Genomic DNA, 55,839 nt, shown 5'->3' on the forward strand with positions numbered 1-55,839 from the left:
GATTTACCCATGTGATTCACCTCCAACCGCAGTGAATCACACCGATACCCTCGTGAAAACCCCACTCGATTCTCAATTCAAGTGCGATGCTCTAGATTGCAGGTTCGCACGAAGTCTGGGCGTGATGTTATTAAGGCCGCATTCGTTTTGGAGTGCCTACAGTCGGGCGCGGTGGCGAATGAGGTCGCGCAGCGATGGCAGGGGTTCAATGCTCGTCCCGATTAAGCCATGAGAGCAAATGACAGACGGTCCCCATGCGTTGGCTATCTTCTGGTCGATGACCAGCCGATGTCGACGGTGGCGCATGGTATCCGGGATTAGGCGTTGGAAACCTGGATGGCTACTACCAACCGGTCGTTCTAAAGGGCGCCAGCCCAGATGCCGAGCGCTTCCATTGCGTCCACTGTGGACTTGATTTGCTGGAACTTCAGCCGCGGCGCGAACGAGGCGTGGCTGATCTCCGTCAGCGATGTGGTGACATTGCTCGGGAGCGGACCTTCCTCGAAACTGCGATGGATCGAGAGCCTGATTTCGTCTCCGGAGGGCGAAGTTATACCGTTCGGGCATGCCAGACGCATCCCCTCTTCGTAGGCATGCCTATTTCCCTGTCGGTCGGTAGTGTATCGGATATGCACCGTGACGTAAACTTTGGTGATAGGTGGTTTACCCCTCTCGATGCCCGGCTCTTCTTGTCGATCCCCTCGACACGCTCCATCAGCACGGTGACATTGGCCTGTCCGGAGAGAATGCGGCGGATCGGCATGCGATCTGAGCCGGCGAAAGCCCGGCCGTCGCAACCTGATAAAGTAGCGGCTGGAAAAGATGATAGTTGCGCCGATCGATATCCGTCACATCCACGTCCGCATGGCGAAGCCACCTGGCGGCGGGGCTGCTCTTCACGCAAGGAATACGAGAATACGATGACAAGCAGCAACGAAGTCGATATCGTCATCGAAGATAGGGCCCTTGCAACGGGCTTTGGGTCCTTGCGCAAGCCGCCGCCGGCTGCGCGGAAAGACAGGCTAAGCATCGGAAAGTCGCGCGATAGCTGATCTGACCGCCGGGGCTCTAATCGCCACTGGATGAAAGTTCAGTGGCAGGTCACTGGCAATCTTCCTCAAAGAAGGAGCGTCAACTTGGAAAATCTAAGAGAATTTGCCTCAAGCACGAATGGTGATCGGTGGTTCCTGGGCCACGATGAGGTGACCAACACAGAGGTCGTCCTTCACCGCGGGAACCCGTCGTCGGGCGGTCATGAGACAGCAACTACCCTGAGTTCGTTTTTGAAGCAGCGCCCATTTGGGCCGGAGCGGGATGCATTGATCATGATACTTGCCGACCGCCCCGGCGAAAGCGGCGAGGTACCCTTCGCTCCAGCTTAACACCGTCTTTTCCCGACGTTGGCCCAAGCCACTTCGAGACTAGGGCTGGATCTTGAAGCTTATCACTACGCAGAGCACGCGACGGTCGATCGCCTTTTCACCTCACTTCTTCCTTGGGGCGTTTTGGCTCGCCTTTGCCTGAGAAACTAGAGTCGGAGGGGCGGCGTAACTATTTGTAGACTTTTCTTTTTTGGCTACTTGTTGTCTCGTATCTGACTCTTGGAAAAGCTCGACTAAGTGACCAGAGGCTATGAGCGCCGTCCGTTGCAAAGTGCATCGATGGCCGCGTGATAGCTTCGCACAGGGTGGTCGTGCCGGGGGGGCAGCCGGACGTCATGTCCAACTTCAGCGTGTGCGGTGAGCTTTTTTCGCAGGCCTCCATGCCAATCAGGCAAGGGCCAAGCTTCTCGAAGACGGTGTGCATCTGCCCCAGTCGCAAGCACCGTGCAGAACAACCTGCCCATCCGCATCAACGCTTGGTCTCTCCCACAGGGGCGGCTCCTCTACATCACAGGCGCTGGCGGGCCGGCCGAAAAGGAACCCCTGGCCATAGTGACAACCAAGCTCTCGTAGTGCGGAAAGCTCTTCCACGGTTTCCACACCCTCGGCGACAACGTGCTTTCCCAGTGCCGTTGCCATATCGATGATGGCCTTAACAATGGCAAGGTCGGCGTTGGAACTTGTCATTGCACGCACGAAGGCGCCGTCGATCTTGATCTGGTCATAGGCAAGTTCCTTAAGGTGTACGAGGGACGCGAAGCCGGTGCCGAAATCGTCAAAGGCAACGATGAAGCCCGCCGCCCGCAGCGCCTCGAGCTGCATGCCTATATCGACGCCCTGCTCCGACAGCATGACCCCTTCCGTGACCTCGATCTGGAGATGTCGAGGCGACAGTCCTGCCGACCGGGTCGCGTCCAGGATTTCATCGACAAGGCAGCGGCTGTCGGGAAACGCGACTAACTGCGACGACGAAACGTTGATCGCGATATGCCCGAAATCGACGCCGGCCGTCACCCACGCCCTGGCTTGTGCGACGGCGCACTGCAGCACAAAACTGCCGATGCGCCTGGAGAGTGCTGGGTCATCCAGAGCCGCGGCAAAGGCCGCCGGACCGATTGCCGAGCCATCTGCTCTCTTCAGCCTCAGAAGTGCCTCAAAGCCGACGCGCCGTCCGGTATCGAGCGCAATCTTCGGCTGGTAATGGAGCGCGAAGAGACCCTCCGCGAGCGCCTCTTCCGCCAGGGCCAGCGCCGCCTTGTCTAATTTCGCGCGATTGAGCCGACCAGAATCGATCCGGGTCAACAGATACCGGTCTTCGGATTGCAGGAGACGTTCCACGGCGCAACGCGCCAGCCGAGCCAGCAAGCCGCGTACGTCGGCCCCGAGACGTCGCGGCACCCGATCGAGAACGCAGAGCGAGCCGAGCCGAAGCCCAGGCTCGATCTCCAGCGGCACGCCGGCATAGAATCGGATTCTATCGTTTCCCGTGACGAAAGGGTTTTCTGCAAAACGGACATCGCGAGCGGCGTCCGGCACAACGAAGGGGCTCGACGACTGGATCGTGTAGTCGCAGAAGGCATCCACCCTGGAAGACCCGACACCATCAATGCCCCGCTTCGACTTGAACCACTGACGTTCGCCGTCCAGCAAGGTGATGAGGCCAATCGGCGCATCGGCCGCAAGGCAAGCAGCTTCGACCAGTGCATCGAGCACCGGATCCGCACCCGACGACACAATGGACAGTTCTCTCAGACGTTTGAGGCGAGCCGCTTCGTTCGGCGAGGGGCCTTCGCGTCCAAACGTTTCCGCGGAAGTCAGGTGACGGTCAACACACTGAAGCATATGGCTCTTCTATTCCTACCGTTGTTGGATTTCGCTCAGGCGATAGCCCACACCGCGGACCGTCTTGATGACCTCACCGCTCGCGGCATCCAGTTCTGCAAGCTTGCCGCGCAGCCTGTTGATGTACACGTCGATCGTCTTGTCGCGAGGATCGTGTTCACGAAAGAGCGCCTGACGTGCAATGCACGACTTTGAGCAGTCTTCTCCCACACTATTGAAAAGGACCTGCAGTATCCTTCCTTCAAGTGCGGTCAGCGGCTGATTGACGCCGTCGAAATTCATGGAAAGGCGTGCGATGTCGCAATCTATATTGCCGATCTTGAAAGCAACGCTCTGCCGCAGAGCGCTGCGGCTTGATCGCGCTTCGTGCAGGCGATGGACACGGGCGCGCAGTTCCTTCACGCTGAACGGCTTCATCACATAGTCATCCGCACCGACACTGATGGCGTCCGCCCGGCTATCGGCGTCTCCAACGCCCGAGATCATGATGATAGGCACGTCGGAGCGTGAGCGCGCTGCACGAAGCAGCTCCAGCCCGCTCCCGTCGGTCAGGTTGATGTCGATGAGGATGCAATCATAGGCAGCGAGTTCGTTTGAATGAATGAAGCGGTTCGCTTGCCTCACGGATGCAAGACAGTCCAGCCGGTCCCGGGAATCCGACCAGTTCAATCGCAACATATCAACGACGTCTCGCTGATCTTCGATGATCATTATGTTCATGGTCTCTTCGAATGTTTGGTGGGGTAACCAAAGCCTCTTTCCTCTCCATCATAGGGCGGGGCTGGCATTGGGCGCAGCATGGGCAGCACGTTTTCGCTAACTGATATGGTTCTTGGGCTGAGGCTTTCCAAGGTGGAAAACGGCGAGTTCATACGTGCCAGCCGATTGACGAAGTCTGGCCTCAATTCTTTGACGAAGCAAAGATGCAGGACCCCCGGATCGCGCTCAACAACGATACTGCCGACCAAGACGTCAAACCTGCCGAAAACAAGGTAAAGGTGATCGGGAATCTGCGACTTTCCAATCCGCACCGTCGCCCCACCCTCGCTGATCTCCATGACGAGGCAGCGTACGATTTGCGTCTTACGCATCCATTTTCCGGTGAAGAGGAGATTGCAGAAGAGCGTAACGCTTCGGCGGTACCACTTACGGCTGAAGTAGTCGGATTCTACGCGGTTGAGATAGGTCGTTCTCTTTGTCGCTTTCACGGTGTGACCTCCATGCTTGCCGGAACCTCATCCGCGGGCGGAAGGTGGCAGTTGGTGGCATCGATTAGAACGTCTCACCGTTAAGCGACAGTGGCGCCAAGTTTAAATAAGGTAAAATCTAGTGATCCCTCATGGATTGCGGCATCGCTTGGGACTATCGAGAGGTTGAAATCAGCGAGGTCTGAGGAGGATGCAAGTCGTGCAATGGAAAAACGCAACTGCTGGCAAGGGCTATGGCATCCTGATGACCGGTCTCAGGCAATGTGCAAGGGATCGATTTTGCTGGGGAGTGCTGGTTGGCGCCATCTCCGCTTTCGTCGTGACATGGCTGCCGACGACTGCATGGCTCTATGTGATGGGCGCAACGCTGATCATGGCTTGGCGAATCCGTCAGGATGGGGTCCTGCATCGCGACGCTCCCCGACGGTCGCAAGATATCATTGGAGACCAGGCTCTTCTCAAGATTGCCGGCAAGGCCGCCAAGCTCGGCGGATGGGTGGTGCATCTGCCGGACCGGAGAATCGAATGGTCGGATGAAACCTGGGCGATCCACGAGAGACCAAGGGGCAGGCCGGTTACTTTCGAGGAAGGGATCGGCTATTTTGCGCCGGAATGGCGAGATGCGATCACGCGGCACTTCGAGTCCTGCGTTGCGACCGGTCTACCCTACGACACCGAGGTGAAGATCATTGATTGCACGGGCCGGCGGAAATGGGTTCGCGCAATCGGCGTGGGGATCCGCGATGAGATGGGCCACATCTCCCGAATACAGGGTGCCCTCCAGGATATCGATGAGCGCAAGCGGCTGGAAAATACGGCAAGGGATCTTGAGCGGCGCTTAGCGGAGTCGATGGAGAACATCAGCGATGCGTTTTTCCAGCTCGATACCGATTGGCGCTTCACCTATCTTAATCATCAGGCCGAATGTCTGCTGGAACGCCCGCGATCGGGGCTTCTAGGCCGCCTGATCTGGCAGGAGTTCCCGGAGGCCTCCTCGGGGATCATCCGTCAGCACTACGAGCGCGCCGTCCGCGAAAACCAGACGGCCGATTTCGAAGTATTTTACGAGTCCCTGGACGCATGGTTCTCGGTCACCGCCTATCCGGGTCCGGCAGGGCTGACTGTGTATTTCCGAGATGTAACGAAGCGGCATGCGGCCGATCAGCACTTGCACCTGCTGGAAATGGCAATCTCGAGAATCGAGGATTTCGTCATGATAACCAAGGCCGCATCCCAGCCAGGGGGCGACCAGACGATCGTTTACCTCAACGAGGCCTTCGTCAGGATCACCGGCTATTCCCCACACGACGCGATCGGCCGCTCCCCCGGCTTTCTCCAGGGGCAGCGGACTGACGCCAACACCATCGACGAGATCAACAGCGCCATCGCGCGGTCGGAAGCGATCCGAGCCGAACTTGTCAACTACGCAAAGGACGGCCGCGAGTATTGGGTAGACATGAGCATCGCACCCATTGTCGACTCCGCTGGTCGCGCCACCCATTTTGTCGCGACCGGTCGCGATATCACCGACAGAAAGCGAACGGAAGAAAAGCTGGCTGAAAGCGAGGAACGCTTCTCGATCGTCGCCATGATGACCACAGACGCGATCTGGGACTGGGACATTGCAAGAGGTCATGTACAATGGAATAGCAATATGGCCTCCGTCTTCGGGCATGAGGACATATCGGTGGAGGACGGTTTTCGGGAATGGGAATCCAAGATCCATCCGGACGACCGCGCACGCGTAGTGTCCAGCGTGCATGCAGCAATTGATGGGCGAGCAGAAACGTGGCAGCAGGAATTTCGCTTCCGCCGCGGAACGGGGATCTATGCCGAGGTCCTCGATCAGGCCCATATCATCCGCAATGGCGCAGGCGATGCGACCCGGATGGTAGGTGGCATTCGGGACATCACCGAGACACGGCTGAACGAGGCAAAACGGCTGCAGGCGCAGCGGCTTGAAGCGATAGGACAACTGACGGGCGGCGTCGCCCATGATTTCAACAACCTGCTGACGGTCATTATCGGGACTGCGGAGACATTAGCCGACGAGATTGCCGATCCGCGACTTTCTGCAATCGCGCAATTGAACCACAAGGCCTCGCGGCAAAGCGCCGCCCTCACACGCCAGCTCCTCACCTTCGCGGGCCGGCAACCCCTCGAGCCGGCGTCGCTGAACATCAACAGAACCATACGGGCCATGGAGGGATTGCTGTCGACTGCTCTTGGCGAAACGATCATCCTGCACCTTGCGCTTGATCCGGCCGCAGGTCACGTCAGAGCGGACGCCGCGCAACTGGAAGCGTCCATCATGAACCTGTGCATCAACGCACGCGACGCAATGCCGGATGGTGGCAGGCTGGTGATCGCGACGGCGCAAAGCGGGGACGACGCGGTGATCCAAATCTCCGACAACGGCGACGGAATGGATGCGGAGACGCGCGCAAAGGCCTTTGAGCCTTTCTTCACCACGAAACCGTTCGGCAAGGGCAGCGGGTTAGGTCTTAGCATGGTGTACGGCTTCGTGCGACAATCAGGGGGCGGGATCGAAATTGAATCGGAGCCGGGCAAGGGAACAACCATTCTCCTGTCTTTTCCCCGACTTGCCTCTATGGAAACATACGCGGAGCCTATCTCAAATGGGCTGCTCAAGGGTGGCAGTGAGCGCATTCTCGTCGTGGAGGATGATCCTATGGTCCGGGATTTCGCCGCCGATATACTCGTTTCGCTCGGCTACTCCGTCACATGCTCCGGTGATGCAACGGAAGCGTTGAGGATAGTGGAAACCGACGGCCCATTCCATCTGGTTTTCTCGGATGTCGTCATGCCCGGCCCGATTGACGGCCACGCCATGGCGAGGGAGATCATGGCGCGTCATCCGAACCTGCCGGTTGTCCTGGCCACAGGTTACGCCGACATCGAACGCATCGGCGCCACGTCGCGATTCCGGCCAATTGCAAAGCCCTATACGCGACGGCAGCTCGCGGAAACTTTGCGGGAGGCGATCGACGCGTCGGAAAATAATAGATGAGCACCCCTGCCTTTGATAGGTCGAACAGGGACGATCAAAGCCGCGCGCACCAGCGCCGAGTTGCACAGGCGCGGCCTCGCCGTTTCGCGCCTAGACTTAGACTACAGACTAGCGATGGTCTGCCCGTGTCCCGGGTTAGACGCAGTCCGACCGACTTATTCCAGTAGCCTCCGCCAAAAGTAGCCGCCATATGTCGATCGGTTTTGCGAGCAAGCGGTCGATCTCGCTTAGCAGCGGCTTGAGGTGTTGCATTTCCATGTGCGCGTCGAGATCCGCCTGGCTCTTCCAGTTCTCGTAGAACACAAACACGCAAGGATCGCCCGCATCGACATGAAGGTTATAGTCGATGCAGCCTTGTTCGGACCGGGTAGGCTCGACCTGATTGACGAGAAGGTGCAACAGCTCATCTCGCGTTTCCGGACGGGCCGTCAGCGTTGCAATGAGCGAAACGGTCATGGTATCAGCTCCGCTTCTGGCTGAGCGCTACGGCGAGAATGATGATGCCGCCGCGGGCGATCAATTGCTGGCTGAATTCTAGCCCCATCAGGATGAGACCGTTATTGATGAGGCCGATCATCAGGGCGCCGACGATAGTGCCGATTACGGTTCCCTTGCCGCCGAAAAGGCTCGTGCCGCCAAGCACCGCCGCGGCGATGACCGAGAGTTCATCACCCTCGCCGAGCTGGAAACGACCGGACTGCAGGCGTCCCGCGTAGAGCATGCCGGCGAGCGCTGCCGCGGAGGAAGAGATGACCAGCACCCTGAACTTGATTGCCTTGGTGTCGATGCCGGAATAGCGCGCCGCCGTCTCGCCGCCGCCGGTCGCCAACACACGCCGGCCGAAGCCGGAGCGCCGCAGCGCGATGTGGCCGATGCCGCCGAGCACGGCCATCCAGAAGAGCAGTACCGGCACCGGGCCGAGATTGCCGCCGCCGAAGAGCCACGAATAGCCGGGCGACAGGATCGGCACGGCAGCCGTCGCGGAAACCCACATGGCGACGCCCTTGGCGATGCCCATCATGGCAAGCGTGGTGAGGAACGAGGGAATGCCGATGCGGGTGGTCAACCATCCGTTGAACATACCGACCGCAAGACCCGTAGCGATGCCGACACCGACCCCGGCGACCGGTCCTCCGACGGCGATCGCCATGGCAACGGTGACGGTCGAAAGGCCAGCGACCGCGCCGACCGAAAGATCGATCTCACCGGCCGAGAGCACGAAGGTCATGGCGATCGCCATGACGGCGATCATGGCCGTCTGCCGCACGATGTTGAGCAAATTGTTCGGATTGAGGAACCCCTTGTCGGCCAACGCCACCGCGAAGACGACGAAGATGACCACGAAACCAATGTAGATGATGTTCTGGCGCCAGTTGGCGAAGAAGGCGTTAGCCATTGGATACCTCTTGAACCGCAAGGGCTTTCTGGATTTCGATCTGCAGCCGCTGTTCGGCCGCCTGGAGACGGTGCGCAAGATCATCGGGGGGCACCGCCGGGTCTTCCAGTGCCTCGCGCGCCAGATCCTGGTGCACGCGCCCCTCGGACATCACGAGAATGCGATCGCAGGCGGTCAAAAGCTCGGAAAGTTCGGATGAGATCATGATGATGCCCTTGCCGGCGGCGGCAAGCTCGCGAACCAGACGGATAATCTCGGATTTCGAACCGATATCGATGCCTGCCGTCGGCTCGTCGAGGATGAGGATGTCCGGATTGGTGGTCAGCCACTTACCTATAACCACCTTCTGTTGGTTGCCGCCCGAAAGCGTCGAGACGGCGTGGTCGCGGCTCGCCGTTTTCACGCGCAGGCGCTCGATCTGCGCGTCGGTCAGGTTGTTTGCCGCCTTGGTATCAACGAGGCCACCCTTGGAAAGCCGGTCGATGACGGCGAGGATCATGTTGGAGGCAACCGAATGGGCGGGAATGATGCCCTGCGTGGCACGCGCTTCCGGCACCAGCGCGACACCCGCGGCAATCGCGTCGCCCGGCTTACGGATCGTGACGGCGCGGCCCTTGATATATATCTCGCCCTTGACGGCCGGGTCGATGCCGGCGATCACCCGCGCAAGCGACGAACGGCCCGAGCCGAGCAGTCCTGCGAGCCCAAGGATTTCGCCGCAGTGCAGCGTCAGGGAAATGTTCTTAGGCTTTTGAAGGCCGCTGACATTTGCGAGTTGCAGCAGCACTTCGCCCTTGACGGCCTCGCCGCGCTCGACGTCGGAAAGCCCTTTCGAGCGTCGGCCGACGATATGCTCTATCATCGTATCGATCGGCAATTCACTCAGCGGCGAAGTGATGACGTGGCGACCGTCGCGCAGGATCGTCGCGCGGTCGGCGATGCGAGCGATCTCGTCCATACGGTGGCTGACATAGATGATTGCCACCCCCTTCGCCTTCAGCTTGCGCAGGAAGATGAAGAGCCGCTCGACATCGGGAACGGCAAGCGCCGTCGATGGTTCGTCCAAAACCAGCACCTTGGCATCCTGCGAGATCGCCTTGGCGATCTCCGTCAACTGTTTCTGGCCGGCGCCGAGATCGCCGACCACGGCCCTCGGATCGACGAAGACGTCGAGCAGCGCGAAAATGTCCGCTGCGCGCCGCTCGGCTTCCCGGTCATCGATAAACCCCGTGCCGTCACGGCATTCGCGTGTCAGGAAGATGTTCTGGGCAACCGTCAAAGTCGGGACCAGACTCATTTCCTGGTAGTTCATCGCGATGCCGGCCGCGCGCGATGCCTCCGGCGAATGCGTCGTCAGAGGCAAGCCGCCGACCTCGATTGCGCCCTGGTCGGGGCGATGCACCCCGTTAAGCACCTTGAGGATCGTCGACTTGCCGGCGCCATTGCCGCCGAGCAGGGCATGGACCTCCCCGGGCAAGACCTCGAAGGACACGTCGTCGAGCGCGCGTACCCCTCCGAAGGCCTTGGATATGCCGGTCATGCGGACGGCAGCGGCGCTCGCAGTCATCCCACCTTCTCCCACTTTCCAGTTTCGCCGGATCGGATAAGGGCGTCGGCGACGAGTTCCGTCAGCAGCCCGTCCTCGAAGTTCGGGCTCGGTTGCCGGTTCTTCGCAATAGCCGAGAAGAAATCGTAGCACTCGACGATCTTCGTCTCCGAATAGCCGATACCGAGACCGGGGATTGGCCAAAGACCGTTGCCATAGGGGTGCGCCGGACCGGTATAGACAGTGCGGAAGCCTCGGGCATCCGCCGGATCGTCGGCAAACATCACCTGAAGCTCGTCGCGGCGCTCGTAGTTGAAGTGGATCGAACCCTTGGTGCCATGGATTTCCAGCGTAATGAAGTTGTTGCGGCCATAGGCGTTGCGGGTGGCTTCCAGGCTTCCGATCGCGTCGCCCTCGAATTTTAGCATCGAGACAACCTCATCGTCGACATCCACCTCGCCGCGTTCGGCGTCCGCGGCCTTCTCTGCCGCGCCGAGCTTGTCGACACCGCCCTGCTGTAGTGGCCGCGTCTTGTTGTAGGTGGTGGTGATCGCGTTGACCTCGGCGATCGGGCCGACGAGATAGTGGGCGAGATCGACGACATGGGTGGCGATGTCGCCGACCGTACCGGAGCCGGCAATCTTCTTCTGGAAGCGCCAGGAAAGGGGTGAATCGGGGTCGGCAGACCAGTCCTGCAGATAGGTGCCGCGGAAATTGAGAATACGGCCGATGCGGCCCTCCTCGATATATTTCTTCGCAAGCGCCACGGCCGGGGTCCGGCGGTAGTTGAAGGCGACCATATGGATGACGCCGGCGGCCTTTACCGCGTCATGCATCGCCCTCGCCTCCGCGACGGTGCGGGCGAGCGGCTTCTCACAGATGATGTGCTTGCCGGCTTTAGCGGCCTCAATAGCGATCTCGGCATGCACATTGTTCGGCGTGCAGATATCGACGACGTCGATATCCGGCCGGTTGACGACGGCCCGCCAGTCCGAGGACGCCTCTTCGAAGCCGTAGCGCCGACGCGCCTCGTCCGCCGTGCTGTCTGTCACGTCGACGACGACCTTGCGGTGGGGAATGGCCGGTGCGGGCCAGAAGAACATCGGCATGGAGGCGTAGGCCATGGCATGCGCCTTGCCCATGAAGCCGCCGCCAATCATGGCGACGTTCATCACTTTGGTCATCAGTTTTCTCCTGAAAGAGGTCGGCTGCAGCGAGCCACGTTCCGTCTACCGGCCGAAGCCGGATCATGTCTTTCGGCACGGGGCACCCTGGGTGCCCCGTGCCTGGTCGGTCACTGTCCGAGGCTTGACTTGATGTTGTCAGTCGCCTCGGCCGAATAAACCGCCTTCCAGCCATCGAGCAGCGTCTCACGCGTCACTGGCAGAGCCGGCAGCGCGACGAAGGCGGGCGCTTGCTTACCGAGCAGCGCATAGCCGGCAAGCTTGGCTTCGACCACGCCGGCGTCATAAGGCCGCTGCGCGCCAAGCCCCTTGACGAAACCGCCTTGGGCCATTGAGATCGCCACGTTCTCGCCGAGATCGATCGTGGTAATGACGAGATCGTCGCGGCCGGCAACGCGCGCTGCCGAGATCACGCCTTCGGCCGGCACGTCCCAGACCGCCCAGATGCCCTTGATGTTCGGGTTGGAGGTGAGGATCGCGGACGCCGCCTTCTCCGCATCACCCGAGAAGTCGGGTCCGCCGATGCCCTGCTCGGCCACGATCTTGATATTGGGGTAGTCGGACGCGATCGTCGCCTTGAAGCCATCGTAGCGCTGCTTGGTGACGAAGAAGTCGGCAGCATGGAAGACAAGTCCGATATCACCCTCCCCCTTCAACGCCTTCGCCATGAGATGCGCAGCGGCGACGCCGTTGCCGTAGTTGTCAGCCGACACCACTGACACGTAATCCTTCCCGGCCACAAAGCCGGTCGGCACGTTATCCATGAAAACGAGCTTGGTGCCAGCCTCCGCCGCCGCCCTGTAGGCCCCGGCTGTCGCCGTCGGGTCGGTCGGGATCGATACGATTATGCTCGGCTTCTGCGCCATGATTGTCTCGATGTCGGAGACCTGCTTTTCCGGCTTGAAGCCGGCGTCGGTCACCGCAAGGACCTTGATACCCATGGCGGCGAACTGTGTCTGCAAGCCGTTGATCTGGGCGCGCGACCAGTCGTTGCCGCCGTAATGCATGACGATGGCGGCCGTCGCGTTCATCGCCTTGATCTTGGCCAGTTCCTCATCGCTCAACGTGACATCGGAGGCAGGCGACGGAGATTCTCCTGAAGGTCCCTTGGAAAGAACCGTCTTCTGAAGCTCCGCCAGCGCGGTATCCGGATCGGCAAATGCCGGTGCACCATATGCAAGAGTGAGCGCCAGCACGGCGGCCGTGCCTAACAGAGCTCGTCTTTTTATCATCACTTTCTCCTCCCAAAATGGGGCTCCCGCCCCGGTCACGACCGTCAGGCCGATTTAAGATAGGCCATGCTCGCTTTCGCTCCCTCAAGCGGATCAGGCCAGGAATCGAGTTCGGTACAAACCCAGCCGGCAAAGCCGGTCTCTCGAAGGGCCGCGATGATCCCGTCCGTCGGGATGTCGCCACGGTCGATCGGCGTGAACGCGAAGGGCTCCTTCTGGAAACCCTTAAGATGCACATAGGAGATGCGCGCTGCATGTTCGCGCACAAGCGCCGCCGGATCGCCACCGGCAGCGGCGAGATGGGCCGTGTCCGGGCAGAAGTCGATACCGGTAAGTGCAAAGATCTTGCGCACTTCCGCCGGTCCCTCGACAATTGTCGAAAGATGCGGGTGGTAGTGGGCGGCAAGACCCCGCGCTTCGGCGATCTCCTTTACCCGGTCGAGCGCTGCTGCGAGCTTGTGATAATCCGCCTCGCGGATGCCGTCGAAGCGCTTTGCACCACCGCCGACGACGAGATGGGGTGCGCCGAGTTCGGCGGCGCGATCCGCAGCACGCACAACCCGGGCAAGCTCCTCCGGCAGGATATCGTCGAAGATGAAGTTGCCGCCGGCATAGGTCGCGACGAGCGTCAACCCATTGTCGTCAAGCAGCGTCCGCATGTCGGCTGCGCTGAAATCGAGCAGATTGCCGTCGAAGAGCTCTACGCCTTCGTAACCGGCCTTTGCGATATCGGCAAAGGCACGACGCATGTCCCCAAAGGTTCGATAGGCAAGATTGGTAACCGATGTAACGCCAACGGCGTCTCCGCCGAGGTTGCCCCAGCAATTCGCATGATAGGCGAGCTTGAATTCCGACATCGGCGCCTCCTCCCAGTGACTCTTCAACTCGTGCGACGAGTGTTACGTCGGCAAAAAATCTATGTCAACATTTTAAACACATATTAACCCGGTCTTTTGCAGATTTAATACAAAAGTTTGGAGTTGCCAGCCGAAAGCTTGCTGGCTATCACTTCAGACGAGATCGGAATCGCGGGCGAAAGGATGCGGTCATGCCAAGGATGGCATCTGTGGAGGCGGACATCCGCCCACGACGCAAGGGCCGCCCTAGCGTCTCGGAAACCGCTGCCCCGAGCCTCGTGGACATTCTTAATCTCGTGAGGACCGGTCGCGCGACGACCCGCCAGGAGATCGAACGGCAAAGCGAACTCGGCCGTGCCGTGGTAGCGGACCGGCTCGCCACGCTCGGCGAGCTCGGACTGGTCGACGAAAGCGAGCTCGCCACCGCCACCGGAGGCCGGGCGCCGCGCCTCGTGCGGTTTTCCGGGGATCGCGGACGCATTCTCGTCGCCACGCTCGATCAGACCGCACTCGGCGTCGGCGTTGCCGATCTTTCCGGCTCGCTGCTGATGGAGCATCACGAGACAACCGAATTCGCTCAGCCGGCGTCGGCCCTTGCAGAACGGCTGGTGACGCTGTTCCGCTGGATTCTTGAGCGGCAGTCTAATCCTCGGCTCTACGGCATTTCCATTTCCGTACCCGGCGCCGTCTCCGACGGCGGCGAGACACTTTTCCAGCGTGCCACACCGGGTGTCCTTCCGGGTTGGGAGAGCTTTCCGCTGGTGGAAACGCTGGTCGCCGCCTTCAACGCTCCAGTCTGGCTTCGCTCCAGCGTCGAAACAATGACGATGGGCGAACTCCACGCTGGTGCCGGACGCAATCAACGCACGATGCTTTTGGTCAAGGTCGGCAAACGCATCGGCGCCGGGTTGGCAAGCGACGGAACGCTGTTTCGCGGCGCGCAGGGTACCGTCGGCCTCATCGGTTCGGTACCGGTGACGCTAGGCGACAGGGCCGGCACGCTTGAGGCGATGGCGGGATCGGACCACATCGCCCAGGACGGCAGGCTTGCGGCGGAGAGCGGAGCGAGCCCAGTCCTCGCCGAGCTTGTTCGGCGGGGCGGCGATATCACGGCGCTCGAAGTCGCCCAAGCCGCCCAAATGGGCGATGCGGCTGCAATCGAGATCCTGTCGCAGAGTGGCCGGCTGATCGGCCAGGTGGTGGCGACGCTCGCCAACATGCTGAACCCGGCGCTCATCGTGCTGTCCGGTTCGATCGCCCAGACCAATGACATTCTTCTCGCCTCCGCGCGGGAGGCGATCTACGGTGCCTGCCATCCGCTCGTCAGCCGCGATCTGCAGATCATCCGCTCACAGATGGGCAGCTCGTCGGGGCTTGTCGGGGCCGCCATCGTCGCGACCGAAGGCCTCTTCGCGGCACCGATGCTGCGAGACTGGATCATGTCGGGCCAGCCCCAAACGCATCCGCTTTTCCAGCAGATGAAAACCGAGATCGCCCAGCGGAAGATCATCAAGGGAGACAGTGTCCGTCCGCCGGACATGTGAGGAGGATTTGAATGGCGATTACCGGTCTTGGACCTCACGGCGAACGCGCCTCGGCACCCGAGCGCGTGCTGCTCCTGCCCGAAGACATGGAGCGGGCGCGGGCAAGCGGCTTGCGCGTCGCAATCGTGCTGCACACGCTTGAGAGCGACTGGGCCAAGCAGCAGCTTTCGGGCATCGTCGGCACGCTCGGCAATTGCGGGGTCGCGGTGATCGACGTGGTCGATTGCGCTTTCGACCCGGAGGCGCAGATAGAGGCCCTGGAGCGCCTGATCCTTGAGGCACCGGATGCAATCATATCGCTGCCCGTCGCCAACTCGAAAGTCGCGGCACCGCATGCGCGCGTTTCAGCGGCCGGCATCAAGCTCGTCCTGCTCGATAACGTGCCGACCGGCCTGCTTCCAGGCAAGGACTATGTCTCGCTGATCTCGGCGGACAATTTCGGCCTCGGAAAGATCGCGGCGGAAGGATTGTCACCGCATCTGCCCGAGGGCGCCGAGGTGGGCGTGCTCGGCTATGACGCCGATTTCTTCGCAACCAACGAACGCGAGATCGCCTTCGTGAAATGGATGCAGGTCAACCGCCCGGATGTTTCGCTGCACGTACGGCGTTTTCCGGCGCTATCAGCGGTCGCAGCAACCACGCGGGCGCTTGCCGAAACCCATCCCGAACTTGCCGGCCTATTTGTCGTATGGGACACGCCGGCAATGACTGCCGCCCGGATTCTCGAAGTGATGGGCCGCAAGATTTCGATGGCGACGGTGGATCTTGGCCAGGAGGCCACAATCGGCCTTGCGGCCAACGAGCCGCTTGTGGCGATTGCCGCCCAGCAGCCGTTCCGGCAAGGCGAAACCGCTGCTTCCATCACCGTCACCGCCCTGCTCGACCGCCTCGCCCCGGCCTGGGTTGCCCTTCCAGGCCTCGCCGTGACGGCGCGCAATGTCGTGGAGAGCTTTCAAACCGTATGGCGCATGCCTGCGCCACATGAAGTTCTCCGCAAGCTCAGTCTGGTCGGCCTGAAGAGATCGGACCGGCCCCTGCCTTGAGAACAGAAACCCTTTGAAGGCGCAGTTCTTGTGAAGGAGCAATATTTAAGCGATGTCGAAAGCTCTGCGCGTGGTGGCGCCGGGAAAGCCAGGCTGCTGGCTATGGATCGGCCCGTTAGAGAGGCACGTGCGCGATCGGCTCGTCCCGCGTACCGACGAAAGCCCCGGTTTCAAAACGCCTTGGATGGTCTCGCCTCACCGAAAGGCGGCCTTGAGCCAACCTTTCCTGAGACGCCCATTTGTCCTGAACCCTCAGGTTGGAGCCGATTATTGCATCGCCTTCATTTCCGAGGCGGGGATCGAAACGTGAGCCGATCGGCTTGGCAATATGCCGCTATGCCGGAAAAGGCGTGGTGCAGCCGTCGGCCTATGCCCGATAGGATCGAGTCGGTCCGGTTCGCGACTGGACCTCGCGAATGAAATCCTGCGGGCGCGTGAAGAAACTGTTCTCGACGAGGACGCCGCCGATGATCACCATCGGATGCGTACGAAGAATATCGATGGCATGCGGCGCCGTCAGCAGATTGGCATCGAAGGTACAGATTACCGGGTCGTCGTAATTCGACAGCACGCTATTGAGGCGCATCTCGTACTCCACCCATTCATTGCTACTCTTCCAGTCGTCTACTGCCGCTTCGGCATGCGCGACCATCCGCGTCAAGGGGAACCCGAGACCGGCTCCGGCCTTCAGGGCCTCCTGGATGAGGACGAGCATGGCATCCTTGTTGAAGCGCCCGGTCCTGAGATAGGTATCCTCTGGCACCGCTACTTCGAGTTGCCGGCTCTTCCTCACCTTCTCGACGTCGATACCGGCGTTGCGCAACCGCTGAAAGTGATCCTCCTTGTGGTGATCGGGGAGGACGTGATAGGCGCGCTGGCCGCAGTTGATGCCGTCGCAAACAAATGGAAGCAACGTATGGTATTCTTCCGCCGCCGAGTTGAAGAACGCACAGACATGCCGGTCGCCGCGCAGCATGGTTCCGCCAAAGGGAATGGGCTGGGGCGTCGACTTCATATCAGTCTCCCGGATCTGATCTTGTATTATTATGCTGGTTTGGCACCACGCTCTTTTGTTGCTCCAGGCTGTCCGCGATCTGGAGGGCAAGCCGATCAAGCGGAGCATGATCGAACTCGCTCTCTACCTGCGCTTTGCGAAAGTGCGTCGAGAGCATGCCCCAGAGACGGCCATTGCTGCTGATCAGCGGGGTCGATTGCACGGCAGCAATGCCGTCGGCGCTCATCATGTCGAGCTCAACAGTGCCCACAAACAGGTAACTCGTCGAGACGTCTTCGACAAACACACGCATGCGCCTCGTGAGCGCCGCAGCGCAAGTGGTGTTGGTGTCGCGACGCACGATGCTGAAAAAGCTCTCGGCTTTGCTGGAGAAACCGCGGCTGGCAACAAGTTTAAGGCAGTCGGTACTTTCGTCAAAGCGTTGCAGAGTGCCCATGTCGGCGCCCGTTATGGCGATCGCGATATCTAGAGCCGGGAATAGGTCCAGACCAAGACTCCTGGAGTTTTTTAGCCGCTGTAGGGCCACGTCAATGTTTTGCCCAACCGCGCCGTCGAGGGGCTCCTTGAGTTTTGCCACCGTCGTGCCTCCGAGAGCTCCGCTGCGTGCGGCCGAGCAAGGCCGAAAATGTAAAGGGGGATTGCCGCCTAAGCCATTAAGTAATTTTTCGTAATTGTCATGGTCGTGGTGAACCGCCATAAAAATCTGACGGTCCGTGCGTGTGCTCGACTTCTGCTCTGCCGCGCCTTCTGCGAAGAGCATTCCGCCGTTGTGCGCAATGCCCAAAGGCCACATGAATTCCGGCGTCGGCCGTGCGGAGCATCTGAACGGGTATGGTTTCAGCTCTCATAACTCGCAGCATTTAAGCTTTCCAACGGTTGACGAAGGGCTGAAAGCCTCACCACGGCCCGTAGGTCCTATGTCGAGCCACCCATGCCCTTAGAATTAAATGCGTTGGGCAATCGAGGCAGGTGATATATAGTCCGGCCAGGAAGCGGTGGCTGCGCGGCCTATACATGGTGTGAACTTTTCTTAGCAAACATTGGAAATTGCACCTTCGGCCTGTGTGAACGTTCCGCAACAGCGAAAGGCTCTTCGCTACCCGGCAACTTCGGAGGTCATTCTTGCCGCTCTGCTTCGGCGTTATGGACAAGCGCTGAAGGTTCGATACGCGTCCTGTATTTGGATCAGGCGAAATGCTCAGGGTCGACGAGCTTTTCGAACCGCAAGAGCTAAGGCATTGCATCCGCGATCTCGTCGCGCTTTCAACGCTGCCGGCAATCTGGAAAGACTACAATTCGCGGCAGATCGCCGACAGTGTAGCAGCCGCGTTGATCTCCATGCTCAACGCGGATGTCATTTACGTGGCTGCGCCGGGGCTGCGCGACGAAGCTGCGGTAGAAGTTATGCGAACGAGCCAGGCGGTGGGTGTCGAGTCGTTTGGTCGCATCGAAAGCATTCTGCGCGCTGCATGGCTCGGAACCCACGAGCAGACATTCGTGATCGACAACCCGTTTGGGAGCGGGGCATTCCATATGGCGGCGGTGCCGATGGGCTTTGTCGGCGTCGGCGGGATTGTCGCTGGTTCCGTCAACCCGCATTTTCCGAGCGAGACGCATCGACTGCTTCTCGGAATTGCCGCAAGCCACGCGACCCTCGCGATACAGCGCGGGCATGCGGAAGCGCAGCAGCGGCGTATGGCAAGTCTGATCGAGCGATCCTCCGAGTTCGTTGGTTTTGCACGTTTGGAAGGCACCGTGCAGTATCTCAACAAGGCTGGCTGCGACCTGCTGGGGCTTTCCGGCATTGAGGAAGCGCGCCAGCTTAGCATCTTCGACTTCCTGGCTCCAGAGGAGCAAGCGCGCGCGCATCGCGAACTGATGCCTCTGGTAAGGGAGACCGGGCGCTGGCTCGGTGAGCTCAATTTCCGGCATTTCAAGACTGGGGAAGACATTCCCTTCCTGGTCGATTGGTTCCGCATCGACGAACTGCGCACCGGTCGCCCTATGAACATGGCAACCGTCAGCCGCGATCTGAGGGGGCAAAGAATGCTTGAAGAAAATCTTCGACGCCTCAACGAATCGCTTGAGCAGCGGGTGTCTGAACGAACATGCGAGTTGGCGGAAGCGCTCGAACGACTGACCCTCGAAGCCAAGGAGCGCGAGCGGGCGGATGTTCGCGCGCAAGAACTGCAGTTGGAGCTCCTTCATGCGTCCCGGCTGAGTGCAGCCGGGCAGATGGCCGGTGCATTGGCGCATGAATTGAACCAACCGCTGACCGCGTTCACCAACTCGGTCAACGCCGGGCGCCGGATGATGGCAAGAGGCGCACACAGCGCCGAGACCGTCCGGGAAGTGCTCGACGAAGCCGCAGACCAGGCGCTGCGCGCTGGTGAGATCATTCGGCGTCTGCGAGAGTTTGTCACGCGTGGCGAGACGGAAATGCGGCTTGAAAAACTACCCGACTTGATTTGCGAAGCCAGCGATCTCGCTTCAGTGGGAGCCGGAGCGCACGACGTGCGGACCCGGCTGAGCTTCGATCCGCGCGCCGATGCGGTGTTGGGAAACCGAATTCAACTTCAGCAGGTCGTGCTCAACCTGATCCGCAACGCTCATGAGGCGTTGGCAGAGAGTGAGCAGCGCGAGTTGGACGTGGCCACGTCGCGGCTCGATCATGAGTCGATCGAGATCACGGTGGCAGATCGTGGCTCTGGCCTGGCGGACGACATTGTCGAACACCTCTTCGAGCCATTCCACACCACCAAAAGCAACGGCATGGGATTGGGGCTGTCGATCTGCCGCACGATCGTCGAGGCCCACGGCGGCAAGTTGCGATACGAGCCGAACGCAGGCGGCGGCGCAATCTTTCGCGTGACCCTGCCTGTCCCGCAGGAGCGATGAGACGAAGATGACCACCGCCCCGTTCGTTTACGTTGTTGATGACGACCCTGCGATCCGCCGGTCGCTGGAGCGCCTACTGGACGCGGTTGGTTTCCGGGTGGTCTCGTATGCCACGCCCGCGGGATTCCTCGGCGTTGCGGACGACTTGGCCATGGGCTGTGTTCTGCTGGATCTTCGCATGCCGGAGATGGACGGCTTCGAGGTTCAGGCTCGCCTTCTGCTGATAAACCCGGACTTGCCCGTCATCGTGATAACCGCTCAAGGCGACGTGCAGACTGCGGTCCGTGCGATGAAGGCGGGAGCAGTCGACTTCATTGAGAAGCCCTACAGTGACGATGTCCTGGTAGCGGCGATTGAGTCGGCGCTGAAGACCGGCGCGGCCACGGGTCGAGCCGACGATATATCTGCGGCGGCCTTGCTGATCGATACGCTCAGTCCACGCGAGCGAGAGGTTCTCGAGGCACTGGTGGCCGGGCAGCCAAACAAGGTCATCGCCTTCAGTCTCGGCATCAGTGTGCGCACGGTCGAGGTTCACCGCTCGCACATGATGGACCGTTTGGGCGTGCGTCAACTCGGCCAAGCGGTACGGCTTTCAGTTCTTGCGAGCCTTGCTCAGGCGGGATGAGCACATATTTGCGGTGCGGGTGTCGTCCGCACGAGCACAACATCATCCTCGCTACGCTCATGCACACGCGCCTCACTGCTTATGCTTTGTACGGGCCTGGAAAGTCTTCCCGCTCGGTCGCTAGAATATGGTGTCTGACTTTGCCCCCTCGTTTGAGGCGCCAACGATACTACCCAACAGTTCATCGTGGCCTTGCCGTTACGGATTTGTAAGTTTGATTCCGCCGGCTCCTCGCCTATTTTCATTGGCTGTAACAACTATATGCACAAGGACAACGTAGCCTATGAGCTTTCTTCCCCGCGTGACCGAACTGACCCGGGAATTCGTGTCCAGGCAGTTCGATGATTTGGGTCCCGATGCATGCATGGAGGAGATCGTGGCGTGCCTGACCCGGGAAAACCCGGAGTTTCTGGAGATGGCACGCAAGTGCGCATCCGACTTCAGGGACGCGTCGCGGATCATGGTCGGCTTCGGCATGTTTTACCAGCTGCTGACCCTGCAATCCGCCGATGGCAACGATCATTCAGTCATGCATGCCCTGCCGAGCGTGACGGCACAGACGCGTGACGCGCTGGTGCGCGACATCGATGAGGAGGGCGTCGAAGCATTCACGGTCAGAGCGATTGGTGATATGGAACGCACCAACCCAGAGCTGATGCAAATGGCCCATGCTTTCGCCTCGCGCCACGAGGACTACTTGCGCTTGATGCAGGGCTTTGCCCTGCTCTACAAATCCCTCATCGTTCAGGCTGCGGCCGACCGCAAATATCTGCACTGACGATCTCGGCGCGGAGAAAAGTGTGCCCGGTCAGATCGGTCGTGCCTGTTTCATCTCGAAGCTCTCACGGCAAGATGCACCCGTTTAAGCGCTGCAAATGAGTCCGTAATCAGACACTGCGGAGGCCCGGCCAGGCTCGGGGAGAATGCGGCGGCGCATCGCCTGGCCGGGCCGTGCAGCGGGCGTCTGCACGATTGCAAACCCAACCGGGAGGACGCTCCCGGCCTTGATGATCATCAGTTTTACCTGAGCAAGACCGCATTCAAAACAATCTGCCTGTGTCTTACCGAGCCGGCTTCAGTGCACGGGGGCCAGCGCATCCATCGCGACCTGGATCGAGGCAGCGAGCTCCGGCGCCGAGAAGCCGCCTGGGTTCGTGAGGCGGTGGTCGACATTCAAAGTCGCCATGGAAGAAGGATATGATCGCCGCACCGTGCTAACCGTGATAACCGTCAGTTTTTTGCGGTTCCGCCTATATCGTGGTGGGACCAGCAAGGGGCCCGCTGTCCCGTGGTCGGCGAGGCCCGTTTAGGCCGGCGCGGAGGTCTTGATCGTCAGCAAGGTCCTGACGACCCATGCATCGCGTCTCGGCGTGGCCACCGCTTGCGACCATAGCATGCGGCACCTGCGGACGGAGCGAATCGAATTCTCTGCTCTCTTGGCGTCTTGGACGGCACAAGCGTTCAGCAAGCAGCCGCTGGAGATGATATCGGTCGTCCGCGCCGCTTCACGGCAGCTTGGCTGCGAGCACATCAATCTTCTCGATCTGAGGCGGCGTGCGAAGCAATTCCCCCGCGCGCACCATCAATGCCTCGGCGACCTTTCCCGCGAGATGGGCGTCGCGGCCGGCATCGTCCGGGAATACGTCGAAGATGCCGAACGTCGCGGGACCCATCTTGATTGCGAACCAGGCTTTCGTTGCCGGTTCCGCCTCCACCAGCGGCAGGGCGCTTAAGAGGAATTCCTCGACCTTGGATTCGAAACCCGGCTTGGCTTCCAGTCGGACATAGAGCGCCTTCTTGACCATGATCATTTCCTTCAATGTTTACGTTTGTTCACTCATATTGGCAGTCATACCCTTGGGCCTCGGACCCTTCTTCTCATCCCTGGACGAGCCCCGCCCTGACCGTGTTCACGATGCGAGCCGCGTCGTCCTGCGTCTTCCCACACAGCAGCAGCGCGCGATCCGCGAGTTCGAGGCCAGCTGCGAGATTTTCCGGGAACACCGCGGTTGCGTCGAGCCGCGCCAAGTGCGCCATATCGAGATCGTCAGCGGTCGAAACGAGGGAAGCCGGCGCCGTTTCGAGCGCCTTAATCCGATGCAGGACGCGCTCCACCGTGTTGCGATGATCGAAAGTGATGACAACCAAAAGTGCTCGTTCCAGCCCCACCGCCTCGAGAATGCGATAATGTCTCGCGTCGCCGAAGACGACCTCATGAGATTGCCGGCGTGCGGCACGATACCGTGACAAATCCGTTTCAATGGCGATATAGGGGATATCCGCCGATTCCAGGACTGTTGCGACGAGGCGACCCACGCGACCGCAACCGCACAGGATGACGTGATCATGGAAGTCACCGCTTTGCGCTCGGATCGATGCTTCCGTTGCTGCGAAGCGGCGATCACGACGGCCGAAAGGCCATTCGGCCCAGTGGTTGCGCTGTATGACGAGGGGGGCGAGCCCCATCGTAAGGGCAAGCGCTATCAGCATCGGCTGGCCCAATTCAGGCGAGACGATGCCGGACTGGAGAGCAAGCGCCATGAGGAGCAATCCGAACTCGCCGCCATGCGCGAGAATGACAGCGGCCCTCGCCGATGCCTCCCGGTGCACCCCGGCAATGAGGCCGGTCGCGAAAGCCAAGAGCGCCTTTGCGGGAACGAACACGAGCACCCAAAGGATGATCGAGCCTGGAAAGCTCGTTATGGCCGACAAATCGATGCCCATCCCCACGGTAATGAAGAACAGGCCCACCAAAACGTCGCGGAATGGCCGGATGTCTTCCTCTACACGATGGCGAAATTCGCTCTCGCCAATGACCATGCCGGCGACAAAGGCTCCGATCGGAGGAGCCAGCCCTGCAAGATGGACGACATAGGCTGTGCCGAGGGCAGTCATTAGCACCCACAACAGGAAGAGGTCGGCGGAACGGGACTTGAGTACCCACGAGAATCCAAGGCGGATCAATGGCCGCGCAATGATGGCTGCAGCGAGAAGAGCCGCGGTCGCAACCGCCATCTGCTTCAGAATTGCCATGGGAGCAAGGGTTCCGTCCTTGGACCACGCGTCGGCCAGGATGAGCAGCGGGAGTGTTGCCAGGTCTTGGAAAAGCAAGATTCCGAGCGCGAGCCGCCCGTGCCGGCTGGTAATTTCACCCTGCTCAGCGAGTTGCTTCAGGGCGATGGCTGTCGACGACATGGCAATGGCGCCGCCCATGATGATTGCCGGTTGTACCGCCACGCCGATCAGGAAAAGCCCCATCGCCACGAGAGCCATCGTCATGCCCACCTGCAGACTGCCGGCGCCAAGCACATCCCAGCGCGCGCCGAGAACTGTTGGAATCGAGAATTCGAGGCCGACCATGAACATCAGAAAGATCAGGCCGAGTTCCGCCAGAAACTGCGTATCCTGCGCGGAGCCGATCAGGTTGAAGCCGTGCGGCCCGAGCGCTACGCCGACGAGCAGGTAGCCCGTGGCCGCGGGCATCCTGAACGCGCTAAAGAAACCGACCGCGAGTCCCGACGCGGCGAGCAGGATTAGTGTTCGGGCCAGCAAATCGTGCATTGCTATCTCGGCGCTCTGCCACGGACATGGTCCGGCGACTGGGGATCAGGTGGGGATTTAGCCTCGACACATTGACGGCCATCCGAGGCGTCTTTGTGAGGATCACCCATTTCATGGGAATCTTGTCGTGCAGATGTCTGCGGGCGGCCGAGATACATGGGAATCCACGAAGGGGGATCACTCGCGGGAAACGACCCTATGCTGGCCAATTCAATTTGGTCTGGATCCATCGTCTCCGGCAGATGCGGTTCGGGGTCCCGTTTACGGCGCACGCCACAAGCTCCTCTATCAGGGGATGCCAGCCGGGCCAGTAGAAAGCGCGGCTGGCATCAACGTTGATTGATCACGGTGAGATGGTTATGCGGTTGTCAACCTTGGTGACGCCGGGCGCCCGCCAGGCCGCACGCTCCGCCTCCTGCCGTTCCGCCCAGGTGCGCACGGAGCCTGTCAGGGTCACTTCGCCGCCGCTGGCGGTCACTGTCACGCGGTTCGCGTCGACCTCGACCATTCGCTTCAGCGCCGCCTCGATCTGGGACTTGACTTCCGTTGGCGTGACGCGTGGCTTCAGCGTCACCAGGTTCGAGATGCCCTTGACACCCTTGACCTTTCGCACGGCCGCTTCGGCGCGCTTGCGTTGGTATTCCCACTCGGCACTGCCTTCGAGGGTCAACCAGCCGTCCTTGACGACGACCTTGAAGTTTTCGTGGGAGTAGGGAAGCTCGAACTTGAGTGCCTCCACGGCAGCGCGTGCGATCTCCGGATCGGGTTTTTCGTGAAGCGACGGCAGTCGAACCTCGATGTCGTTGGCGACACCGAGAACGCCCTTGACCCGCTTGGTTGCTTTCTCCGCCTCATATTTCTGGGCGAAGCTGCGCACAAAGCCGCTGAGCGTGACGACCCCACTTTTCACCGCCACTCCGATGTCAGAGGCATCTATGTCCGGATCCCATTTGAGTTCGCTTTCCACATCACGTTTGATGTCGCTATCTGTTGTCATGTCGCGATCCTCCGTATTGAGTGATTAGGCTACGCTGAAGGTGGTTTTGCCTGCGCAGCATTACGAAGCTAGCTCACATGTGCAGCCTCCGACTTGACAGCTATCAGTTTTGGTTGGGAAGACTTCACGGGCGTTAGCCGGAGCAGAACTAAAAATGTCCGCAACCGGGGGACGGTTGCGGACAATATGGCGGGCTCGAGGGGAGGAGAGGCTTAGCCCGCCTGGACAGGAATGCGCTTTGTGTCTGCTTGCACTTCCGGTGACTATGGAATTACGAGCGTTAACACACCATTTTTGAACGTGGCCTTAGCCGCATCGGGGTCGATTCCGTCGGGAAGAGGCATAATCCGTTCCACGGCGCCATAGGTTCGCTCCCTGACGAGAACGCCGTTTTTCTCCGCTTCACGATCGGACTTCTTCTCTCCGCGGATTGTCAGCAGACCGTCCCTGATCGACACGTCGATGTCCGCGTCGCTCATGCCCGGCAGCTCTGCTGTTACCGTGATTTCCTTGCCACTGTCGCCGACATCCATACGGACGGTGTCTGGTTGCGGCAGTCGATCTAGTGCCGCGAACGGATACGGCACCATCCGCCAGAAATTGTCGAAAGCGCGGTCGACATCCAGTTGAAGCCCGCGCAAGGGGTCCATCGGCGCAGTTCGGGCCGTTACGTCGCGGCCGGAGCCGCCCTGCCATCGAACGAGATCTGTGATTTTCATTGGGATTCCTCCATCATCCCGCCTTGACGCTGATCCTAGCGGCGGGCGACGGCGCCGATTTCGGCAGATTGAGCCGAAGCACGCCGTCCTTGAACACGGCATCGATCTTTGCTGTATCGATAGGCTCCGAGATCGTGAAGCTACGTTCGTAAGTGCCGTCGCGGTACTCGGCGTGAACCAGCGCATAACCTTCGGGCGCACTGGAAACCGATCGTGCTGAAATGCGCAGAACGCGATTGTCCAGGGTGACGTCGAGGCTCTCCGGATCCGCTCCCGGCATGTCGAGCAACATCTGAACGCCGGACGTGGTCTCGATAATGTCGATCGGCGGGACGAAGACAGGCTCGACCCGGGTTGGTTCCGCCGGTACGGTTCCATTGGTTTCGTGGTCGGTCATGGCGGCATCCTCCTCAGGAGCGGCTGACGGTAATCTTGTGCGGCCTGTCTGCCAGCGGCCGTGGCAGATCGAGCCGGAGCACGCCGTGCCGGAACGTCGCCTTGGCGCGGTCTCCGTCGACGCGGAATGGCAAGATGAGGTTACGGGCGAAGGCGCCGCTGATGCGTTCCTGGCGGTGGATGACAGCGTCTTCCGCCAAGGGTTCGGCGGGGCGGCTGCCACGCAACGTAACCGTGTTCTGGTGGACAGCGATATCGAGTTCCTCTGGCACCACGCCAGGTATCTCGGCCGTGATCACGGCTCCGTCCGCCACGGTCCAGATGTTCATCAATGGGTATTCGGGCGGAGCCGCCAGCCGGAGATTGTCCAACGGCCGGCCCATGTCCCTCTGGGCTGAGCGCATCTGGCGCAGCGGATCGTACCAGCGCACCGAGTTCTCGATGTTGTGCAACATGCCAATCTCCCTTCGTGCTCCGGATCAAGCTGCTATGTCTCCTCAAGGTGCATCCATCCCGCGCAGGCGACATTGATGATCGTCAGTTTAGAGCTGCGGAAATTCGTGTAGTTGCCTTTGGTGTCCTGACGTAAGCCACCAGCAGTCTTCATCCCGCCGAGGGAACATTCGCGAAGGACAGGTCTGCAAAGATGCCGACGAGTAGCAGTGATCCCTATGACATCATTGGCGTCAGGCGCGACGCCTCGCAGAACGATATCCAGGCGGCCTATCGCCGCAGGGCAAAGAAACTCCATCCCGATCTCAACCCTGGAAACAAGCAGGCGGAACAGGACTTCAAAAACCTGTCCGCAGCCTACGAGATTCTGCGTGATGAGGAAAAGCGCCGCCGTTTCGACAACGGCGAGATCGATGCGACAGGCGCGGAGAAGCCCCAACGTCGGTACTATCGTGACTTCGCTGATGCCGGCGCGGGTGATTTTTCCTACGAGAACGGCAAAGGCTTCGCGGATCCCGGTGAAGCCGACATCTTTGCTGAGTTCTTCTCCCGCCGCGGGCGTCGGAATTTCAGAATGCCCGGCGCCGACCTGCGTTACTCGATGGAGATCGACTTTATCGAAGCGATCAATGGCGGCACACGCCAGGTGACGCTATCCGACGGACAGACGCTCGAAATCCGTATTCCGCCTGGCGCGCGCGACGGGCAGATTCTCAGGCTGCGCGGCAAGGGCGGTGCTGGCGAAGGTGGAGCGGAGACCGGTGACGCCCTGATCGAGCTCCACGTGCGTCCTCATCCATTCTTTCGGCGCGAGGGTGACGACATCCGCCTGGACCTTCCGATCACGCTTGGCGAGGCCGTTCTTGGTGGAAAGGTTACGGTGCCTACGCCCGCCGGCCCGGTGCTAGCGATCGTGCCGGAGAATTCGTCGAGCGGCAAGACGCTGCGAGTGAAAGGAAAAGGCGCGGCCCGGCGAAACGGTACCCGGGGGGACGTCTACGCAACGCTAAAGATCGTGCTTCCAGAAAGGCCGGACACCGAACTGAAGGCATTCGTGGCCGGCTGGTCGGCCAGCAAGGGATACAATCCCAGGCAAGGGATGGGGGAATAGATCATGGACCATCAAGAGTTTGCCCGAGATCTTCATATCGATATGACAAGGCTGCGCATCTTCATCAACCGGGGCTGGATATCACCGATCATTCAGGACGGTAGGCCAATATTTCGGGAGGTCGACCGTGCACGAGCCGAGCTTATTGCCGATCTCGCCAATGAAATGGGTATCAACGACGACGGCGTCGATGTGGTGCTGAGTCTGGTCGACCAACTTTACAGCCTCCGCTGCGACTTCAGCAACTTGATCGACGCGCTCGAGGCTCAGCCGCAGCGCATTCGCCACCACGTCGTGAAAGACGTAAAAAAAAGCCAAACAGGCTGAGCGTGCGTGGATCGGGTGCTCTGCGCTGAAACATCATATATATCGAGATGTTCGACAGTCTGACTTCAACAGGTCGAGGCTCGGCTGCGCCAATCAAGGGGCGCCGAGCCCGCCGTCCCCGGACCGCGACACCGACCATCGCCGGACGAAGCACCTCGACGATGGTGCCTTCCGCGGCTGTCGTGTCGGAATGCTGGCGAATGGCGTGATGAACGTGCGGGTCGAAAGCCGAGCCGAGCGGATCGATGCGTTGCAATCCATGGCGTGAGAGCGTCGTCAGCAGGTTGGCTTCGGTGGCCTCCACGCCCTTCAGCACTGGATCGATCGCGTCGCGGTCCGAATCCTCTCGCGGCGCACTTTCGATCGCGCGCCGCAGATTGTCGAGCGTATCAAGCAGGTCTCCCGTCAGTTGCGAGGCGGCAAACTTCACCGCCTCCTCGCGCTGGCGCTGCATTTGCTGACGGATGTTCTGCTGCTCGGCCAGGGCGCGCAGCAGCTTATCCTTTGTCTCGGCGAGTTCCGCCTGGAGCACCGCGGATGAACCCTGGTCAGCCACGGTTTCCGAGGCCGGGGTATCGACAACGGGTCCAGATTCTGCGGGTTTCGGCCTGGGCTTTTGTTTATGGTCCGTGTCAACCATGGCGCTGACCGTTCTTGTCTACTTCCTCAAAATCGGCGTCGATGACATCCTCACCCGATGCGGTGCCCGACGACTCGCCGGATCCGGAGGTCGAAGTGCCAGAAGCCTCATGCACCTTGCGCCAAAATTCACAGATGCGATCTGTAAGGCGCTTTTGCTCCTCAAGCTTCAAGCGTTCGCGTTCGACGCGCCGCTCTTCACGAGGAGTGGCAATGGCGGCGCGTTCGGCCTGCTTTGCCATTCCGGCGGTTCCGCCTGGGTCTTTGCCGCTCGGTAGGAATTCAGGAGAGCAGCTTTGGCGTCAGCTGATGCAGCGCGGCGGTCAAGAAACTCCGCTATTTCTAGCGTTCTTCATTCTTGTCCCCCATGGCAATCGTTGCAGAGGTCAGCGCGCTCTTTCGCGTTTGGCGATTCCGGCCCCGATGTTGTCGACAAGCTCTTGGACAGCTCCTTGGCAGTCGAGCCTCTCGCAACCGATGTGTCTTGGCATCTCGGGCCCGAGCTGTAGATTCCAGCTCTTCCTGCGCGGTCTTTGGATAAGAATTGCGTTTGGACGCTGCTGAAGGCGATATCGCCCGCTGTCGGCTGTGTGAGTCTGCAGTTGGAACCGCGATAAGCTCGGCGAGCAGCCGAAACGAAAAAGGCCAGGCAAAAACGCCTTCCATGGTGAAATGGCTTCCGGCAGTGCCAGTCCATCCGTGGTCAAAGGGAAGCGGATTCCGATTTATGCGGACTGCAGATTGCAGGCCGACATCTTGCCCGACTTCATGCTGCGCTCGAGCTCGAAGCCAACCTTTTGGCCTTCGACGAGTTCGCGCATTGCTGCACGCTCGACAGCAGAGATGTGAACGAACGCGTCAGCGCCGCCGTTGTCGGGTTGGATGAAGCCGAAGCCTTTGGTGGAATTGAACCATTTAACTGTGCCGGTGGTCATGATGAACCCTTTCAAAGCATAGAATGAAAAACCGCGAAGCCGATGCCGCGCGGGTGTGAACCGACTATATTTGAAACGGAAGTTCGCTTAAAGCGCGGTGCAAATCGCGCGGTGAACAAAGCTCGGCAAGCAAAAGATCGATGATGCATCTGTAGGGTAACGAGAGCGGCGGTTCAGCGGGTTGCAATCGAAGATGGCATGTTTCGTTTGGTGAGTTTGGCTGAGTCTCCCAGCAGGAAGGCGAGGTTTTCACCGTCGGCCCCAGCGAACGTAACGACGCGGGCCAGATCCAGGCGCTGGACGTCAAGGCCGGCGATCGAATCCTGTTCGGCAAATGGTCGGGCACCAAAATCAAGATCCGTGGCGAGGATCTGCTGATCATGAAGCAAAGCGACGTCATGGGATCATCGAGGCCCACGCGGAGCAAAGAAAGTCGCCTGAGGAGTTGAAGACATGGCTGCGAAAGAAGTCTAACTCCACGCCGACGCGCCTGAACGTATGCTGCGTGGGTCGATGTGCTTTCGAACGCCGTCAAGGTGCTCGGTCCGAAGGGCCGCAACGTGATTAAAGACAAGTCGTTCGACGCCCCGCGCATCACCAAGGACGGCATATCGGTCGCCAAGGAAATCGAGCTGGAAGACAAGCTCGAGAACATGAGGCCGCATCAACGTTAGCCACGACCGCCGCCTGGTGACTGGCTGCGGTCAATACCTCAGAACTCAATCGTTGGGATTGTGGTCCACAAGAAGGCCCTGCAAGCGGCCGCTCCCGCTTGCGATGGTTGTGTCTTTGAACAACCGCGATACGAGGCGCGGTCGCGATCCTTGCCTCTCATCGATGAGGAGGAATGACATTCTCTTTATCTCGATCGTGATCACGCCTGCATTGTCATGACGACGATATTTGCCGGAATCCACCGTATAAAATCCATTTTCCGCCGCCCAGGCGGCTATCATATCCGCGTTCATCAAGATCCCGCTTTAGGAGGTGCGAACGTGCTTTTCTCTAGCTGTCCCGCTCGTGCAAATCACTTTGCAGTCGTAAGGATACCGTAATAGAAACGCTCCAATCCAGCCAAATCGGTCCACAATTGCAGTTCCCGCTTAGGTGTTGCGAGAAAGACTCGAATGAATGGTCCGAATCGGTACGGCTCAGCCGAGGTCCTACCCCTTAGTGCTTGAGAGGTTCGAACCGACCTCCCTGCCTTGAAGGACGGGGGACGGCACGCACCGCCCGCGCACGTCAGCGAGACTCGGCTCGCTGTCAACGCTACGGTCACGCCCGCCCTCGCAAATGAGCGTTACAAAGGTGGAGCTATTGGCGAACTCTAATCGTGAACCGCATTGACGGGCGTCATTTAAGGCGGATCGCTTCGCTGCTAATGTTTCCGCGGTGTCGGAGGAAGCAACTACGAATATATGTATCCCCAGTGCAACTCAGGCTCCGAATGTACTGTTCCAACCGTGGGTTGGTCCCTTCAACCTGCGGCATCGCATCGTCATGGCGCCACTGACGCGCTCGCGGGCCCGCCATCCGGGCAGCGCTGGCGGTGAGCGCCGACAGCTTGCTCTCAAAGGCGGGAGCTTGTGCCACTTCGCCGGCAAAACGGCGCCCACTACACCAGGAAGAGGTCGCTTACTCAACACAGAAAGGAACTCGATCATGGCAGAAGACACCCTCAAAGGACTCAATGTGGCCATCCTGGTCACCGACGGCTTCGAGGAGGTCGAACTCACCGGGCCACGCAAAGCTCTGGATGAAGCCGGCGCCACGACCAAGATCGTATCGCCCAAACATCAACACGTACGGGCGTGGAATTTCACGGACTGGAGCATAGAGTTGCCGGTCGATGTGGAACTTGATCAGGCCAAGCCGGAAGATTTCGACGCTCTGCTGCTGCCGGGCGGCGTTATCAACCCGGATTCGCTTCGCATTGACTCGAAGGCGGTTGGCTTCGCGAAGGCCTTCTTCGATGCCGGAAAGCCAGTTGCAGCGATCTGCCATGGTCCCTGGACCGTGATCGAGACTGGCGCGGCGCGCGGCCGACGCATGACTTCATGGCCCTCGCTCAAAACCGACATCAAGAACGCCGGCGCAGACTGGGTGGACCAGGAAGTGGTTGTGGACAAGGGGTTGGTCACGAGCCGCAGTCCCGATGATCTTCCGGCATTCAACCGGGAGACGATCAAGCTGTTCAGTGGAGCTGGTGGGCACCGCCATGCCGCATAATGCCAGGTCCACTGGACGGATCAGCAGGCGGCAGCTCGGTCCGCTGCATCGCGAGGTCAGCATTATCGGCCAGGGGACCTGGTACATCGAGGAAGGCGACCCCGCCTCCGCGATCGCCGCGTTGCAACGAGGCATCGATCTCGGAATGAACCACATCGACACCGCGGAGATGTATGGCACCGGCGCCACCGAGGAACTGGTCGGCAACGCCATCGCGGGCCGACGAGATGAGGTATTCCTGGTCTCGAAGGTGCTGCCACAGAACGCCACTCGACTGGGGACGAAGATCGCTTGCGAGAGATCGCTCACCCGCCTCAAGACCGACCGGCTGGATTGCTACCTGCTGCACTGGCGCGGATCGTATCCGCTGGAAGACACGTTTGCGGCTTTCGAGGCGCTCTGTAAGGAGGGCAAGATACTCTCCTATGGCGTGAGCAACTTCGACGTTCCGGATCTTGAAAAGGCATGCGAGATTGCCGGCGAATCGAGCATTGCCTGCAATCAGGTGCTCTACCATTTGCAGGAGCGCGCGATCGAACATGCCGTATTGCCCTGGTGCGAGCAGCACCGTCTCGCCGTCACCGCGTATAGTCCGTTCGGGCACGGCGATTTTCCAGGCAATTACACACCCGGCGGGCGCCTGCTCGCGGATATCGCGAAGGCGCATGATGCGACCACGCGCCAGGTCGCGCTTGCATTTCTGACGCGGGGGCCTTGGGTCTTCGCGATCCCCAAAGCGTCCAGCGTCGAGCATGTCGAAGAGAATGCCGGCGCGTCCGGTATACATTTGTCGCAGGCCGAGATCGCGCGGATCGATGCCGCCTTCCCGCGTGGTCCGCGTCGCCGCGGGCTGCCAATGATTTGACGGTCAAACCAGAGGGCTCGGCCAGCGAGGGCCTGCCGATGTCGCTCTTAGTTGTTCAGGGCCAAGGCGCAACGATCGAATGGCAACTTAACAGTCAACAAACTTCGGACGTCGCATCCATACTGACGGTTATCAAGGTTGGCCGATGCCTTCTCCGCTTATTCTGCTTCACCGCAAATGTTTCAGCGGCAAAACCCACGTCATCGCCCCAAGGAGATTAGTTATGCCAGCAAGCAATCGTGCGATCACTTTCTTGGAACCACACAAGATGGAACTCCAGGACAAAGGATACCCGAAGCTCGAGGACCCGCAGGGTAGGAAGATCGAGCACGCAGTCATCCTCAAGATCATTACGACAAACATCTGCGGCAGCGACCTGCATATCTATAACGGCCGCTTCGCGGCCCCGCAGGGGATGCTGATGGGGCATGAGAACACCGGCGAGGTAGTTGAGGTGGGCTCGCATGTCGAGCGCATCAAGGTCGGCGATGTCTGCTCCGTGCCCTTCAACGTGTCTTGTGGCACATGCCGGAACTGCAGGGAACGCCATACGGAAGTATGCCTCAATGCGAACGAAGAACTCGGCTTTTGTGGCGCTTACGGCTTCAATCTCGGCGGCTGGCAGGGCGGCCAAGCCGAATATATGCTGGTACCATGGGCGGACTTCCAGTTGCTGAAATTCCCCGACAAGGACCAGGCAGTCGAAAAGATCAGGGACCTCACCCTGCTCTCCGATATTTTGCCCACAGGTTATCATGGCTGTGTCGTGGCGCGGGTTGGAACGGGCTCCACCGTGTACATTGCCGGCGCCGGGCCGGTCGGTCGCTGCGCGGCTGCGAGCGCGCAGCTTCTTGGAGCGTCTTGCATCATTGTCGGCGACCATAACGAGGCGAGGCGCGATCTGGTGAAAAAAGCCGGCTACGAGGTCGTGGATCCGTCAAGCACCACCCCCGTCGCCGATCAGATTGAGAAACTCCTCGGCATGGGCTCTCGCTGGGTCGACGCGTCTGTCGATTGTGTCGGCCTCGAGTGCCACGGGTATGGGCCGGACGGCAGCTCCGAGAACGTGGAGGAAGCCGTCATCAACACATTAATGGAAGTGACCAAGCCTGCCGGCGCCATGGGTATCCCCGGCGTCTACACTAATTTGGATCCCGGTGCTCGCACAGAACTCAACAAGAAAGGCTACATGGCCCTGGGCTTTCCCGCAGCCTGGGTAAAATCGCCCACATTCACCGCCGGTCAATGTCCCGTCATGCACTACAACCGCGATCTGATGATGGCCATCCTGTGGGACAGGATGCCTTACCTGACACCGCTTATAAACACCGAAGTGATATCGCTAGAACGGGCAGTCGAGGCATATCAAATCTTCAATGACGGATCGCCCAAAAAATTCGTGATCGATCCGCACAACATGACCAAGCTGATGTCGACCGGTTGAACTGGCGAGCGCCGGAAGATTGACGCCGAGCGCCCCCGCGATAGCGCGACCCGGCCCGTGGGCTGCCAAAGCCTCGAATCGATGAAGCCCCGGGGCAGCCCACACTATCGCGACGCCGAGCGGATCGATGGCGACCATTGTCGTCGAAACGTTGCCCTGATGCCATGAACTCTCCTCAACCGGTCTGTGCGAATGATGGAAACCAACAAGCCTCGGTCTCAAGAAGCGGCAAACGAGCCTCCGCGGGGCTTCGTGCGCGTGCGTGGAGCACGCGAGCACAATTTGAAGAGCATCGATCTCGTCATTCCGCGCGATGCCCTTGTGGTGTTCACCGGCGTCTCCGGCTCGGGAAAGTCGTCGCTGGCCTTTGGTACGCTCTACGCGGAGGCGCAGCGGCGCTATCTCGAGTCGGTGTCGCCTTATGCGCGGCGTTTGTTTCATCAGATGGCGGTTCCCGAGGTCGACGAAATCGATGGCCTGCCCCCGGCCGTGGCCTTGCAGCAGCAGCGCGGCTCGCCTTCCACGCGCTCTTCCGTCGGCAGCGTGACGACGCTTTCTAACCTCCTTCGGATGCTCTACTCGCGCGCTGGCAATTATCCCCGACACCAAGTACATCTCGATTCCGAGGCTTTCTCGCCCAACACGCCGGCGGGAGCCTGTCCCCGATGCCATGGACTCGGTCGGGTCTACGAGGCGACCGAAGGCTCGATGGTGCCGGATGATTCCAAAAGCATTCGCGAGCGCGCCATTGCCGCCTGGCCGCCCGCCTGGCATGGCGGCAACCTGCGCGACATGCTGACTACGCTGGGCTATGACGTCGATCGTCCATGGCGAGAGCTGCCGAAGGAAGCCCGCGACTGGATCCTCTACACCGACGAGCAGCCGGTGGTCCCGGTCTACATCGGGTATGACGCGGACGAGGCGCGACGGGCGATCAGGCGCAAGGAGGAGCCCAGTTACCGCGGCAATTTCTCCAGCGCCAGGCGATATGTGTTAAACACCTTTGCCACCACTCAAAGCGCGTCGATCAAGAAACGGGTGGCGCGCTACATGGTGAGCACCGAATGCCCGCTCTGTCACGGCAAGCGGCTTCGCCGCGAAGCGCTTTCCGTCAAGTTCGCCAGCTTCAATATTGCCGACATTTCGCGGATCCCACTGGCAAGGCTCGCTGACCTCCTGCGCCCCTATGCGGAGGCCACCGCCGCTACCCTGACCAAGCTGAAGGCGCAGCATCCGGAGAAGGCGTTGGTAGTGCAGCGGATCGCCGAGGACCTCGGCGGCCGGCTCGCGGTTCTGCTCGACCTCGGACTTGGCTATCTTTCACTGGAGAGAAGCACCCCGACGCTGTCACCGGGCGAACTGCAGCGCCTGCGACTTGCAACCCAAGTGCGGTCCAATCTGTTCGGCGTCGTCTACATGCTCGACGAGCCCTCAGCCGGACTGCATCCCGCGGACACGGAGGCGCTGATGACGGCGCTCGATCGATTGAAAGCCTCCGGCAATTCGCTGTTCGTGGTCGAACACGAGATCGATGTGATCCGCCATGCGGATTGGATCGTCGACGTCGGCCCGGGCGCCGGCGACCGCGGTGGCCGCGTGCTCTACAGCGGTCCGCTGCAAGGGTTCGAGCAGGCAGAGCAATCGCAAACTCGCCGCTACCTGTTCGACCACACTATTGTGTCAGACCGAACGCCGCGCCCACCCAGGGGCTGGTTGCGGCTGCGCGGGGTCAACTGCAACAACATCCATGGGCTCAATGTCGATTTTCCGTTGGGAGCATTTACCACCGTGACTGGCGTTTCCGGTTCGGGCAAGTCGAGCTTGGTGAGCCAGGTCCTGGTGGAATTGATTGCAAAGCAGCTCGGCCATCCCATCCCCTCGATCGATGATGAAGACGACGGGCTCGAGCGGACTGCCGTGACGACACCGCGCGGTCGGATCGCGAGCGGGGCGGAGGACGTCAAGCGCCTGGTGGTCGTCGACCAGAAAGCGATCGGACGCACACCACGGTCCAATCTCGCGACGTACACGGGGCTGTTCGACCACATTCGCAAAATTTTCGCGGCGACGAAGTCGGCGCGCGCCCGTCACTATGACGCTGGACGCTTTTCCTTCAATGTTGCCAAGGGCCGTTGCGAGACCTGCGAGGGAGAAGGCTTTGTTTTCGTCGAATTGATGTTCTTGCCCAGCGTCTATGCACCGTGTCCAACCTGTCATGGCGCTCGCTTCAACGCGCAAACCTTGGACATCGAATATCGCGAAAAGAACATCGCCGCAGTTCTGGGAATGACGGTAGATGCCGCCTACGCCTTCTTTGCCGAGGAGGCGCAAGTGCGCCGATTCCTCAATGTGCTGCGGCAGGTTGGCCTCGGCTATTTGCGACTTGGCCAGCCGGCCACGGAGCTTTCCGGCGGCGAGGCACAGCGGATCAAGCTTGCCTCCGAGCTCCAGCGGCCTCAGCGCGGCGCCACGCTCTACGTCCTCGACGAGCCCACCACAGGACTACACCCGGCTGACGTTGAGAGGCTCGTCGCGCAACTCGACGGGCTCGTCGAATCTGGCAATACCGTCATCGTGGTGGAGCACGACATGCGTGTCGCCGCCGGCAGCGACTGGGTCATGGATATCGGCCCTGGGGCAGGCGAGGAAGGCGGCCGTGTAGTGGCGTTCGGCACGCCAGCCGAGGTCGCGGGGTCGTCCATAAGCCGCACAGCACCATATCTGTCGCGGTTCACGGCCCCGGCCTGCGGCCGAGCTTGAGCCGGTCCAGTAGCAGCGCGCGAATTGAGATCGTCTCCTAGAACGGCCAATCGGGCGCCCCCGAATTGGAGGCGCTGAACGAGGTGATCGAACAGGGCAGATGGTCGCGCCGATCGGGGCGGAGTTGCGTTGGATCAAGCGGTGCGAGCGCATCAACTCGTCGCTGCCGGCCACGTGCTCTGAAAAATCGTCCTGCCGTTCAGCCGGCTCCATCGCGCGTTCCAGTGAACGGTCCCGTTCCCCTTTGCCGCGCGTCCCCTAGAATTGACCGTCGTCAATGCGTTGCGGCGTGCATCGCGCTAGTAAAACCTCAGTGGTGCCGTCAGAAGACGATCCGATACGCGCGGCGGGCCCCGGCATCGACTTGGGCACGAGCTGATAGACACGGCAGATAATTTCGCCGACCTGCTTGTCGCACCAAGGCCGCGCGATCGAGGCCGTGAGATGAACCGGTGAGGATATATGATGCCGAAGGTCGATCCAAGCGATGAGAGGATGTTTCCAAAATTCTCGGGGGCGGAAATCGATCGGCTTTGTCGGTTCGGCTACCAGCAGCGCTACAGCAAGGGCCAACCGCTGTTCCTGACAGGAGAGATCGCCTCCGGCATGTTTCTGCTCAAGAGCGGTCGCGCCCAAGTGACGCGGCGCGACCCGCTTGGACATCTCGCTCCGATCGTGGAAGAGACTGCAGGTGATTTCGTCGCCGAAGTGGAACAGCTTTCCGGTCGGCCGGCGCTGGTCGACGTTCACGCGGTCGACGATATCGAGGCCGTTGTCATTCGGGCCGAGAACCTGCGCGGCGTCATGATCGCGGAGCCCGAGCTTGGCGACCGGATCATGCGCGCCTTGATTCTGCGCCGCATCTTCCTTATTGAGGCGGGCGCCGGCGGACCCGCGCTGATCGGGTCCGAGGACGCTCCCGATGTCGTGCGGCTGCAAGGCTTCCTCGCCCGGAACGCCTACCCCTATCAGGTGCTCGATCCTGCGAGGGATCGCGAGGCCGCTGATCTCATCGACAAATATGCGCCGGATCCGAGCGACCTTCCACTGGCGGTGTGTCCCAAGGGCACAATTCTCAAGAACCCTAGTGAGGCAGACCTGGCACGCGCCCTTGGAATGGTACGGAGGGACGGTCGAGACCGGACGTACGACGTCGCCATCGTCGGGGCTGGCCCCGCCGGTCTTGCGACCGCCGTCTACGCGGCGTCCGAGGGGCTTTCGATCGTGGTCTTTGACGCACACGCGTTCGGTGGGCAGGCCGGGGCGAGTGCGCGCATCGAGAACTACCTCGGGTTCCCGACCGGCATATCTGGCCGGGACCTCGCCGGGCGAGCCTATGTACAGGCGCAAAAATTCGGCGCCGAAATGGCGATCCCGTCCGCCATCGCACGCCTCGACTGCGATCAAAATCCGCTGATGCTGGAATTCGCGGACGGGGCTCTGACCAAGGCTTCGGCCGTGGTGATTGCGTCCGGCGCACGCTACCGTCGGCTCGACATCCCCAATCTAAGCGAGTTCGAAGGACGAGGCGTGTGGTATTGGGCCTCGCCCATCGAGGCAAGGCTTTGCCGGCGCGAAGAAATCGTCCTTGTCGGAGGCGGCAACTCCGCGGGGCAGGCCGCCGTGTTCTTGCGCGACTACGCCGCCAAGATCTGGCTGGTTGTGCGTGGGGCAAGCCTGTCCGAAAGCATGTCCCAATATCTCATTGACCGGATACATGCGGCCAGCACCATCGAGGTGCTGACGAACACGGAGGTTATCGCGCTCTGCGGTTCACCGCAACGACAGCTTGAGCGCATCCGGTGGCGCAACCGCGTTTCAGGTGAGGAAACGGAAAGGCAGGTTCGGCATATGTTTTTGTTCCTCGGAGCCGAGCCGGAGTCTGGGTGGCTGCACGGCTGCGTTTCTCTCGACGCCAAAGGCTTCGTGCAGACGGGTGCGAGCGTGCAACAGGCGATCCCCTCCGCAATCGACGGCGCAGAACCGCTCTCACTGCAATCCAGCATCCCCGGCGTCTTCGCGGTCGGCGACGTGCGTTCCGGCTCGGTCAAACGCGTCGGCGCCGCGATCGGCGAAGGAGCCGAAGTCGTGGCCCAGTTGCATACCTATCTCACCGGTAAGGCGAAGGGCGCCGCCGTTTGCGCCCCGTCCGCCGCCGAGCTCCCGACCGTCTCTCCGCCTTCAACGCGGTAATTCTCCGCCCTTGTCGCGGCCCGACATATCAACGCCAGACAACGCCGGCTCGTTTCCTTGACGTGCAACACGATCTGGTGGAGTTTCAACGAGACGGAAGCGAGTTAACCGTGTTGGCATCGAAGGCCGGCCCGGCATGAACGCAGTTGCCAGCGCCAGAGCGGCGGCGGCTATCGAACGCGCTACCGTCCATCCGGATACAGCCGAGAGCCATGTTGTAGCGGCTGAGTTTGCGACCGTCGCGGCGACCGACGATCATTGGCGTTCACACACTCTCGGCACCGCCCAGGTTCGGGTCTCTTTATCATTGCCCGGCAAGCCTCCGAAGAAGCGGCTCACGGGAGACGGCGATCTCGTAGAGCATGGAGGCGCTCACGCGTTCCTCCTGGATCATATTTCTCGAATGCTGAAAGCTGATGCCTATGGATCGGGCAAGGCCGGGCTTGCGAAAACCGCCCAACTGGACGCGCGACCGCGATCTGCATGCCAACATGCGCATCGGCTGGATCACAGCGGGTAGGTCTTGGCTTAGCAATACCGTAAGAGCAGGAGGCTATTTCGATTCCGACAATGCTTTTGCGTCTTGTCATTCCCGGAATGTGAGTGTGTCGAGATACGCCGTCAGGAACTCAGCAAAATTTCCGAATGCTTGGGGAGTTTGCAGGACTGCGCAAAATGGCATGGGCGCCTTCACCTCGGCGCTACATCCGACTTCAACTCGAGGGCGGGACGTGCGGCATCTGCAAAGAATGGACAGCAGGTGTGTCGCGCAACTGGATAATCGAACATAGGTCAGATATGTTTTGCCGACGGCGCGACGAACCCTTCAAAAGCCTATGTCGAGCGCGATTGAGTGGAAAGATCAAGGCCGCGCCACAATAACACTGACGAAGTCATGCGCACAGAAAATCAGAAGATACTATCGCGGCGCGCCTTATGGCGTTCCTCGATTAGGGGGCGGCAGGTCTGCTCGACCGCCTTTACTGCAAGATCAAGCCTCTTCTTCAAAGCGTCTCCCTCCATTTCTCCCCAACCGATCGCGGCCTCCCATTGATCGCGTTCTTGTTCTCGTCCGGCTGGCTTCTGGCCATGGGTGCGGACCAAATTGCGGGCCGCATCGACAATTTCGTTGTGAATTGCCCTTATCTCGTCGAACGGGCGCGCAGCCTCTTCTCCGAAGTAAGCCATGAAGCGGTATCGGCTGGCCCGGAGCTCGGAGAAGACTTGGCTTTCCTTCGTCAAGCGGTCCACGGGGGCGATGATCTCGCTCTTTTCGGGCTCATCATCGTCCTGTCCAATTTCTGGTCGATCAGTCTCATCTTGATCGGCATCTGACGCCGGAAATCGCGCCCATGTCAGAATGTCCCTGGTCCGATAGAACCCCGCCAAAACCTCTTCCGCCAATTCAGCCTTCCGCCTGCCGACCGTTTCGGCCCTCCATGCATTGAGCCCGCGCATCCCGGCCCAGCCAGCCAGAAGGGCCGCCATGCCGGTCATTAGATTGGCCCATGCGGAAATCCATTCAGGTGACACGACCGACCTTCCGTGCGTACGTTTCGATAAGGCCCATACGTTTCTATCTGCGTTCCGTTTGCCGCCTGTTGGCGTTTGCAGAAGAGACGAAACGCTCAATTATCCAGTTGCGCATGCGTCCGCGTGACGACGTCTTCGCCTCGGTGGCAATTCCATCAACAGTTCAGCCTAGGCTTGGCAATACCGTATAGATGCGCGTTATAAATGCAAGGAATTCTGCCACATAGCTGCGGAGGGATGACGTCAGTTTCACTGGGCAAGTGCGCTCTCGGCGTGCTGGTTGGATCAGGGCGCCGACCCGGTGACCGCCTTCCTGTGTGTCTCTATTGAAGCGCCCGGTCCAGAGATATGCATCCTCTGGCACCGCTACTTCGAGTTGCCGGCTTTTCATCACCTTCTCGACGTCGATGCCGGCGTTGCGCAACCGCTGACAGTGATCGTCCTTGTGGTGATCGGATGGTCCCACCAAAGGGAATGGGCTGGGGCGTCGACTTCATATCAGTCTCCAGGATCCGAGGGTTTGTCCTTATGCCGGATTTCCGCCATGGCTTTTTGTTGCTCTGGCCAAGCCAGGAGGTCCGCCATTTGGAGTGCAAGCCGATCAAGCGGAGCATGATCGAACTCGCTCTCTACCTGCGCTTTGCGAAAGTGCGTCGAGAGCACGCCCCAGAGACGGCCATTGCTGCTGATCAGCGGGGTCGATTGCACGGCAGCAATGCCGTCGGCGCTCATCATGTCGAGCTCAACAGTGCCCACAAACAGGTAACTCGTCGAGACGTCTTCGACAAACACACGCATGCGCCTCGTGAGCGCCGCAGCGCAAGTGGTGTTGGTGTCGCGACGCACGATGCTGAAAAAGCTCTCGGCTTTGCTGGAGAAACCGCGGCTGGCAACAAGTTTAAGGCAGTCGGTACTTTCGTCAAAGCGTTGCAGAGTGCCCATGTCGGCGCCCGTTATGGCGATCGCGATATCTAGAGCCGGGAATAGGTCCAGACCAAGACTCCTGGAGTTTTTTAGCCGCTGTAGGGCCACGTCAATGCTTTGCCCAATCGCACCGTCGATGGGCTCCTTGAGTTTTGCCACCGTCGTGCCTCCGAGAGCTCCGCTGCGTGCGGCCGAGCAAGGCCGAAAATGCAAAGGGGGGATTGCCGCCTAAGCCATTAAGCGATTTTTCGTAATTGTCATGGTTGTCGTGAACGCCAGGAGAATCTGACGACCGTCCATGCGCATGTGCCGTCTGCGAAGAACATTCCCCCGTTGCGCGCCATGCGGCCAAGGTGCGTGAATCGCGGTCTCAGCCGTCAGCACCAGAAGCCGTCGCGCACTTGACGTCGCCAATTGGAAAGCTGGTTTGCTACAACGCCGTTACGGCCCGCGACATCCACTGCTCGCACACCAGGCTCAAGGCTTTCCGCTACAATGCGAGCCTTTACATCATCCGGCCAACGCCGGTTACCGCGACGGGGCTCAACGACGTCATCGCGACCAACAAATCCATCATCCAATTCAGCTTCCAGATACGCTTGGAACCCTTCGCAGCTATGCTCAAAAAGCGGCGGACAATTACGTCCTCAGTGATCTCGGTTAAACATCAATCGCTGTTCCGGTGAGATGAGGTCGATTGAGGCGTGACAGCTAGAGCATGGGTATCGTTACTGCGAGAATAACGACCAATCCGGCCGTCACGAGACATGTTTCAATTAGAAACAACGCCACTTGCCGTCCGGTCATGCCTGGGAAAGCGGATTTCACTGAAGCGTCTCCTTGAAAAAAATTTCCAATGCCAGAACGATAACACAGTACGATGCAGAATATTGTTATTTCTTTCACGGTAAATACCTTGCTTAATTGCAGGCAATGCTCACATCAGTATTTGCGGTGGCTACTCTCACCTCACCTCGTCGGACCCGGATGGGTGGCGATCCCTTGAAGCTGGCCTGCTGTTGGGCGCACGGCCGCAGAAGGCTGATCAAGGCCACGCCAAAGAGTGGATGGCCCATCGTCGACGTTTATGACGCTTATCGCGATGACGCTGCGTCAGCGCCTCCATTGCTCGAAAGGCCGCCTCGATTCCAAGAGGTTGCACCGTTCGAGAACCTTCTGCGCGATACCCGATCGACCCGAATGCCACCGAAGCCGAGCCGGTGGTGCTATTGAGTTTACGGCAGGCTCAGCAGCGATCTAGCACAAATTCGAGATAGGCATTGCAAAACCAAAAATTGAGCTTATTGTTTGTTTATCGACCAATGCTTGTGACGTCGTTCCAGAGCTTTATGCTCCCGTTGGATTTCCTCTCAAATAATCGATCTTATACCGCAAGGCATCGCGGGAACCCCAACGATTGCTTCGAAAGGAAATCGTTATGAACACTGGTACTGTAAAGTGGTTTAATTCCGCTAAAGGCTTCGGCTTCATTCAGCCTGACAACGGCAGCACGGATGTCTTCGTGCATGTGTCTGCCGTTGAGCGTGCTGGCATGCGTGCGCTCTCGGATGGTCAGAAGATCACCTACGACGTCGTCCAGGACCGCAAGTCCGGCAAGAGCTCGGCCGACAACCTTCAGGCGGCATAATAACGTCATTTGCACCGCTGACCACGGATGTACTGGCAGCAAAGCTGAATGACTGTGAGAGGTCGGGTTCATGCCCGGCCTTTTGTTTTTTCGCTATAGAGAACGTCACGCCCGAATTTGCTAGTCCTCGTGACAGGATCGTATTGTAACGTCGTAATCTTTGAAGCATCAGCCAACACGGGCCCGGGCTTCGACCGCTCCCATATCTGGCCTAAGCGGCATCGCACGCAGGAAATGACAATAGCCTGCCCAAACGGCGAGGCAGGCATGTGGTAGACGTAGAAGCCGTGTCATAGGCATCGCTGTCTTAGTGGACGGCCTTACCCAAACGAGAGGAGGATGCGATGTCTTCCAACGAGTATTCCGCATACGTATCACAGAACCTGGTTCGGACGAGTACGTTCGGCTATCATGAACAAGCGACCCTTCGTGTGCTTCTCGACCCCGCGGTCACCCGTGACGCTCGGCTAAAGCTGCCTTTGGCAGGAATGAGAGCATTTCCCGATTTCGGCGTCGATGGAAAATCCCGCATGCGGACGGCACTTTAGGGCACGACGCTCCTTCCGCTTTAGCAAATCCGCTGCGAGACAAACGCCGACCCGAACCTACCGGCTCAAAACAGCCGATATTGATCCTGGCGCTAAAGGAGAAACCAATGGCCAAAGGCCAAATGCGTAGCAACCGAGAAATCCGTAAACCGAAGAAGGACAAAACCGCAGCGGTAGCACCACCGCCATCTGGCCCGCAGGCCAAGCTTACGGGCGGCCACGCGGCGAGTATCGGCAAGAAATAGCATGTAGACCGCTCATCACGCCAATATCACTGCCAAAGGGCGCGACACCGCGCTATTATTCGAGGACTCAATGATCAATGACACCACCCGGAAATTCGCAGAAACTCTGTTTCGCGCGCCGGCCCCAGAAGCCGGCTCCAATGCCGAAAAGCTCCTGAACCTCCGAAAGGGCATGCAGCTGCGCACACGCAAGCTGCGAGATAGCGAGCGAACCGTCAGAGAAGCCGCCCGCCCCTTCCGTTACTCTTCCGCAGCCACGAGGGCGATCACATGACTCAGTTCGATTATACCGGCGGGGCCGGACTCTACGCTGGCAAATCGAAAGCCGGCATAAACGGTCCACGTTATCGGCGGTTCGATACAGCAGCCGAAGCCCTTCGGTTCGCCGTAGAAGACCTGCCGCACAGTCAACAACGAGGCTCTCTGCTGGAGATTGACGAGGCGCGTTTCAACCACAACCAGATCCGTGCGCTCTACGATGCACCCGGCTACCCGCTTTCACGCCGGCTCGGCTAGTCGTACCGCGCTGACAAGGAGAGTGCGTGCCGAGGCTTTCCATACGACACCGTAACACACGACAGCTATTGCTTTCCGGTTCAGCTTTTTCGCCGTCGTTGATTTAGGTCCTCGCGAAGGGCCGGATCTCCTGCTCTACACTCATGACATCACCCTTTTACCTGAAGGCCGTATAGCCTGGAAAGCGGATGTCTTCGGAAACGCAATCGCCACGGCGACGTTTTTCGAGCCGACGCATCAGGTCGAGATCGTCAGCAGCGCCGAGGTCGATCTCCGAAGCCTGGCCGGTGTTCGACATCGCCGCATCCCGGCGCGCTACCCGTTCGTTTACGAGGAAGAGGACTGGCAAAACCTCGGGGTAATGCACAGTACTTGATCCGACCGGCCAGTTCCAGACCTGCGTCATGAGCTTCGGTATGGGTGAAACAACCGATATCCTCTCCCTCTTGAAGGACCTGAGCGCCGGGATTTCCAACGTCATTGGTTATCAGGCATGCGATGACGAAGGAACACGTGCTCCGCTTGAAAACGCTGGCCTTGGGGTCTGGAAGTTGGCGGGATCCAGCAACCCTGTGTGCAGAAGCTGTTCGGGTTCTCGGGCTGGCCACGAGAGCCCTTTCCGGCTACCTCTATAATCCTGGCCGGGGACTTGCTCGGCTCGCCGTCGGTTTCCAAGGACCATGAGATTGAAAGATGCGCATCAGGCTGCCGGAGCGCGCCGTATTTGACGGCATTGGTCGGAGGCTTCATCTGCAAAGCGGGCATTCGCTTCCAGGTCGTCGGTGAATGAGAGTTGGACGCCATCCTCGAGACCGGTCAATCGCCCGAGAAGCACGATGCCCTGGGCGCTGAGCGCTTGAAGGTTTATCGTGTGCGTCGACCCAAGCGCGCCGCGGGGCGGGATGCGTCCGCAAGTCGAATGACCTCCTCCCCCGGCTTGGATGCCCATCGCCGAATGGAAGCTGGCGGAGTGTTCGGCAAAATCGTTCTCTGCGATTTTCACGAGTGATGCCGGAACCTGGTTGCTTGTTTTGGAGTGGCTCGAACCTTCGACTCATATCTTGCAGTTAAATCAGCGGCCGTTCCACATCTACACTTGTTACACCTTCGAACTGCATGCGATGCCATCAGGCTGGCAGCAATCCTGCCGCTCGGTAGCTGTCGATCATTGCATCGAAGAGCGAGATGTCGGAACGGCTGCGGGCAAGCAGCTGCGCTCCCGCGACCGCGGCGAAGATCGCCCGAGCCCGGGCCTCGCTCCCCTTCTCATCCGTTAGGCCGGCATCGAGGAGCCGATCCGCAAGCCAAGCTATATTGACGTCGGCGAAAGTCTGGACCTGTTGGCGGACATGTTCGGGAAGGTCGTCGTACTCTGCTCCGAGGAAGCTCCCGAGGCACAGGCGGTTGCCATTTTCCAGCGACATTCGGAACGTCTGCGGATATTTCCGGAGGCTAGCTGTCGGACCACCTTCTTCCCTCGCAACTTCGTCCAGCCAAGCTCTTGTGTCCTGCCAGTAACGCTCGGCGATCGCCGCAGCGAGATCCGCTTTGCTCGGAAAGTGGTGATAGATGCTGGCGGCCTTGATGCCGACCTCGGCTGCGAGCTCGCGCATGTTGAGGCCGCCATAACCGTGCGACTGAGCGCTCAGACGTCCTGCCGCGAGAATGGCTTCCCTTGCACTTCCGCTCATATGTACCTCCTTCAAGCCACCTAACAAATGTTAGATAGGCGTTGACGATCGGATTGTAAAGGTCTAGTTCTGCATAGCCTACCAACTGTTAGTTAGAGAGAGAACGCCATGAGCAACGAACTGATTTATTCCGACGCCACAAGGCTTGCAGAGCTCATCCGCCGCAAGGACATTTCGCCCGTCGAGGTAGTACAGGCGCATCTCGATCGCATTCAGGCGGTCGATCCCAAGGTCAATGCGATCGTCACCGTTGCGGAGGGAGCGCTGGAAGCAGCCCGGAGCGCCGAAGCCGCAATTCGGGCTGGCGAAGAACTCGGACCGCTGCATGGCGTGCCGTTCACCGTCAAGGATTCCATCGATACCGAGGGTGTCATGACACAGCGTGGCTCGCCAATCTTTGAAGGACGTTTACCCGACCGCGACGCGACCAGCGTCGCCCGCCTGAAGAAGGCGGGCGGCATTCTGCTCGCCAAGACGAACCTGCCGGAGTTCTCCTACTGGATCGAGAGCGACAACCTGCTCTCCGGGCGCTCAAACAATCCGTGGGACCTGGAGAGGACTCCGGGCGGATCGAGCGGCGGCGAGTCTGCCGCGATCGCTGCAGGCATGTCCCCACTCGGTCTTGGGACCGATCTTGCGATCTCGGTGCGGGGGCCGGCGGCGCAGACCGGCATCACCTCGATGAAGGCGACCCACGGCCGCGTACCGATGACCGGCATCTGGCCACGTGCGCCGCGTCGCTTCTGGCACGTCGGGCCGATGGCCCGGTCGGTGCGCGACGTCGCCCTCGCCTTCTCGCAGATGGCGGGACCCGACGGCGAGGACGCGTTCGCGTCGAGCACGGTTCCGTTCGACGCCGGGATCGGTAGACAGCCCTTCCGGCAGCTTCGCCTCGGCTGGATGGTCGGACCCGGCTTCGGACCGGTTGATCCGGAAGTCGTCGCCACCGTCAAGGCGGCTGCCGCGGCTCTGAAGGACATCGGCTTTTCGATCGAGCATGTCGGCATCCCGGCACTGGAGAAGGACTTCGCTCTCGACGTCTTCAACCGTCTTCATGTGATGGAGATGAAGCCGGCGTTTCGCGAAGCAACTGCCGAGCGTCGGGACGACGAACTCTACAAAATGGCGAAGACGATGCTGTCGCTGCCCGACACCTTGATGGCGGACTACATCGAGGCGGAGCAGGCTGCCGAGCGGCTGCGCGATGGCTATGCCGACTACTTCTCCCGCTACGATGCCCTGATCACCCATGTGCTGCCGATCCCCGCCCACAAGCACGGCGTCGAAGAGTTCGTGATCGACGGGCAGAAGGTGGATGCGACGTACTTGCAGGGCGCGACCGTGCCTTTGAACGTCACTGGCCTTCCCGGCGTCTCAATGCGGTTCGGCACCAGCAGTGCAGGCCTGCCGATCAACGTCCAGATCGTCGGCGCGTGGCAGGCGGAGTCGACTATCCTTCATGTCGCCTCGCTTCTGGAGAGCGTCAGTCCAACGCGCGGCCTGCATCCGACGCTCTAAAAATCACTGCACATCAGCACGGCCTTCTCGAGTGGGAAGGCTGTGCTACTTCGCCGCATCGGCGATCAGACCGCAGCCACCGGCGCGCCGTTGCTGTAGCCGACGTGCCAGGCGAGTTCGACCGGAAAGAGGCCGAAGCCTAAGGCGCAGGCAGCACCATCAAGAAGTGCGTGATCGACACCGCCCGCTTGGATGCCCCGGCTTTTCCGCGAGATCTCGTAGTGCAACGATGAAGCCTGATGAATGCATGGATCATGACGTTGTACCGTCCCTGACCAATTCCACACCTGAGGGGCGAGGATAGACAAACCAGCGGAATGCCCTATGTGATCGTCATCGTCAGCAAGCGAATACGTAAGCGCTGGCGGCTGAGGGCTAAGAGCTCCCGCCTGCCTAGGCAGGACGCGCTTATGGTCGATAATTCCGCCGAGACATCTCAGAAAATCATCGGCGGCGACTGGAGCAAGCTGCTTGTTCTCATCGCTGAAGATGAATTCCTCATCAAAACCAATCTCGAAGATGTCGTGACGAAAGCCGGCTTCGAGCACCTCGCCGTATCGAATGCGAACGAGGCTATCCGTGGTTTGGAGGAGGACTCGGCTCGCTTTTGCGCTCTGATAACCGACATAGGGATGCCAGGAGAAACGGATAGTTGGCATCTGGCTCGTCGAGCACGAGAGCCAATCATGCCAGTGATCTATATGACCGGCGACAGCGCCAAGGACTGAGGCCGCTCAAGGCGTTCCGAATAGCGTTTTGTTTCAGAAGCCCTTTGTTCATTCCGTGATGTTGAAGTGCTGAACTCGGCGTGCCGCACATTCGCTTCTTGGCGTTCGAGCCAGCGACACGTCCAAAGCACGAAATATAAATTGAGCCGCGTTCGCGGTGGCTCATTCGGCATTGCCGCGCTATAAACCCGCGCTACTTTCGATAGGAGTTTTTTAGCGATAACAGATGCAAAGCCCTCCCAAATCCTCAAACCAAAGTGCCGGCGAGCCCGGTACGGGCGCCAGCCCCACGGCGGATCCAGGAATCTCAGCCGACCATGTCGTGACACAAGCATCACCCAGCTTGGACACATTGGATGAGGCCGGTTCAGCCTCGCCTGCTCTCGACCCACGACGGGCCTATACATCCTTTGGCCAAAGCCGACTGGCAGCGCACAATCTGCTGCGTGCGCTGGGACATGATTTAAAAGCAAGTTCAACCTTCGCAAAGACCAAGGCTGAGACAGCCGCTTTCTACCTGAAGGCGAAGCTAAAGGCCGCAATCCGGCCGGAAACTACAGCAACTCCCCGCAGCCCTAGGCGACTGGGGGCTGCTCTGGCTAAAGCAGGGACCGCAATTCATGGTCTGCGGGCAATGCTTTCCGAGAGTCGCCGGCACAGTCGACCTAACGCGGGCTGGTGGAAAACCGCTCTGGCATCGGTCTTCCTTGTCGGTCTCCTCGTGGTAGGCGGCACACTTTGGTGGGCTTTAAGGGACGTACCGTGGGGCGAGATCCGCGATGGAACCTTGAAGCCTGTCATAGTGCTAGAAACCGCTGACGGTGCACCGCTGGTACGACAGGGGCCGTATCAAGGGGCGTATGCTCAATACGACCAGTTTCCACCGCAGCTTATCGACGCTGTCCTCTCCATTGAAGACAGGCGTTTCATGGATCATTTCGGCATCGACCTCAGAGGTATCGCAAGGGCGCTCCTGCGGAACTTTGAAGCCGGCTCGGTGGTAGAAGGTGGGAGCACGATCACCCAGCAGCTCATCAAGCTGCAGTATCTCGAGAGTGATCGGACAATAAAGCGGAAAATACAGGAGGTCGTGATAGCCCTGTGGCTAGAGTGGAAACTCGGGAAGAAGGAAATCCTGACGCGCTATCTCAACAGCGCCTATCTTGGTGCCGGCGCGACCGGCATGCCTGCCGCAGCACGCATCTATTTCAACAAGGATATCGGCGCCCTCAATCTGCCGGAATCTGCCATGCTGGCGGGATTGCTGCGGGCACCGAGCCAGTGGAACCCGATCGATAATTCCGAGGGCGCCCGACAACGCAGTGCCGTCGTCCTCGACGCGATGGCAGCTAATGGCAAGATCACCGGATCAAAGGCCGACGAGGTCAAGGCGAGCTTCGCGAAACTCCATCCGACGACGCCAACACCCCGTTCCGGAAGTTGGTTTGCCGACTGGATTTCGCCGCAAGCAAGCGAAATTGCCGGCTCCTCGCCAGGCTCGACGACCGTGCGCACGACCCTGGTGCCGCATCTGCAACAGATCGCCGAAAGGGTTGTGAGCAAAGCTCTCGACAAAGAAGGAAAGGCCGTCGGAGCATCGCAGGCAGCCTTGGTTGCGATGACGCCGGACGGCGCCGTCGTTGCCATGGTCGGCGGGCGCGACTACAAGGCAAGTCAGTTTAATCGCGCCGTCACGGCAATGCGGCAGCCGGGCTCCACCTTCAAGCTGTTCGTCTACTATGCCGCCCTGAAGGCCGGGCTCACCTTGTCTGACCGGATTCTCGACGCACCGATCAACGTCGACGGATGGTCGCCGGAAAACTACCGGGGCGGCTATCACGGCTGGGTTACACTTGCAGAAGCCTTTGCCCGGTCGCTGAATGCCGCGTCGGTTGCACTAGCCGACGAGGTTGGACTCGACAACGTGATTTTGGCCGCTCGAGAGCTGGGCATCGATGCGCCGCTTGCCAACACCCCGTCCCTGGCGCTCGGAACATCCGAAGTAAACCTGCTTAATCTGACCAGCGCCTATGCGTCTGTCCAACTTGGCAAGGCGCCTGTCAAGCCAAGGGGCATCATCGACTTTCAGGCAGCAGGGCAACCACAGGCGTTTCGCGTTGGCTCACAAGCAGGGCCGAATGTCGATCTTTCGCCTTACCAATCAGATCTTCTCGGCCTGCTGCAGCTCGTGGTCGAACGCGGCACTGGACGTGAAGCCGATCCCGGTGGATTTGCGGCCGGCAAGACCGGGACCAGCCAGAACAATCGCGATGCATGGTTCGTTGGCTTCACGAAACCTCTCGTTGCCGGGGTATGGGTGGGCAATGACGACGACACGCCGATGAATGGCGTCACCGGCGGCGCCTTGCCGGCGCGGATCTGGCGGGACTTCATGCGGGAGGCAATGAAGGAGCCTGCGCCGGACAAGTCGAAGCCGACGGGAGGAATGAACGACGGTCAAGGCGCACCCCAGTCCTGCGACATCACCGCCTGCTCCCGCAGCTACCGTTCGTTCCGGCCGTCGGACTGCACATACCAGCCTTACTATGGTGGGAGGCGGCTCTGCGAAAAGTAATGCTTGCCTCGGATTTCTGCCTTGCCGCCAATTGGGGGGCCACCATCGCTTTTTACGCCGGCGTGCTGGCCCGACTCCTTGGCCTGTGATCCTCGACTCGGCACTGTTACTGAAAGTCGTTGAAGCCGAGAAGGGACCTATCAACTGGCATCGCGGTGGGTTGCTCGCCGGCGCGAAGGATACCGGCATCTTTTGCGTGAAGACGCGATGGCGAGCTGAAACACGTCCACGGTCATGACGCGATCCCAATGAGCTTGAGGGCTCGGGATACTATTGCCTGCTTTGTGATACCGAACTTTTCGTAGGGGACTCCAGCCGGTGCTGACGCACCAAATTCGATCATCCCGATGACGTCATCTTCACTTGCAACGTAACGCGTCCATGCGAACTTGGAGAGCGCTTCAACCCTGATCCTTGCGGCATGGCCCAGAACCTGCTCCCGGTACTCTTTCGACGGGGCGTCGAACTGATCCCAGCTCGGCATCGAGACAACAGCCGTCGGGGTAGGTGGCCAGACGCTTCCAGTTCGTTCGCGGCCTCGCTGCCAGGGATACGTCGGTGCCGGTGGCGATGAGGGTCGCTGCCCGCTTGCCCGACGCTTCCTTCAGGACGTAGGCGCCCTTTGCGCAGAGGTTTTCATTGCCGGAGTCAGTGCGCGGCTGAGGAACGTTTTGGCGCGACAGAGCGAGCAGGGACGGCGTCTTCTGATCGCGAAGGGCGATATCCCAGCACTCCAGCGTTTCGATCGTATCAACCGGGGCGGAAGACGTGTCAGAAAAACACCAGGAACCACCACCGTATGGAATGAGCCCGCAATGGACCCCATGTCGTTCATTGCAGCCGGCATGGCGAACTCGCGGAGGCCATTGCTGTCGCTCTGCATACCCAACTACGAGCCTCCACATACCACCCATTATTCCTGGTGATATTCCGCCAGAGAAGGCGCACTTTGGGCCCGCCATGCGGCGCGTCCAGCCCATGGAGGCGAGCGTATCGCTATCTTCGCAGCGTCGCCAGATAGTGCTCGAGCGCCTTGATCGCCTTTTCGCGATCAGTCCCTTTCAGAGCGGAGTCTATATCCAACTGCAGGCCATCCTCACTGTTCGAAAGCATGTTCTTCATCGCTTCCTGGACGATGCGAAAGCCGATCACCCTGTACGTCTTGATCGGATAGGCAAAGCCCTTGACGGTCAGAGGAGGCAGCTCCTCAGCTTCGATTTCCTCCTTGACCAGGGCATAAGTCTCGTCAGCCAGAAGTATGCCGCCGAGGTCGGCATGGCTCTGCAATCTTGACGCGAGATTCACCTCGCCGCCTATGATCGTATAGTCCATCCGATCCGCGCTGCCGAAGTTACCCACGGTGCAATAGCCCGTGTTGATGCCGATGCGGAGATGGAATGGCAGAGCAAAGCCGGCTTCGGCCCATTCAGCACGCAGCTCCTGCATCCTGGACTGCATGGAGATCGCCATTCTGACGCATGCGAGTGCGTCTTCCCTGATGCCCCTGGTCTCAGGATCACCGAAAAACACTAGGATCGCATCGCCAATGAATTTGTCGATCGTCGCGCCGTATTCCAGCGCAAGCTTCGCCATCTCAGTCAGATAGTGATTGAGCAGGTCCGTTAGCTCTTCGGACTCGAGCTTGTCGGTCGTCGCCGTGAAGTCGGCGATATCGGAGAAGAAGACAGTCAGCTTCTTTCGGGTGGATGAAATCTCGACGTTTTGCTTACCGGAGAAAATCGAGGCGAAGACCTGTGGCGAGAGATATTTCGACAGCTTGCTCGCCACCGCTTCCAGCGCCCGGTTCTGCTCGCCGATCCGTATGCTCGCCTCCTCCGCCTCGCTCTTGGCGGCTTCCGTGGCCGTATGCAGCCGCGCGTTCTCCAGCGCAATAGACGCAAGCTGTCCGAAACGCTTCAGAAGCTCGACCTCTTCGGTGCCAAACTCGAGCGCCGAGGCATCGTCGTAGGCAATGCCGAGGACACCGATCACCTGGTCGTCAGACTTTAGCGGCACGGCCATAACCGCCCTGATCGTCACGTCGAGCTGGGCAGCGGCAGCCGCCCGCCCCGACCACGTCGCGTATTCGTTGATGACAAGCGCCGCGCCCGTGTGCCAGACCACACCGGCCACGCCCTCCCTGCTCTTGAGCTGCTGGCCGGCGGCCTGTCCCGTATAGACGCCGACGCCGACCATGCGCTGGAGGACCTCCCCGGCTTGGTCTACGAGGTAGACGTAGCCATGCTCCGTGCCGAGCAACCCGGCGGCGCGTGTCGTCAGATCCGACAGCAGCTCGGTCAGATCCAATCTCGCAATCAGTCCAAGCGAGGTATCGTGCAGGGCGGCCAGATATTCGCTCTGGCGGCGAAATCGCAGCGCGAGCTGCTCCTGTTGCCTTCGGCGGTTTTCGAGATCGTCGAGATTGGAGCCCAGTTGCTCTGTCATGTTGTTGAACGTTGTCGCCAGCTTGCCGATCTCATCGCCCGATTCGACCTGGGCGCGCGCGGCGAGATCGCCTTGGCGAACCCGGTCGGCGACGCCCGTCAGGCGCTGGATCGGTCCCGCAATGCTTTCCCGGAAAATCAGCCCCAAGATCAGGCCGAGAAAAGCCGCGGCCACGCCGCCGAGCAGGACAATGCGCTGGGCCGTTTCGAGTTGGTCGCGGCCGCTGCCGAGATCTGCCTGCAGCCGTTGCTGTTCCTCATTGGCGATCTCGTCGAGAATTCCAAGCATGCCTTCGGCAAGTGGTACCGCCTGCGTGCGGAAGAGATACAGATCCTCTCGCGCATGGTCGCCTTCAACCGCACTAAACATCTGCGCGGGGAATTGCAGAAATGCTGCTCGCGTCTTCGACAGCTTGTCAATCAGCTTTTCCTGGTACGGCGTCAGTGCGGCATTCCCTTCCGTTATGTTCTTCCAGGCCGCATCGTTGATCGTAAAGTTCGCCTCGTATTCGTATTTGAAGCTGTCGCGTTTGGTCGTCACATAGCCCCGCAGCCCTGCGACCATGGCATAAAAGGAACTCTGAAAGGACGCGAGATCGGCCAGATACACCATGTTCTCGGGGGTCGCGTCCCGCTTCTGCTGCGCGAGGATCAGCGCTTTCGCGGTTCCGACAATTGTGGCGATCAATGGATTGGCATCCGCCACGAGCAGTTTGAGGGCCGGTTCGCGCCGGAGCTGATCGTTGCGCAATTCGAAAAGGCGGTCCGTTAGCGGCTGCCAGGGGCTAAGCTTTTCGTGGAGCTCGCGCATCCGCTGTGCGACGTCTGCCGCGGGGCCTGGCTGCGGACCGGTTCTAAGGAGATTTTCCAGCGACTGCATATCTTCCAGAAACGCGGCTTTTGCTGAAGTGTAATTGTCACGGTAGCTCTCCTCACCGAGCGCAAGATAGCCGCGGACGGCACTCAGCATCCGTAGTAAGTCGGCCTGCGCCCGCGCCGAGGCGACCGCACTCGGGGCGCTCAGATCGGTTGTTCTGTTGATGCTTCTGACTGCATCGAGGCTACCCAGATAGTTCAAGCCGACAACGAGCAGCGTCAGCGCCGCCAGAATGCCAAATCCGACCGTTAGCTTGCCGCCGATGTTCAGGTTTCTGAGAGCCGGCGAAGCTGCGCGGACGAGCGCATGCAGTGGGGCGACATAGAATGGACGATTTCTTGCGACCAAACGCTCCTCGTGCTCCCCGCCGTCAGCTTCGACCTTCATGGCTTGCGCCGCCAGTCCGCGATGTTCCACGTCTCGGAGTCCCATGGCGTGGGATCGAAGCCGATGATATCGTTGCGAAGGCCCGGGACGTTTGCCCACTCGACAATGGGAATGACCGCGGAATCGGCAATCAGGAGGTCGTTCATCGCCACGAACAGGCCAATGCGCTTTTCCGGATTGATCTCCCTTTCCGATGCGTCGAACAGCGCTTCGTATTTGTCGCTGCAATAGCGGGACTCGTTCAATCCGGACCAGTTGTTGCTTTTCTGGGCGGCCTCCGCGCAGGTCCACTTGACCATATAGCTTCCCGGATCGGGGCTTTTGTTGCCGGTCGCGAATTCCTCGAGATCCGCGTAAAAATGCTGGCTGGTATTGAGGATATCCGGTGCAGGCGAGAAGAAGATGCTCGAGTCGATCTGCTTGTCCTCGACCTTTATGCCGATCGCGGCCAGATCGGCGCCGATGATCTCCTGGGTTTTCTGGCGGACCGTGTTGACGGAGGTCTGGAAAAGAAGGGTGAAGGGGACGCCGTTCTTGTCCCGGATGCCGTCGCCGTTCGTGTCGCGCCAGCCTGCCTCGTCCAAAAGCACGCGGGCCTTATCCAGATCGAATTCCCAAGTCGTGTTGGGAGAATTGTAGAGAACGGGGGCGACGAGGAGGTTTGCGGTTGGCCGACCAGTCCTCCCGTAAAGCGCGGCGATCTTGTTGCGGTCGACAGCCTTCGCCAAGGCGAGCCTCACCTTGGCATCGGCAAGGATTGGGTTGGGAAACTG

The 55,839-nt window shown here is 60.0% G+C and carries 53 protein-coding genes and 6 pseudogenes (1 of these 59 only partly in view); 25 read left to right on the top strand and 34 right to left on the bottom strand.

The features are described from left to right. Window positions 1-359 precede the first annotated feature (359 nt). Both FHX16_RS25925 and FHX16_RS25930 read right to left on the bottom strand, forming a co-directional pair. Window positions 360-578: a hypothetical protein gene (locus tag FHX16_RS25925; RefSeq protein ID WP_259131146.1), complete on the bottom strand. Its 219-nt coding sequence runs from the start codon at window positions 576-578 to the stop codon at window positions 360-362. 101 nt (window positions 579-679) lie between these two features. Beyond that, a pseudogene (locus FHX16_RS25930) lies at window positions 680-927 on the bottom strand (hypothetical protein); the annotation flags it as partial. On the opposite strand from FHX16_RS25930, the gene FHX16_RS25935 reads away from it, so the two are divergent. Next, window positions 921-1,052: a hypothetical protein gene (locus tag FHX16_RS25935; RefSeq protein WP_259131148.1), complete on the top strand. Its 132-nt coding sequence runs from the start codon at window positions 921-923 to the stop codon at window positions 1,050-1,052. The pseudogene FHX16_RS25930 and the gene FHX16_RS25935 overlap by 7 nt on opposite strands. A 700-nt stretch (window positions 1,053-1,752) precedes the next feature. On the opposite strand, the pseudogene FHX16_RS31675 reads toward FHX16_RS25935, so the two are convergent. From FHX16_RS31675 to FHX16_RS25950, 4 genes and pseudogenes are all read right to left on the bottom strand, one after another. Then, a pseudogene (locus tag FHX16_RS31675) lies at window positions 1,753-1,874 on the bottom strand (IS110 family transposase); the annotation flags it as partial. Between the two features lie 42 nt (window positions 1,875-1,916). After that, window positions 1,917-3,224: pseudogene (locus FHX16_RS25940) on the bottom strand (EAL domain-containing protein); the annotation flags it as partial. 15 nt (window positions 3,225-3,239) lie between these two features. After that, window positions 3,240-3,944: a response regulator transcription factor gene (locus FHX16_RS25945; RefSeq protein ID WP_259131151.1), complete on the bottom strand. Its 705-nt coding sequence runs from the start codon at window positions 3,942-3,944 to the stop codon at window positions 3,240-3,242. Beyond that, window positions 3,941-4,432 (bottom strand): hypothetical protein, encoded by a 492-nt coding sequence (locus FHX16_RS25950; protein ID WP_259131153.1) that lies wholly within the window; start codon window positions 4,430-4,432, stop codon window positions 3,941-3,943. Before FHX16_RS25950 ends, FHX16_RS25945 begins: the two co-directional genes overlap by 4 nt. A 199-nt stretch (window positions 4,433-4,631) precedes the next feature. Here FHX16_RS25950 and FHX16_RS25955 point away from each other — a divergent pair, with 199 nt between their 5' ends. Next, window positions 4,632-7,463: a PAS domain-containing sensor histidine kinase gene (locus FHX16_RS25955; RefSeq protein ID WP_259131155.1), complete on the top strand. Its 2,832-nt coding sequence runs from the start codon at window positions 4,632-4,634 to the stop codon at window positions 7,461-7,463. A 135-nt stretch (window positions 7,464-7,598) separates the two neighbouring features. On the opposite strand, the gene FHX16_RS25960 is transcribed toward FHX16_RS25955, so the two are convergent. The 6 genes from FHX16_RS25960 to FHX16_RS25985 form a co-directional block, all read right to left on the bottom strand. Continuing rightward, on the bottom strand, window positions 7,599-7,919 hold the full coding sequence (locus tag FHX16_RS25960; protein WP_183756595.1) for a putative quinol monooxygenase: 321 nt from the start codon (window positions 7,917-7,919) through the stop codon (window positions 7,599-7,601). 4 nt (window positions 7,920-7,923) lie between these two features. Then, window positions 7,924-8,859, bottom strand: a complete 936-nt coding sequence (locus FHX16_RS25965) for an ABC transporter permease (RefSeq protein WP_183756594.1) — start codon at window positions 8,857-8,859, stop codon at window positions 7,924-7,926. Next, on the bottom strand, window positions 8,852-10,426 hold the full coding sequence (locus tag FHX16_RS25970) for a sugar ABC transporter ATP-binding protein (protein ID WP_259131158.1): 1,575 nt from the start codon (window positions 10,424-10,426) through the stop codon (window positions 8,852-8,854). The genes FHX16_RS25965 and FHX16_RS25970 overlap by 8 nt, the downstream gene beginning before the upstream one ends. Further along, window positions 10,423-11,589, bottom strand: coding sequence for a Gfo/Idh/MocA family protein (locus FHX16_RS25975; RefSeq protein ID WP_183756592.1), 1,167 nt, complete (start codon window positions 11,587-11,589; stop codon window positions 10,423-10,425). The genes FHX16_RS25970 and FHX16_RS25975 overlap by 4 nt, the downstream gene beginning before the upstream one ends. 110 nt (window positions 11,590-11,699) lie before the next feature. Beyond that, on the bottom strand, window positions 11,700-12,821 hold the full coding sequence (locus FHX16_RS25980; protein ID WP_183756591.1) for a substrate-binding domain-containing protein: 1,122 nt from the start codon (window positions 12,819-12,821) through the stop codon (window positions 11,700-11,702). Window positions 12,822-12,865: 44 nt separating this feature from the next. After that, window positions 12,866-13,678: a sugar phosphate isomerase/epimerase gene (locus FHX16_RS25985; protein WP_183756590.1), complete on the bottom strand. Its 813-nt coding sequence runs from the start codon at window positions 13,676-13,678 to the stop codon at window positions 12,866-12,868. A 191-nt stretch (window positions 13,679-13,869) separates the two neighbouring features. Between FHX16_RS25985 and FHX16_RS25990 the strand changes: the two genes are divergently transcribed. After that, window positions 13,870-15,222 (top strand): ROK family protein, encoded by a 1,353-nt coding sequence (locus FHX16_RS25990; RefSeq protein WP_183756589.1) that lies wholly within the window; start codon window positions 13,870-13,872, stop codon window positions 15,220-15,222. An 11-nt stretch (window positions 15,223-15,233) separates the two neighbouring features. After that, window positions 15,234-16,265, top strand: coding sequence for a substrate-binding domain-containing protein (locus FHX16_RS25995; RefSeq protein WP_183756588.1), 1,032 nt, complete (start codon window positions 15,234-15,236; stop codon window positions 16,263-16,265). A 367-nt stretch (window positions 16,266-16,632) separates the two neighbouring features. Here FHX16_RS25995 and FHX16_RS26000 read toward each other — a convergent pair whose 3' ends face one another. Together FHX16_RS26000 and FHX16_RS26005 are read right to left on the bottom strand one after the other, a co-directional pair. Next, window positions 16,633-17,280 carry an MEDS domain-containing protein gene (locus tag FHX16_RS26000; protein WP_183864738.1) on the bottom strand — a complete coding sequence of 216 codons (648 nt, stop codon included), beginning with the start codon at window positions 17,278-17,280 and terminating at the stop codon, window positions 16,633-16,635. Window position 17,281: 1 nt separating this feature from the next. Further along, entirely contained in the window at window positions 17,282-18,040 is a 759-nt protein-coding gene (locus tag FHX16_RS26005) for a GAF domain-containing protein (protein WP_183756585.1), read from the bottom strand. A 434-nt stretch (window positions 18,041-18,474) separates the two neighbouring features. Between FHX16_RS26005 and FHX16_RS26010 the strand changes: the two genes are divergently transcribed. The 3 genes from FHX16_RS26010 to FHX16_RS26020 all read left to right on the top strand — a co-directional run bounded on the left by FHX16_RS26010 (window position 18,475) and on the right by FHX16_RS26020 (window position 21,581). Beyond that, window positions 18,475-20,178 carry an ATP-binding protein gene (locus FHX16_RS26010; RefSeq protein ID WP_259131162.1) on the top strand — a complete coding sequence of 568 codons (1,704 nt, stop codon included), beginning with the start codon at window positions 18,475-18,477 and terminating at the stop codon, window positions 20,176-20,178. 7 nt (window positions 20,179-20,185) lie between these two features. Beyond that, complete coding sequence (locus tag FHX16_RS26015; protein ID WP_259131164.1) at window positions 20,186-20,803, top strand: response regulator transcription factor; 618 nt, start codon at window positions 20,186-20,188, stop codon at window positions 20,801-20,803. A gap of 283 nt (window positions 20,804-21,086) precedes the next feature. Next, window positions 21,087-21,581 (top strand): hypothetical protein, encoded by a 495-nt coding sequence (locus tag FHX16_RS26020; RefSeq protein ID WP_183756582.1) that lies wholly within the window; start codon window positions 21,087-21,089, stop codon window positions 21,579-21,581. Between the two features lie 727 nt (window positions 21,582-22,308). On the opposite strand, the gene FHX16_RS26025 is transcribed toward FHX16_RS26020, so the two are convergent. The 6 genes from FHX16_RS26025 to FHX16_RS26050 form a co-directional block, all read right to left on the bottom strand. Continuing rightward, window positions 22,309-22,608 carry a putative quinol monooxygenase gene (locus FHX16_RS26025; RefSeq protein ID WP_183756581.1) on the bottom strand — a complete coding sequence of 100 codons (300 nt, stop codon included), beginning with the start codon at window positions 22,606-22,608 and terminating at the stop codon, window positions 22,309-22,311. Window positions 22,609-22,681: 73 nt separating this feature from the next. Continuing rightward, on the bottom strand, window positions 22,682-24,364 hold the full coding sequence (locus FHX16_RS26030; protein WP_259131166.1) for a cation:proton antiporter: 1,683 nt from the start codon (window positions 24,362-24,364) through the stop codon (window positions 22,682-22,684). A gap of 343 nt (window positions 24,365-24,707) precedes the next feature. Then, the gene (locus tag FHX16_RS26035) at window positions 24,708-25,361 is read right to left on the bottom strand and encodes a BON domain-containing protein (RefSeq protein ID WP_259131168.1); all 654 of its coding nucleotides are present in this window, start codon (window positions 25,359-25,361) and stop codon (window positions 24,708-24,710) included. A 263-nt stretch (window positions 25,362-25,624) separates the two neighbouring features. After that, on the bottom strand, window positions 25,625-26,080 hold the full coding sequence (locus FHX16_RS26040; protein WP_259131170.1) for an Hsp20/alpha crystallin family protein: 456 nt from the start codon (window positions 26,078-26,080) through the stop codon (window positions 25,625-25,627). A gap of 13 nt (window positions 26,081-26,093) precedes the next feature. Next, window positions 26,094-26,477 (bottom strand): Hsp20/alpha crystallin family protein, encoded by a 384-nt coding sequence (locus tag FHX16_RS26045; RefSeq protein ID WP_259131172.1) that lies wholly within the window; start codon window positions 26,475-26,477, stop codon window positions 26,094-26,096. A gap of 13 nt (window positions 26,478-26,490) precedes the next feature. Further along, entirely contained in the window at window positions 26,491-26,931 is a 441-nt protein-coding gene (locus FHX16_RS26050) for an Hsp20/alpha crystallin family protein (protein WP_183759032.1), read from the bottom strand. A 191-nt stretch (window positions 26,932-27,122) separates the two neighbouring features. Here FHX16_RS26050 and FHX16_RS26055 point away from each other — a divergent pair, with 191 nt between their 5' ends. Both FHX16_RS26055 and FHX16_RS31680 read left to right on the top strand, forming a co-directional pair. Beyond that, on the top strand, window positions 27,123-28,040 hold the full coding sequence (locus FHX16_RS26055; RefSeq protein ID WP_183759030.1) for a DnaJ C-terminal domain-containing protein: 918 nt from the start codon (window positions 27,123-27,125) through the stop codon (window positions 28,038-28,040). A gap of 42 nt (window positions 28,041-28,082) precedes the next feature. After that, a complete protein-coding gene (locus FHX16_RS31680; RefSeq protein ID WP_405049324.1) occupies window positions 28,083-28,367 on the top strand; it encodes a hypothetical protein in 285 nt (94 codons plus the stop codon). On the opposite strand, the gene FHX16_RS26065 is transcribed toward FHX16_RS31680, so the two are convergent. The 3 genes and pseudogenes from FHX16_RS26065 to FHX16_RS26075 form a co-directional block, all read right to left on the bottom strand. Beyond that, window positions 28,279-28,923, bottom strand: coding sequence for a nucleotide exchange factor GrpE (locus FHX16_RS26065; RefSeq protein WP_259131176.1), 645 nt, complete (start codon window positions 28,921-28,923; stop codon window positions 28,279-28,281). The genes FHX16_RS31680 and FHX16_RS26065 overlap by 89 nt on opposite strands. Before the next feature lie 232 nt (window positions 28,924-29,155). Next, window positions 29,156-29,362, bottom strand: a pseudogene (locus FHX16_RS26070) (DUF6481 family protein); the annotation flags it as partial. A gap of 369 nt (window positions 29,363-29,731) precedes the next feature. Next, on the bottom strand, window positions 29,732-29,941 hold the full coding sequence (locus FHX16_RS26075; protein WP_259131178.1) for a cold-shock protein: 210 nt from the start codon (window positions 29,939-29,941) through the stop codon (window positions 29,732-29,734). A 233-nt stretch (window positions 29,942-30,174) separates the two neighbouring features. On the opposite strand from FHX16_RS26075, the pseudogene FHX16_RS26080 reads away from it, so the two are divergent. Together FHX16_RS26080 and FHX16_RS26085 are read left to right on the top strand one after the other, a co-directional pair. Further along, a pseudogene (locus tag FHX16_RS26080) lies at window positions 30,175-30,345 on the top strand (co-chaperone GroES); the annotation flags it as partial. A gap of 111 nt (window positions 30,346-30,456) precedes the next feature. Beyond that, a complete protein-coding gene (locus FHX16_RS26085; protein ID WP_259131250.1) occupies window positions 30,457-30,615 on the top strand; it encodes a hypothetical protein in 159 nt (52 codons plus the stop codon). A 45-nt stretch (window positions 30,616-30,660) separates the two neighbouring features. Here FHX16_RS26085 and FHX16_RS26090 read toward each other — a convergent pair whose 3' ends face one another. After that, window positions 30,661-30,909, bottom strand: a complete 249-nt coding sequence (locus FHX16_RS26090; protein ID WP_259131180.1) for a hypothetical protein — start codon at window positions 30,907-30,909, stop codon at window positions 30,661-30,663. 694 nt (window positions 30,910-31,603) lie between these two features. Between FHX16_RS26090 and FHX16_RS26095 the strand changes: the two genes are divergently transcribed. From FHX16_RS26095 to FHX16_RS26115, 5 genes are all read left to right on the top strand, one after another. Next, window positions 31,604-32,170 (top strand): type 1 glutamine amidotransferase domain-containing protein, encoded by a 567-nt coding sequence (locus FHX16_RS26095; RefSeq protein WP_183759023.1) that lies wholly within the window; start codon window positions 31,604-31,606, stop codon window positions 32,168-32,170. Window positions 32,171-32,189: 19 nt separating this feature from the next. Continuing rightward, on the top strand, window positions 32,190-33,035 hold the full coding sequence (locus FHX16_RS26100) for an aldo/keto reductase (RefSeq protein WP_405049325.1): 846 nt from the start codon (window positions 32,190-32,192) through the stop codon (window positions 33,033-33,035). A gap of 223 nt (window positions 33,036-33,258) precedes the next feature. After that, a complete protein-coding gene (locus FHX16_RS26105; RefSeq protein ID WP_259131184.1) occupies window positions 33,259-34,479 on the top strand; it encodes a glutathione-independent formaldehyde dehydrogenase in 1,221 nt (406 codons plus the stop codon). A 192-nt stretch (window positions 34,480-34,671) separates the two neighbouring features. Continuing rightward, complete coding sequence (locus FHX16_RS26110; protein WP_259131185.1) at window positions 34,672-37,239, top strand: excinuclease ABC subunit UvrA; 2,568 nt, start codon at window positions 34,672-34,674, stop codon at window positions 37,237-37,239. Between the two features lie 462 nt (window positions 37,240-37,701). Continuing rightward, window positions 37,702-39,432, top strand: coding sequence for an FAD-dependent oxidoreductase (locus FHX16_RS26115; RefSeq protein WP_259131187.1), 1,731 nt, complete (start codon window positions 37,702-37,704; stop codon window positions 39,430-39,432). Between the two features lie 909 nt (window positions 39,433-40,341). Here the strand turns inward: FHX16_RS26115 and FHX16_RS26120 are convergent. From FHX16_RS26120 to FHX16_RS26130, 3 genes and pseudogenes are all read right to left on the bottom strand, one after another. After that, on the bottom strand, window positions 40,342-40,965 hold the full coding sequence (locus FHX16_RS26120) for a hypothetical protein (RefSeq protein WP_259131189.1): 624 nt from the start codon (window positions 40,963-40,965) through the stop codon (window positions 40,342-40,344). 498 nt (window positions 40,966-41,463) lie between these two features. Beyond that, entirely contained in the window at window positions 41,464-42,048 is a 585-nt protein-coding gene (locus FHX16_RS26125; protein ID WP_259131190.1) for a GAF domain-containing protein, read from the bottom strand. Window positions 42,049-42,278: 230 nt separating this feature from the next. Continuing rightward, a pseudogene (locus FHX16_RS26130) lies at window positions 42,279-42,470 on the bottom strand (transposase); the annotation flags it as partial. 857 nt (window positions 42,471-43,327) lie between these two features. On the opposite strand from FHX16_RS26130, the gene FHX16_RS26140 reads away from it, so the two are divergent. From FHX16_RS26140 to FHX16_RS31685, 6 genes are all read left to right on the top strand, one after another. Further along, window positions 43,328-43,537, top strand: a complete 210-nt coding sequence (locus FHX16_RS26140) for a cold-shock protein (RefSeq protein ID WP_183759007.1) — start codon at window positions 43,328-43,330, stop codon at window positions 43,535-43,537. A gap of 344 nt (window positions 43,538-43,881) precedes the next feature. Then, window positions 43,882-44,085, top strand: coding sequence for a hypothetical protein (locus FHX16_RS26145; protein WP_259131192.1), 204 nt, complete (start codon window positions 43,882-43,884; stop codon window positions 44,083-44,085). A gap of 107 nt (window positions 44,086-44,192) precedes the next feature. Next, on the top strand, window positions 44,193-44,330 hold the full coding sequence (locus FHX16_RS26150; RefSeq protein WP_259131194.1) for a hypothetical protein: 138 nt from the start codon (window positions 44,193-44,195) through the stop codon (window positions 44,328-44,330). A 70-nt stretch (window positions 44,331-44,400) separates the two neighbouring features. Next, window positions 44,401-44,604 (top strand): hypothetical protein, encoded by a 204-nt coding sequence (locus tag FHX16_RS26155; protein ID WP_259131196.1) that lies wholly within the window; start codon window positions 44,401-44,403, stop codon window positions 44,602-44,604. Next, window positions 44,601-44,846: a hypothetical protein gene (locus tag FHX16_RS26160; protein ID WP_259131198.1), complete on the top strand. Its 246-nt coding sequence runs from the start codon at window positions 44,601-44,603 to the stop codon at window positions 44,844-44,846. The genes FHX16_RS26155 and FHX16_RS26160 overlap by 4 nt, the downstream gene beginning before the upstream one ends. Window positions 44,847-44,994: 148 nt before the next feature. Further along, window positions 44,995-45,222, top strand: a complete 228-nt coding sequence (locus tag FHX16_RS31685) for a hypothetical protein (protein WP_405049326.1) — start codon at window positions 44,995-44,997, stop codon at window positions 45,220-45,222. A 324-nt stretch (window positions 45,223-45,546) separates the two neighbouring features. On the opposite strand, the gene FHX16_RS26170 is transcribed toward FHX16_RS31685, so the two are convergent. Continuing rightward, the gene (locus FHX16_RS26170) at window positions 45,547-45,849 is read right to left on the bottom strand and encodes a hypothetical protein (protein ID WP_259131202.1); all 303 of its coding nucleotides are present in this window, start codon (window positions 45,847-45,849) and stop codon (window positions 45,547-45,549) included. 124 nt (window positions 45,850-45,973) lie between these two features. Further along, window positions 45,974-46,537 carry a TetR/AcrR family transcriptional regulator gene (locus tag FHX16_RS26175; protein ID WP_259131204.1) on the bottom strand — a complete coding sequence of 188 codons (564 nt, stop codon included), beginning with the start codon at window positions 46,535-46,537 and terminating at the stop codon, window positions 45,974-45,976. Window positions 46,538-46,645: 108 nt separating this feature from the next. On the opposite strand from FHX16_RS26175, the gene FHX16_RS26180 reads away from it, so the two are divergent. Next, window positions 46,646-48,055, top strand: coding sequence for an amidase (locus FHX16_RS26180; protein WP_259131206.1), 1,410 nt, complete (start codon window positions 46,646-46,648; stop codon window positions 48,053-48,055). 65 nt (window positions 48,056-48,120) lie between these two features. On the opposite strand, the gene FHX16_RS26185 is transcribed toward FHX16_RS26180, so the two are convergent. Then, entirely contained in the window at window positions 48,121-48,282 is a 162-nt protein-coding gene (locus tag FHX16_RS26185; protein ID WP_259131208.1) for a hypothetical protein, read from the bottom strand. Between the two features lie 90 nt (window positions 48,283-48,372). Here FHX16_RS26185 and FHX16_RS26190 point away from each other — a divergent pair, with 90 nt between their 5' ends. Then, window positions 48,373-48,783: a response regulator gene (locus tag FHX16_RS26190; RefSeq protein ID WP_259131210.1), complete on the top strand. Its 411-nt coding sequence runs from the start codon at window positions 48,373-48,375 to the stop codon at window positions 48,781-48,783. 226 nt (window positions 48,784-49,009) lie between these two features. Beyond that, complete coding sequence (locus tag FHX16_RS26195) at window positions 49,010-51,358, top strand: PBP1A family penicillin-binding protein (RefSeq protein ID WP_259131212.1); 2,349 nt, start codon at window positions 49,010-49,012, stop codon at window positions 51,356-51,358. A 232-nt stretch (window positions 51,359-51,590) separates the two neighbouring features. Here FHX16_RS26195 and FHX16_RS31690 read toward each other — a convergent pair whose 3' ends face one another. The 4 genes from FHX16_RS31690 to FHX16_RS26210 all read right to left on the bottom strand — a co-directional run. Beyond that, the gene (locus FHX16_RS31690) at window positions 51,591-51,842 is read right to left on the bottom strand and encodes a transketolase-like TK C-terminal-containing protein (protein ID WP_405049323.1); all 252 of its coding nucleotides are present in this window, start codon (window positions 51,840-51,842) and stop codon (window positions 51,591-51,593) included. Next, window positions 51,760-52,263, bottom strand: coding sequence for a hypothetical protein (locus FHX16_RS26200; protein ID WP_259131214.1), 504 nt, complete (start codon window positions 52,261-52,263; stop codon window positions 51,760-51,762). Before FHX16_RS26200 ends, FHX16_RS31690 begins: the two co-directional genes overlap by 83 nt. A gap of 91 nt (window positions 52,264-52,354) precedes the next feature. Further along, window positions 52,355-55,066, bottom strand: coding sequence for an adenylate/guanylate cyclase domain-containing protein (locus tag FHX16_RS26205; protein WP_259131215.1), 2,712 nt, complete (start codon window positions 55,064-55,066; stop codon window positions 52,355-52,357). Next, window positions 55,063-55,839, bottom strand: the 3' portion of a protein-coding gene (locus FHX16_RS26210) for a peptide ABC transporter substrate-binding protein (RefSeq protein WP_259131217.1). Its footprint extends 972 nt past the window's final position; only the last 777 of its 1,749 coding nucleotides appear in the window; its start codon lies off the right edge, out of view — the gene reads right to left on this strand; the stop codon is at window positions 55,063-55,065. Before FHX16_RS26210 ends, FHX16_RS26205 begins: the two co-directional genes overlap by 4 nt.

The sequence above is a fragment of the Rhizobium sp. BK661 genome (assembly GCF_024808825.1).
Taxonomy (GTDB): Bacteria; Pseudomonadota; Alphaproteobacteria; order Rhizobiales; family Rhizobiaceae; genus Rhizobium.

What these genes read in the sequence shown, in the direction of transcription:
- FHX16_RS26035 (WP_259131168.1), bottom strand. Translation starts at nt 25,361, where the DNA reads ATGACAACAGATAGCGACATCAAACGTGATGTGGAAAGCGAACTCAAA.
- FHX16_RS26200 (WP_259131214.1), bottom strand. Translation starts at nt 52,263, where the DNA reads ATGTGGAGGCTCGTAGTTGGGTATGCAGAGCGACAGCAATGGCCTCCG.
- FHX16_RS26040 (WP_259131170.1), bottom strand. Translation starts at nt 26,080, where the DNA reads ATGAAAATCACAGATCTCGTTCGATGGCAGGGCGGCTCCGGCCGCGAC.
- FHX16_RS26075 (WP_259131178.1), bottom strand. Translation starts at nt 29,941, where the DNA reads ATGACCACCGGCACAGTTAAATGGTTCAATTCCACCAAAGGCTTCGGC.
- FHX16_RS26160 (WP_259131198.1), top strand. Translation starts at nt 44,601, where the DNA reads ATGACTCAGTTCGATTATACCGGCGGGGCCGGACTCTACGCTGGCAAA.
- FHX16_RS31680 (WP_405049324.1), top strand. Translation starts at nt 28,083, where the DNA reads ATGACAAGGCTGCGCATCTTCATCAACCGGGGCTGGATATCACCGATC.
- FHX16_RS26195 (WP_259131212.1), top strand. Translation starts at nt 49,010, where the DNA reads ATGCAAAGCCCTCCCAAATCCTCAAACCAAAGTGCCGGCGAGCCCGGT.
- FHX16_RS26050 (WP_183759032.1), bottom strand. Translation starts at nt 26,931, where the DNA reads ATGTTGCACAACATCGAGAACTCGGTGCGCTGGTACGATCCGCTGCGC.
- FHX16_RS26015 (WP_259131164.1), top strand. Translation starts at nt 20,186, where the DNA reads ATGACCACCGCCCCGTTCGTTTACGTTGTTGATGACGACCCTGCGATC.
- FHX16_RS26140 (WP_183759007.1), top strand. Translation starts at nt 43,328, where the DNA reads ATGAACACTGGTACTGTAAAGTGGTTTAATTCCGCTAAAGGCTTCGGC.
- FHX16_RS26055 (WP_183759030.1), top strand. Translation starts at nt 27,123, where the DNA reads ATGCCGACGAGTAGCAGTGATCCCTATGACATCATTGGCGTCAGGCGC.
- FHX16_RS25985 (WP_183756590.1), bottom strand. Translation starts at nt 13,678, where the DNA reads ATGTCGGAATTCAAGCTCGCCTATCATGCGAATTGCTGGGGCAACCTC.
- FHX16_RS26105 (WP_259131184.1), top strand. Translation starts at nt 33,259, where the DNA reads ATGCCAGCAAGCAATCGTGCGATCACTTTCTTGGAACCACACAAGATG.
- FHX16_RS26045 (WP_259131172.1), bottom strand. Translation starts at nt 26,477, where the DNA reads ATGACCGACCACGAAACCAATGGAACCGTACCGGCGGAACCAACCCGG.
- FHX16_RS26025 (WP_183756581.1), bottom strand. Translation starts at nt 22,608, where the DNA reads ATGGTCAAGAAGGCGCTCTATGTCCGACTGGAAGCCAAGCCGGGTTTC.
- FHX16_RS26010 (WP_259131162.1), top strand. Translation starts at nt 18,475, where the DNA reads ATGCTCAGGGTCGACGAGCTTTTCGAACCGCAAGAGCTAAGGCATTGC.
- FHX16_RS25980 (WP_183756591.1), bottom strand. Translation starts at nt 12,821, where the DNA reads ATGATAAAAAGACGAGCTCTGTTAGGCACGGCCGCCGTGCTGGCGCTC.
- FHX16_RS26095 (WP_183759023.1), top strand. Translation starts at nt 31,604, where the DNA reads ATGGCAGAAGACACCCTCAAAGGACTCAATGTGGCCATCCTGGTCACC.
- FHX16_RS26150 (WP_259131194.1), top strand. Translation starts at nt 44,193, where the DNA reads ATGGCCAAAGGCCAAATGCGTAGCAACCGAGAAATCCGTAAACCGAAG.
- FHX16_RS25935 (WP_259131148.1), top strand. Translation starts at nt 921, where the DNA reads ATGACAAGCAGCAACGAAGTCGATATCGTCATCGAAGATAGGGCCCTT.
- FHX16_RS31690 (WP_405049323.1), bottom strand. Translation starts at nt 51,842, where the DNA reads ATGCCGAGCTGGGATCAGTTCGACGCCCCGTCGAAAGAGTACCGGGAG.
- FHX16_RS26190 (WP_259131210.1), top strand. Translation starts at nt 48,373, where the DNA reads ATGCCCTATGTGATCGTCATCGTCAGCAAGCGAATACGTAAGCGCTGG.
- FHX16_RS25965 (WP_183756594.1), bottom strand. Translation starts at nt 8,859, where the DNA reads ATGGCTAACGCCTTCTTCGCCAACTGGCGCCAGAACATCATCTACATT.
- FHX16_RS26180 (WP_259131206.1), top strand. Translation starts at nt 46,646, where the DNA reads ATGAGCAACGAACTGATTTATTCCGACGCCACAAGGCTTGCAGAGCTC.
- FHX16_RS26030 (WP_259131166.1), bottom strand. Translation starts at nt 24,364, where the DNA reads ATGCACGATTTGCTGGCCCGAACACTAATCCTGCTCGCCGCGTCGGGA.
- FHX16_RS25970 (WP_259131158.1), bottom strand. Translation starts at nt 10,426, where the DNA reads ATGACTGCGAGCGCCGCTGCCGTCCGCATGACCGGCATATCCAAGGCC.
- FHX16_RS26145 (WP_259131192.1), top strand. Translation starts at nt 43,882, where the DNA reads ATGTCTTCCAACGAGTATTCCGCATACGTATCACAGAACCTGGTTCGG.
- FHX16_RS26000 (WP_183864738.1), bottom strand. Translation starts at nt 17,280, where the DNA reads ATGAAGTCGACGCCCCAGCCCATTCCCTTTGGCGGAACCATGCTGCGC.
- FHX16_RS25975 (WP_183756592.1), bottom strand. Translation starts at nt 11,589, where the DNA reads ATGACCAAAGTGATGAACGTCGCCATGATTGGCGGCGGCTTCATGGGC.
- FHX16_RS26205 (WP_259131215.1), bottom strand. Translation starts at nt 55,066, where the DNA reads ATGAAGGTCGAAGCTGACGGCGGGGAGCACGAGGAGCGTTTGGTCGCA.
- FHX16_RS25995 (WP_183756588.1), top strand. Translation starts at nt 15,234, where the DNA reads ATGGCGATTACCGGTCTTGGACCTCACGGCGAACGCGCCTCGGCACCC.
- FHX16_RS25990 (WP_183756589.1), top strand. Translation starts at nt 13,870, where the DNA reads ATGCCAAGGATGGCATCTGTGGAGGCGGACATCCGCCCACGACGCAAG.
- FHX16_RS26005 (WP_183756585.1), bottom strand. Translation starts at nt 18,040, where the DNA reads ATGCTCTTCGCAGAAGGCGCGGCAGAGCAGAAGTCGAGCACACGCACG.
- FHX16_RS26115 (WP_259131187.1), top strand. Translation starts at nt 37,702, where the DNA reads ATGATGCCGAAGGTCGATCCAAGCGATGAGAGGATGTTTCCAAAATTC.
- FHX16_RS26020 (WP_183756582.1), top strand. Translation starts at nt 21,087, where the DNA reads ATGAGCTTTCTTCCCCGCGTGACCGAACTGACCCGGGAATTCGTGTCC.
- FHX16_RS26175 (WP_259131204.1), bottom strand. Translation starts at nt 46,537, where the DNA reads ATGAGCGGAAGTGCAAGGGAAGCCATTCTCGCGGCAGGACGTCTGAGC.
- FHX16_RS26110 (WP_259131185.1), top strand. Translation starts at nt 34,672, where the DNA reads ATGATGGAAACCAACAAGCCTCGGTCTCAAGAAGCGGCAAACGAGCCT.
- FHX16_RS25960 (WP_183756595.1), bottom strand. Translation starts at nt 7,919, where the DNA reads ATGACCGTTTCGCTCATTGCAACGCTGACGGCCCGTCCGGAAACGCGA.
- FHX16_RS25925 (WP_259131146.1), bottom strand. Translation starts at nt 578, where the DNA reads ATGCGTCTGGCATGCCCGAACGGTATAACTTCGCCCTCCGGAGACGAA.
- FHX16_RS26155 (WP_259131196.1), top strand. Translation starts at nt 44,401, where the DNA reads ATGATCAATGACACCACCCGGAAATTCGCAGAAACTCTGTTTCGCGCG.
- FHX16_RS25945 (WP_259131151.1), bottom strand. Translation starts at nt 3,944, where the DNA reads ATGAACATAATGATCATCGAAGATCAGCGAGACGTCGTTGATATGTTG.
- FHX16_RS26090 (WP_259131180.1), bottom strand. Translation starts at nt 30,909, where the DNA reads ATGAACGCGGATATGATAGCCGCCTGGGCGGCGGAAAATGGATTTTAT.